The following is a 54,702-nucleotide window of genomic DNA, read 5'->3' as shown; positions in this document are numbered from 1 at the left end:
CTTCTCCCAGCAATGTCCCAGAAAGCTACCCCCGTGCATCAGCCATCCTCAACCGGCGCCGCTCAGGTCGATCTCGGCTCACTCCCTGAGTGGAACCTGTCCCACCTCTATCCGGGCATGGACAGTGAGGCGTTCAAGAGCGATCTCGCGAAAGCCGAGGAGGAGTGCAAGGCCTTCGCCGAGGCCTATCGCGGCAAGCTTGACGGGATCGCCCGGGCCGAGAACGCTCCCCAGGTCCTCACCGACGTGATCAAGCGCTATGAGGCGCTGGAGGATCTGCTCGGACGTCTCATGTCCTATGCCGGGCTCATCTATTCCGGGGACACGACCGATCCGGTACGGGCCAAGTTCTATGGCGATACGCAGGAGCGCCTCACCGCCGCTTCCACCGAGCTGCTCTTCTTCGGGCTCGAGCTGAACCGTATCGAGGATGCGGTACTGGACAAGGCTGTATCGCAAGCGCCCCTGTCTCATTACAAGCCCTGGATCGAGGACCTGCGCAAGGACAAGCCCTATCAGCTCGAGGACAAGATCGAGCAGCTTTTCCATGAGAAGTCCGTGACGGGCCGCTCTGCCTGGAACCGCCTGTTCGACGAGACCATCGCCTCCCTGCGCTTCACCGTGCGCGGCGAGGAGCTTCCGATCGAGCCGACTCTCAACAAGCTGCAGGATCCGGACGAGAGCGTGCGCAAGGATGCGTCCGACGCGCTTGCCAGGACCTTCAAGGCGAATCTCCGCACCTTCACGCTGGTCACGAACACGCTTGCCAAGGACAAGGAAATCTCCGACCGCTGGCGCGGCTTTCAGGATGTGGCGGATTCCCGTCACCTCGCCAACCGCGTCGAGCGCGAGGTGGTGGATGCCCTGGTTGCCGCCGTGCGCGAAGCCTATCCGCGCCTGTCGCATCGCTATTACGCGCTCAAAGCCAAGTGGTTCGGCAAGGACAAGCTCGACCATTGGGATCGCAACGCGCCGCTTCCCAAGGTCGAGCAGCGCACCATTCCCTGGAACGAGGCGCGGGAGACCGTGCTCTCCGCCTATTCCGCCTTCTCGCCGCACATGGCCGACATCGCCCGCCGCTTCTTCGACGAAGGCTGGATCGATGCGCCGACGCGCCCCGGCAAGGCGCCGGGCGCCTTCGCCCATCCGACAGTACCCTCGGCCCATCCCTATGTGCTGCTCAACTACCAGGGCAAGCCGCGCGATGTGATGACGCTCGCGCATGAACTCGGCCACGGCGTGCACCAGGTCCTCGCCGCGCCCAACGGTGCGCTGATGGCGCCGACGCCGCTGACGCTCGCGGAAACGGCGAGCGTGTTCGGCGAGATGCTCACCTTCCGCCGCCTGCTCGACCAGACCAAGGATCCGGTGCAGCGCAAGGCGATGCTGGCAGCCAAGGTCGAGGACATGATCAACACGGTCGTGCGCCAGATCGCGTTCTACTCCTTCGAGCGCAAGGTCCACCTGGAGCGCCGCAACGGCGAGCTCACCGCCGACAAGCTCTGCGAACTCTGGATGTCCGTGCAGGACGAGAGCCTTGGTCCGGCAATCCGCCTCGGCCCCGGCTACGAGAGCTTCTGGACTTACATCCCGCACTTCATCCATTCGCCGTTCTACGTCTACGCCTATGCCTTCGGCGATTGCCTCGTGAATTCGCTCTACGGCATTTACGAACGCTCGAACGAAGGCTTCGTGGATCGCTATTTCGCGCTGCTCTCCGCGGGCGGCTCCAAGCCCTACTCGGAGCTTCTCGCCCCGTTCGGCCTCGACGCCCGTGATCCGTCCTTCTGGCAGATCGGCCTCTCCATGATCGAGCGGCTCATTGGCGAGCTGGAGGCGATGGAAAAGGCGGCGTGAAGCTTGCTCTGGCGCAATAGGCTTGAGGCGCTCCTTCATTAAAGAGCGCCTCGAGCCCATTTGTGACTTCATCGGAAAGAACTGTTCTTATGGCTGATCGCGACAACGAAGCAAACCGCTTCTCCGCCCGTGCTGCGCGGTATGCGCGGGTGGGCGCCAACATGGGCGGTGTGGCCGCACGCATGGCGGGATCACGCCTCTTCGGCGGCGATGCGCGCGATGCCTCCAATGCGGCGGCGCTCGCGCAGGCCCTGGGCGGTCTGAAAGGGCCGATCATGAAGGTGGCGCAGCTGCTCGCCACCATTCCCGATCTCATCCCGCCGGAATACGCCTCCGAACTGCAGAAGCTGCAGAGCGAAGCGCCGCCCATGGGCGCGGCTTTCGTCAAGCGGCGCATGCAGGCGGAACTCGGACCGCAATGGCAGAGCCGCTTCGGCTCCTTTGACTTGAACCCATCGGCCGCCGCATCCCTGGGCCAGGTTCATCGCGCCACGACGAAGGATGGCGAGAAGCTCGCCTGCAAGCTGCAATATCCCGACATGCAATCGGCCGTCGAAGCGGATCTGAAGCAGCTCGAATTCGTGTTCGCCCTGCATCGGCGCATGGATCCGGCCATCGATACGCGTGAGATCGCGAAGGAAATCGGTGAGCGCGTGCGCGAAGAACTCGATTACGAGCGCGAGGCCAAACATGCCTTGCTTTATGCGAAGGCGCTGGCGGACGTGGACGATGTGCGCGTGCCGCGGGTTCATTCAGAGTTGTCGACCAAACGGCTTTTGTCTCTGCAATGGCTCGAAGGCGAGAAGATCCTGCAATTCGTCGAAAGCCCGGTCGAGATCCGCAATCGTCTGGCGATTGCGATGTTCAAAGCATGGTGGCACCCCTTCAGCCACGCCGCCGTCATTCACGGCGATCCTCACCTTGGCAATTACACCGTGTTCTCCGAAGGCCCGGAGGCGAGGGGGATCAACCTTCTCGATTACGGCTGCATCCGTATCTTCCATCCGCGCTTCGTCGGCGGCGTGGTCGATCTCTATCGCGGGCTCCAGACGGATGATCGCGCCCGCATCGTCCATGCCTACGAGACCTGGGGCTTCAAGAACCTGTCGAACGAGCTGATCGACATCCTCAATATCTGGGCGCGCTTCATCTACGCTCCGCTTCTCGACGACCGGGTCCGCACGGTGGCAGACGGCGTGAAGCCCGGCGAATATGGCCGCCGCCAGGCTTTCGAGGTGCATAAGGCGCTCAAAGAAAAGGGACCGGTCACGGTCCCCCGGGAATTCGTCTTCATGGACCGGGCGGCGGTGGGTCTGGGCGCCGTGTTCCTGCATCTCAGGGCCGAGCTGAACTACCACCGGTTGTTCGAGATCGAGATCGAGCGCTTCTCCCTCGAGGGACTGGCACAGCGCCAAGCCGAGGTTCTCGGCACTTCCGGTTTACCGATTCCTATGTAATGAAGTTGCCTCTTGCGCGGAACGGCCTTACAGGCCTTAACCCAGCGCACCATGCGGAAAGGTGGACCCGGTTTTCCGCGGCTCACGATGCGCGGCTTAAAAGGGAGCATCGGACCACTCCCAAAGGTGGAATCCACTTTGGGTCCGAGGCTCTAGCGTCAGGGGCAGCCAATGAAGATCGTATTCGTTCACCAGAATTTTCCAGGCCAGTTTTTGCGCCTGGCCCAGACCTTCGTTGCCGAGGGGCACGAGGTCGTGGCGCTGGGCATGACCAAGCAATGCCTCCTGAAGGGGGTGAAATATTATCCCTATGATCCGGCTCCGGGACCGGAGGACCCGAGATTCGAGGCTCGCTATTCACCTGTGATTCCGCGCCTTCGCCGCGCCTATGGCGTGGCTCACAGGGCACGGGAACTCGCCAATCAGGGCTTCGAGCCTGATGTCGTCGTGGTCAATACGGGCTGGGGCGAGAACCTGTTCCTGAAGGACGTCTGGCCCAAGGCCAAGCACGTGGCCTATTTCGAATATTACTATCACGCCAAAGGACAGGACCTCGACTTCGATCCCGAATTCCCCGTGACTGACGAAGAGGTGATCTGGCGGCTTCGGTTGAAGAACTCCATGCAGCTCGGCGCGCTCGACGCCGCTGACCTCGCGGTCGCCCCGACGAAATACCAGCGCGACACCTTCCCGACCTATCTCCATGATCGGGTCGCCATCATTCACGACGGCATCGACACCAAGCGGCTCGTGCCCAACCCGACCATGGGCATTCAGATCGGCAAGGACGGCCCCAAGCTGAGCCGCCAGAAGCCCGTGGTCACCTACGTCACCCGCAATATCGAGCCGATGCGCGGGGCGCATATCGTCTTCAAGAGCCTGCCCTACCTGCTCGATATCGACCCCGAGCTTCAGGTCATGGTCATCGGCGGCAAGGGCAACAGCTATTCGGGCAAGGCCCCGGATGGCAAATCCTGGTACGATCACTTCGTGTCCAAGATCGACCGGCCTGTGGACTGGTCCCGGGTCCATCTCGTCGGAAACCTGCCCTACGACCAGTTCGTGAAGGTTCTGCAGGTCTCCTCCGCCCATATCTACATGACCTATCCCTTCGTCCTGTCGTGGTCCTCCATCGAGGCCATGGCGCTCGAATGCCGGATGGTAGTCTCGGATACGGCTCCGGTTCGCGAGATCATCACGGATGGCCTGAACGGACGTCTCTTCCCCTTCTTCGACCATAGGGCGCTCGCCGAGCGGGTGCGCGAAGCTTTGATCGACAAGGAGAAATCCGCCGCCATGGCCAGGGAAGCCCGGAGGATCGCGGTGGAGCGCTATGATTACGAGACGGTCTGCCTGCCGCAGTGGCGCGAGTTTTTGGGGATAAAATAACGCTCCTGCGCGTTCATAAAGTTTTCCTGAAAGGTGTCGCGAAAGATTGCGGCGCCTCACCGCATGCGTTAAACGCAGCAATTAACAACCGATGCTAATAGGGCGTTGAATCATGGCCGATACAAAACATGCGCCGCATGGGGGTTATAGTCCGGAGATGGACGGCCCTGCCCATGAGGTGACCTACAACGGGTTCGTGCGGTTTGCCGAGATCGGCACGGCCGTTGTCGTCTGTCACGTTCTGGCTCTGGCCGTTGGCGGCATCAAGCATGCCTGGCTGACGGCGATTTTCGGGGTCATCCTGTCACTCGCTGCGGGGGCATTCGGGGCAATCGCTCCCTCGATCGGGGTTCGTGCCCCGGCCGCCGTGGGCGTGCTTCTGCTTCTGGCACTCTTCCTCTACTGAGCAGCAAAGGGCCCTGTTTCAAGGGCCTTTTCTTTGTCTCAACCGATCCAAAGGGGCATTTATGCGAATCGCCGTTCTTTCCGAAACCGAGGGAGCGGAGACCCGCGTCGCCGCAACGCCCGAGACGGTCAAGAAGTACAAAGGCCTTGGCGCCGACGTGGTGGTCCAGGCTGGAGCCGGCACGAAGGCCGGCATCACGGATGCCGAGCTCGATGCGTCCGGCGCCGTCATCGCGCCCTCCCGTGAGGAGACCTTACGGGATGCCGACATCATCCTGAAGGTCCGCCGCCCTGCTGACGGCGAACTCACCGGCGCGAAGCCCGGCGCGCTTCTGATTTCCATCATGGACCCTTACGGCCAGGATGCGGCTCTGAAAAACCTGGCCGCTGCCCAGGTTGCTGCCTTCGCCATGGAGCTGATGCCCCGCATCACCCGTGCGCAGGTGATGGACGTTCTCTCCTCCCAGGCAAACCTTGCCGGGTACCGCGCCGTGGTCGATGCCACTGCCGAATATGGTCGTGCCATGCCGATGATGATGACGGCAGCCGGCACGGTTCCGGCGGCCCGCGTCTTCGTCATGGGTGCGGGCGTCGCAGGCCTTCAGGCCATTGCCACGGCCCGCCGCCTCGGCGCGGTGGTGACCGCCACAGACGTGCGCCCGGCTGCCAAGGAGCAGGTGGAAAGTCTCGGCGCCAAGTTCGTTGCGGTCGAGGACGAAGAGTTCAAGCAGGCCGAGACGGCCGGCGGCTACGCCAAGGAGATGTCGGCTGAGTATCAGGCGAAGCAGGCGGCGCTGGTCGCCTCCCACATCGCCAAGCAGGATATCGTCATCACCACGGCCCTCATCCCCGGCCGTCCTGCGCCCAAGCTCGTCTCCCGCGCCATGGTGGAATCCATGAAGCCCGGCTCCGTGATTGTCGATCTCGCGGTCGAGCGCGGCGGCAATTGCGAGCTGGCGCAACCAGGGCAGGTTGTGGAGCATAACGGCGTGAAGATCGTGGGCCATCTCAACATGCCCGGACGCCTCGCCGCCACGGCCTCCAGCCTCTACGCGAAGAACCTCTATGCCTTCGTCGAGACCCTCGTCGACAAGGAGAGCAAGGCGCTCTCCGTCAAATGGGACGACGAACTCGTGAAGGCGACCTGCCTGACCCGGGACGGCGCGGTGGTTCACCCCGCCTTCCAGCCCAAAGCCTAAGTTACCAGGGGGATCTCATGGCGACACTCACGCCCGAACAGGCCGCCGAGCAGGCCCGCGCAGCGGCTGAAACTGCCCAGCGCGCCGCAGAGCAAGCGCAAGTCCTAGCCGATCAGGTGGCAGCTGCCGCAGGCGCAGCCGTCTCCACCGTCACGCATGGCGCGGTGGATCCCACCGTGTTTCGTCTGGCCATCTTCGTGCTGGCGATCTTCGTCGGCTACTACGTGGTCTGGCAGGTGACGCCCGCCTTGCACACGCCGCTCATGTCGGTGACGAATGCGATCTCCTCGGTGATCGTGGTCGGCGCGCTGCTGGCGGTCGGCGTCAATGTGGCCGATGGCCTTGGCGACGGCCCGGTCTGGGCGCGGGCGCTCGGCTTCATCGGCCTCATCCTGGCAAGCATCAACATTTTCGGCGGCTTCCTGGTGACCCAGCGCATGCTCGCCATGTATCGCAAGAAGGGTTGAGGCCATGTCGGCAAACCTTGCCTCGATCCTCTATCTCGTCTCCGGCGTCCTCTTCATCCTGGCGCTGCGTGGCCTGTCCCATCCCACCACCTCCCGTCAGGGCAATCTCTTCGGCATGGTGGGCATGGGCATCGCGATCCTCACCACGCTCCTGGTGCAGCCCCCGGAAGGCTTCGGCGGCTGGTTCCTGGCCTTCTGGGGTCTCGTGATCGGCGGCGCCATCGGCGCGGTGGTGGCCAAGCGCGTGCCCATGACGGCGATGCCGCAGCTGGTGGCCGCCTTCCACTCCCTCGTGGGTCTTGCCGCCGTGCTTGTCGCCGCAGGCGCGCTCTATGCGCCGCAGGCCTTCGGCATCGGCACCGTGGGGACGATCCATGGCGGCTCGCTCTTCGAGATGGGTCTGGGCGTCGCCATCGGCGCCATCACCTTCACCGGTTCGGTGATCGCGTTCCTGAAGCTTGACGGGCGCATGTCCGGCAAGCCGATCCTGCTGCCGAGCCGCCACATCATCAACCTCGTCCTGGGCGGATTGCTGCTGACGCTGCTCGTCCTCTTCATCCGCACCGAGAGTCACACGCTCTTCTGGCTCATCGTGCTGGTGTCCTTCGTGCTCGGCATCACGCTCATCATCCCCATCGGCGGCGCGGACATGCCGGTCGTGGTGTCGATGCTCAACTCCTACTCTGGCTGGGCGGCTGCGGGCATCGGCTTCACGCTGGGCAATCTCGCGCTCATCATCACGGGCGCTCTGGTCGGCTCGTCGGGCGCGATCCTGTCCTACATCATGTGCAAGGGCATGAACCGCTCCTTCATCTCCGTCATCCTCGGCGGCTTTGGCGGTGAAACGGCGGGCGCTGCCGGCGGGGCGGTCGAGACGCGTCCCGTGAAGCAGGGCTCGGCGGACGACGCGGCCTTCATCATGAAGAACGCGGCGAAGGTCATCATCGTGCCGGGCTATGGTATGGCAGTGGCGCAGGCGCAGCATGCCCTACGTGAAATGTCCGACAAGCTGAAGGAGGAAGGCGTCGAGGTGAAATACGCCATTCACCCGGTGGCAGGCCGCATGCCCGGCCACATGAACGTGCTGCTTGCCGAAGCCAACGTGCCTTACGATGAGGTGTTCGAGCTGGAAGACATCAACGGCGAGTTCGCGCAGGCTGACGTGGCCTTCGTGATCGGCGCCAACGACGTCACGAACCCGGCTGCGAAGACCGACCCTTCCTCGCCGATCTTCGGCATGCCGATCCTCGATGTGGAGAGGGCCAAGACGGTACTTTTCATCAAGCGCGGCATGGGCTCGGGTTACGCGGGCGTGGAGAACGAGCTGTTCTTCCGCGACAACACCATGATGCTCTTCGGCGATGCCAAGAAGGTGGTGGACGAGATTTTGAAGAGTCTCTGATCATTGCGACACACGAAACGATGCCCGGCACGAAGCCGGGCATTTTTTTGCCCGTCATCGTCATCACCGGCCTTGTGCCGGTGATCTCGCTTCTGCCAGGCGCAACGCCCTTCTTCATCGGGATGGCCGGGACGAGCCCGGCCATGACGAGGAGGGGCATGTCGAAGTGGACATGACGAAACGTACGAAAGCTGGTTTAAGAGGGGCCCTCTCAAGCCGTCCCGGATTCCGTCATGCCCTCCATCACCCTGCGCACAGCCTTGCCTCATGATCGCGACACGGTCGTGGAGCTGATCCATCAGCTCAATGTCTTCGAGGCCGATCTCGTGGGCGACCGCCGCCGCGACTACGATGGAGCCAATGCCTATTACGACGAGCTCATGATGCGGCTTACGCGGCGCAACGGTCGCATCGTCCTGGCTGAGATTGATGGCGTTGTCGTCGGAGCGATGGGCTTCTCGCTCGACCAGGATGCCGCCTATGTCGCCGCGGACGTCCGCAGCCACGGCACGGTGACGGATCTCATCATCCACGAGGAATGGCGCGGCAAAGGCATCGGCCGGATGCTGCTGAACGAGGCCGAGCGCCTCACGAAAGAGGCGGGCCTCAAGCGCCTCATGATCGGCGCTCTCATCGCCAATGAGCGCGCCGTGCGCACCTACAGCCAGTTCGGCTTCGAGCCTTACGTGGCGTTCCTGAAGAAGGAACTATGAAGCAGATTGAATGGCCCCCTTGCCCGTCAGGAGGGTGAGCCTAGGCCAGCGGACTGCCCAGTTCTTGGCCTGTATGCGCGCGCGGTAGATATCCATCTTGTGAGCAAACGCAGGCGTCGGCCTTACGATCAGGTTGACGAGATCATCGATGCCGTGAGGCGCGATGATCTCGACGTGGCCTCGCACCGTTCTCGCTGCAATCGCGGTGGCGGTCTCCGGCCAGCAGGCGATGGCCTCGAACATGCTCGGGTAAGGCGCGTCCCTGTTGCGTTGATGCATGCGGGCTTGGTTCTTCACCTCCCAAGGAATGCCCGGCGCAAGCAACCGGAGCTTGTTCGCAATGGCAACATCATGCGCCTCATGAGTGTTGGCGGGATCGAGGAAAACCACGTCTACATCATTAGGCCGTGAGGCATCGATGCGGCGGTCATGAAGCACATCCCAAACGGCATTGCGGATGAAGCCGGCGCCGATCCAGCCATCCGGCAGATCGAGGCTCTCCACATGCAAAAGAAGCGCATGCAGATCCGCATGCGCTTCGAGCAGTCTCGCAATATCGGTGACGCTCCGCAGGAGAGGGGCAGCGAGCTTCATGCCGCGCCTGTCGCCGGGATTACCGGAACAGGGTCGCCACGCCGCCCTGGAGGCGGGAATTGCCCTGGCGGGCCACCGAGTTCGAGCTGTCGAGGGCGAGCGCGCGGGAATAGCTCTCGATCGCGCCCTGGCGGTCGCCCTTGCGCTCCATCGCCACGCCGCGCCACGCCCAGGAATCGGCGTCCTTGTTGTTGACGTTGAGCGCCGCGTTGAAGTCCTCGATGGCCTTGTCGAACTGGTTCGTCGCCACGTAGCTCTGGCCGCGGGCCGCGTAAGGCGCTCCCACGAAGGGGTTGCGGTCGATGGTGGCGTCGAAGTCCAGGATCGCCTGCTGGTGCAGGCCTTGGCGCTGATAGAGCAGGCCGCGCGAATGGAGCGCCTCGGCCGATTCGGGCAGGAGGCGGGTCGCCATGTTCAGGTCGTTCAGGGCTTCCTGATAGGCGCCCTGCGTCCGCAGCAGGTTGGCGCGGCCGATATAGGCCGGACCGTAATTCGGATCGGCCTGGATGGAGCGAGTGAAGTCCGCCAGCGCCTGGTCGTTCCGGTTCGTCTGGCGCAGGGCCAGGGCGCGGTTCGTGTAGGCTGGGGCGTAGTTGGGATCGAGCTGGATCGCCTTGGTGAAGTCCGCCATGGCGTCGCTGTAGCGGCCCACGCGGGCATAGGCTGCGCCACGGGTGTTATAGGCGCTCGGATCGTTCGGGTTGCGCTGGATGACATCGGACAGGGACGCGATGTTCACTTGGCTCGTGCCCTGCGTGTCCTCTTCGACCACGGCGATCCGCTGGGTGGGGGCGCCGCCTCCCACCGTGTTGCAGGCGGCAAGGCTCAAAGCGGTCAGGGCCAGGCTCAAGGGTGCAAAACGGCGAATCGATGGGGCGATCACCTTCGTCTCCAAACTTCGTTACTCAACAAGGTGAGGGGTGGTTTAGCGGATAAACCTTAACAGCCGTGAAACACGGCAACACAAAGGCAGTGTCAAGGATAAAATTCCGCAGAAGGCCAAAGGCTTGGGTCAAAAGGTCGCCGAAGCAGGGCCCAGACATGCAAACAGCGCCCCTGCTTGCGCAGAAGGCGCTGATTCACAATCGACGGGCTGGCCTCGAGAAGAGGCCGGCGTGAAGTCTTAGCGAGCCGAAGTGCGCGGCTTGGAAGGCAGAAGGCCTTCGCGCTGCATGCGCTTGCGGATGAGCTTGCGAGCGCGGCGGACGGCCTCGGCCTTTTCGCGGGCCTTCTTCTCAGACGGCTTCTCGTAGTGACCGCGGAGCTTCATCTCGCGGAAGATGCCCTCACGCTGCATCTTCTTCTTGAGAGCGCGGAGCGCCTGATCGACGTTGTTATCCCGGACAAGAACCTGCACGCGAATTCCTCGTATTTTGAACCGTTTCGATTGTGTAAAAGAAAACGAGGCGCGTCATGCGCACCTCAATCTGGCTGGCGTCGATACCAGAAGAAGCCTTGCCTGTCCAGGGTTCCTTCCGACAAAAGCGCCGCGCCAGGATATCAACTTCCGAGTTTTTAAAAGGTTCAAGCCTTTTCAGGGAAAACTCGGGTTACGTGACCCATCTTGCGGCCAGAACGGGCCTCGGCTTTGCCGTAGAGGTGCAGATGAGCGCCGGGCTCGGCCAGAATCCGCTCCCATTCATCGGCATCATGGCCGATGAGGTTCTGCATCTCCACCCGGCCCAGACGCGCGGGCGAGCCGAGAGGCCAGCCGCAGACGGCTCGGATATGCTGCTCGAACTGGGACGTTGAGGCCCCGCCGAGGGTCCAATGGCCGGAATTGTGCACCCGGGGGGCGATCTCGTTCACCACCAGGCGCTCCTGTCCGTTTTCCGTCACCAGGAACAGCTCGACGGCGAGCACGCCGATATAATCCAGGGCATCGGCGATGGCCTTGGCAATCCGCATCGCCTCGGCTTCTGTCGCTTCCGAGACGCCCGCCGGAACCCGCGTGGTGTCGAGGATGTGGTGGCGGTGCTCGTTGGCGCAGAGGTCATAGGCCGCGAAGGCCCCGGAGGCCGTGCGGGCCGCCACCACCGAGACCTCCCGCTCGAAGGGCACGAAGCCTTCGAGGATGCAAGGCGTGCGGCCCAGCTCGGCCCAGGCGGCGGCAGGATCGGTCTCGGGCCGGATCATCACCTGGCCCTTGCCGTCATAGCCGAAGCGCCGGGTCTTGAGCACGGCGGGGCGGCCCAGCCGTTCCACGGCCTCATCCAGCTCCGCCTCGTTGGAGAAGCCCGCGAAGGGAGCAACCGGAATGCCGAGGCCGGAGATGAAAGTCTTTTCCAGGAAACGGTCCTGCGACACGGCCAAGGCCTGCGCATTGGGCGCGAGCAGCGTGTGGGCGCTCAGCGTCGCGGCAGTTTCGCTCGGCACGTTCTCGAATTCATACGTCACCACGTCCACGGCCCTGGCGAAGCGCACCAGGGCGGCCTCGTCCTCGTAAGGAGCGATGGTGACCTCCGCCGCGACGTCGAAGGCGGGGCTGTTCTCTTCCGGCGCGTAGATATGGGCCTTGAGGCCGAGCTGTGCCGCAGCCATGGCCATCATGCGGCCGAGCTGCCCGCCGCCTAGGATTCCGATGGTGCAGCCTGGACGGATCATGAGGTTAGCCTTCGTCGGAGGGGCGTTCGGCCACGCTGTCGCTCTGGCGCTTGCGCCAGGCATCGAGCCGTCCGGCAAGAGCAGGATCGTGGAGAGCGAGCACGGCGGCGGACAGAAGTGCCGCGTTCACGGCGCCGGCCTTGCCGATGGCGAGCGTTCCCACCGGAATGCCGGCCGGCATCTGGACGATGGAGAGCAGGCTGTCCTGGCCCGACAGCGCCTTCGATTCCACCGGAACGCCGAAGACGGGGAGGGGGGTCATGGAGGCGGTCATGCCGGGCAGATGCGCAGCGCCCCCTGCGCCCGCGATGATCACCTGGAATCCCTCGGCCTTGGCCCCCTTGGCGAAAGCGACGAGCCGGTCCGGCGTGCGGTGGGCGGAAACGATTCGGGCATCGTAAGCGATGCCGAGCGCGTCCAGGGTCTCGGCGGCGTGGCGCATGGTCGCCCAGTCCGACTGACTGCCCATGATGATGGCAACGGGGGCTTGCGCCATAGATGTGCTCCGGCTTTCAAGGCCTAAGGATTTGAAAGCCGGACATAGCGAAGGCTCTCACGGCAGGCAAGCATTTGCCGCCGAAAGAGGAGTTTTATCAGGCGATGATGTCGGGCGTGATCTGGTCTTCCAAACGGATGATCTGGTCCTTCAGGACGAGCTTGCGCTTCTTCAGGCGCTGAACCTGGAGCTGGTCCCCGGCGATCATGCTCTCGAGGGCGTCGATGGCCATGTCGAGATCGCGGTGCTCCTGCTTGAGGCGCGCCAATTCCGCTTCCAATTCAGCCAGTTCGGTCATTGAAAATCGATCCAGATGTCCGTGTCCTAAAGGGACCCGGCGAGAGGGCGGAATTATGCTCTCAAGCCTCCCGAAGGGCAAGATGAGGACCGCATCTTCACCTCTCGATTTTGCAAATTTTGCCTTCGACTCGCCACAGTGAGTCTGGCTAAATAAGTATTGTCAGGTATCGAACAGGAGGAACTGACATGCCGCTGCAGAACCATCTGACGGAGCTTGAGCGTAAGCATCGGGCTATCGAGCGCGAGATCCAGGATGCTCTCAACAGCCCGTCCATGGATGATATGAAACTCGCGGAACTGAAGCGGAAGAAACTCCAACTGAAGGATGAGATTACCCGTCTGAGAAGCTCAGATACGGCGGTGCATTAAAGACGATCTTCAAAACACTCCCACCGAGAGCCGTCGCTTCCTTTGAGGAGCGGCGGCTTTTTCTTGTAAGAGGCCTTAGAGCAGCGGACCCTAAAGTGGACTTGCACTTTTGGGTCCGATGCTCATTCTTGAGAGGAGCGCATCGTTTATGCGGAAAACCGGGTCCACTTTTCGCTGACGCGGACCTTCGGTTCCGCACGATGCGCTAGACGAGTGCGCTCGCGCCGTCATAGATGAGCTTCGCACCGACCAGCACCAGCAGAATGTAGACGGCCGTGTAGAAGCTCTGGCCGGACACCCGCCGCACGAGCAGGACGCCTGCCCAGGTCGAGGCGATCGCCACCGGAAAAAGCGCGGCTGCGGTGGCAAGGTTCTCCGTCGTGAGCTGGCCGAGCGCCACATAGGGCGGCACCTTGATCCAGTTGACGATCGCGAACAAGACGGCGCCCGTTCCGACGAAGACATCCCGCGGCAGTTTCTGCGGCATCACGTAGATCTGGAAAGGTGGCCCGCCCGCATGGGCGATCATGCTGGTAAAACCCGTCACCCAGCCCCAGAAGAGGCCGCGCGGGGTATCGGCGGGAGCTGCCTCCGGCGGAGTGGCGCTGCGCTCCAATGCCATCCGGCGGATCGCAAAGGCGACGGAGATCACGCCGACGGCGAGCTTGATCGCAGCATCCGACACCTGCGCTGCCAGGAGATATCCCGTGAGGATGCCTGATATCGCTCCCGCCACCAGCAGCACCACGTTGCGCTTGTCCCATGTGTAACGATAGGCCCAGACGGAGACGACATCCTGCACGATGAGGATCGGCAGCGTGATCGCAGCTGCCTGCACCGGCGAGACCACCAGCGCCATCAGCGGCAGGGAGAGAAGTCCAAGCCCCGAGAAGCCGCCCTTGGCGAGGCCCATGAGCGTGATGGCCGGGATGGCGGCGGCATAAAAAAGAGGGTTGGTGATCATTGAAAAACCTTAAGGGCACTCGCCGAAAGTCGCCGCTGACCACGGCAGCTTTGCCTGCTACCACAACGGCAGACACAAGTCTCATGCGGTGACTGCAACGGGGAAACGCCATGCCATCAACCCAAAGCCGCTATCATGAGGTGTATGCGCGCTGGAAGTCCGATCCGGAAGGGTTCTGGCGCGAGGCCGCCCAGGAGATCGACTGGTTCAGGCCTGCCGATAAGGTATTCGACCCACAGGCAGGTGCCTATGGCCGCTGGTTCGAGGGTGCGCTGTGCAACACCTGCTACAACGCCGTCGACCGTCATGCGCAAACGCGCGGCGATCAGCCCGCCATCATCTACGACAGCCCCGTCACGAACGCGAAGCGCAGTATTTCTTACGCCGAATTGAAGGACGAGGTGTCCGCGCTCGCAGCCGTGCTGCACGACATGGGTGTCGAGAAGGGAGACCGCGTCATCATATACATGCCGATGATCCCAGAGGCTGCATTCGCGATGCTGGCCTGCGCACGCATCGGCGCGATCCATTCCGTGGTGTTCGGCGGCTTCGCGGCGAAGGAGCTTGCAACCCGCATCGATGACGCGAAGCCGAAGGTCATTCTCTCCGCTTCCTGCGGCATCGAGGGCTCGAAGGTCGTGGCTTACAAGCCGCTGCTCGATGAGGCGATCCAGCTCGCTGCCACCAAGCCCGATGCTTGCCTGATCTATCAGCGCCAGCAGCTCGAATGCTCGCGCGTTGAAGGACGCGATCTCGACTGGGCGCAGGAGGTTGCCAACGCCAGGGCTGCAGGCAAACACGCCGATTGCGTGCCGGTTGCAGCCACCGATCCGCTCTACGTGCTCTACACCTCCGGCACCACCGGCAAGCCGAAGGGAGTGGTGCGCGACAATGGCGGCTATATGGTCGCGCTCAAATGGACCATGAGCAATTTCTACGGCGTCAAGCCCGGCGAAGTGTTCTGGGCAGCATCCGACGTCGGCTGGGTCGTGGGCCATTCCTACATCGTCTATGGCCCGCTGCTGCATGGCTGCACGGCGATTCTCTATGAGGGTAAGCCCGTGGGCACGCCGGATGCCGGCGCCTATTGGCGCGTGATCTCCGACCACAAGGTCGTGACGCTGTTCACCGCTCCCACCGCCTTCCGCGCGATCAAGAAGGAAGATCCGAATGCGGATCTTCTCAAGAAATACGACCTCTCGCACTTCCGCGCTCTTTTCCTCGCAGGCGAGCGGGCGGATCCCGACACGGTGCGATGGGCCGAGAACATCCTCGACGTGCCCGTGATCGACCATTGGTGGCAGACGGAAACGGGTTGGCCCGTCGCGGGCAATCCGCTCGGTCTTGGTGCGCTGCCCGTCAAGCACGGCTCGCCCACGGTGGCGATGCCGGGTTATGCGCTCGACGTCCTCGACGAGGGCGGCAAGTCCGTGGGTCCTGGCGCCATGGGCACCATCGCCATCAGGCTGCCGCTGCCTCCCGGCTGCCTGCCGACGCTCTGGCAGGCGGATGAGCGCTTCAAGGATTCCTATCTCACTACCTATCCGGGCTACTACAACACCTCGGATGCCGGCTACATCGACGAGGACGGCTATGTGTGGGTGATGGGCCGTACCGACGACATCATCAACGTGGCGGGCCACCGTCTCTCCACCGGTGGCATGGAGGAGGTTCTCGCTTCCCATCCGGCAGTCGCCGAATGCGCCGTGATCGGCGTGAAGGATGCGCTGAAAGGCGAGGTGCCTTGCGGCTTCGTGGTGCTGAAATCCGGCGTGCAGCAAACGTCTGACGAGGTCGAGAAGGAGCTGGTGGGCCTCGTGCGCGAGAAGATCGGCCCGGTGGCGGCCTTCAAGCTCGCCATCACCGTGCCGCGTCTGCCGAAGACCCGCTCAGGCAAGATCCTGCGCGGCACCATGAAGAAGATCGCCGACGGCGACGAATGGAACATGCCCGCCACCATCGACGATCCCGCGATCCTTGAAGAGATTAGTGACGTGCTGAAGAGCAGGGGCGTGGCGGGCTGAAAGGCGTAAGGATGACGAAACAGTCGAAGGAGGATGCCAAGGCGCACTTCGAGGCGCTCCTGGCGCAGGTGCTGACGACGGATGAGGAAGCCCGGCAGCATGCGGCGTTGAAGAACGCACGCGGCTCGGCGCGGCAAGAAGCTGTCAGTGCCAAGGCCACATTCGAAAGGAACCGGGAGAGGTCGCCCAAAGCACGCAAGCGTGAGCCTAAACGGCAAGGTTGAGCGAAACGGACGCTGGCCCAAGCTACGGATGTGGCGCACCCACGCATGGTCGTCATCTCCGTTTGCCCGATCGGCAACTTTCTTGTCATGGCCGTCCCCGGACTTGATCCGGGGATCTGTCCCGGCCATCTCGATTGGAAAGGTGCGGCATCTCGTGATCGAGATCACCGGCACAAGGCCGGTGATGACGAGGAGAGTGCCATTCCTGACGGCATGGCCGGTCCTGGATAGCGCAAGGCTGAAACAAAAAGGCCCGGAGCGATCCGGGCCTTTTTCGTCTTATTCCTCGTCGTCCGAGCGCTTGAGCTGCTTGAGCTTGGCGAAGACCGAGTTGACGTCGATGTCTTCCTGGGCCGGCTTCGGGCGGCTCATATCGGCGAAGGGCTCGCTGGGCTCGGGCTCGGCGGTCGAGATTTCCGCCGGCATCAGGGTGCCGCTGTATTCCTGCGGCTCCACCTGCGGACGGTCCTTGGCGGCGCGCTGCACCTCGAAGTCCAGGTCGATCTGCGAGCAGAGACCCAGCGTCACCGGGTCCATGGGGGTGAGGCTGGCCGAGTTCCAGTGAGTGCGGTCGCGGACCTGCTGGATCGTGGTCTTGGTGGTGCCCACCAGACGCATGATCTGCGCGTCCTTGAGTTCCGGATGGTTGCGCACGAGCCAGAGGATCGCGTTGGGGCGGTCGTGGCGGCGCGAGACGGGCGTGTAGCGCGGGCCCTTCTTGACCCGTTTCTGCTCGGGCAGCTTCACGCGCGACTCGGCGAGCTTCAGGCGGTGGTTCGGGTTGTTCTGAGCCTTTTCGATCTCCTCGCGGGTCAGCTGGCCCGTGGTGATCGGATCGAGGCCCTTGATGCCCGCCGCGACTTCGCCGTCCGCGATGCCCTTCACCTCGAGCGGGTGGAGCTTGCAGAAATCGGCGATCTGGTCGAACGACAGGGATGTATTCTCGACGAGCCAAACGGCCGTCGCCTTCGGCATCAGCGGTCCCTGGGACATGGGGCGAACCTCCTTCAAGCCGGGCACCGGACATCGGCGCCGCACGGCAAAACTCTCTTGCGCTCCGAACCGGTCCGGACCGGAGCATCTCGTCTCACATTGTGAGGGAAACAGGATGATTATAGGGAGCGTGGGGCGATGTTGCAAACCTTAAAGGCGCAAAACGATCTTCCCGATATGCTCGCCCCCGTCCATCCGGGCATGAGCCTGGGCTACATCCTCCAAAGCAAAGGTTGAATCCATCACGGGTTTGCAGCGCCCTTCGGCCAGGAGCGGCAGCACCTTGGTCTCCAAAGCCTCGGCGATGGCGGCCTTCTCGGCAACCGAGCGGGAGCGCAGGGTGGAACCCGTATGGGTCAGGCGCTTCAGCATGAGGCGGCGGAAATCGAGCTCGACCTTGCTGCCCTTAAGGAAGGCGATCTGGACGATGCGGCCGTCCTGGGCTGCGGCCTCATGATTGCGGGGAATGTAGTCGCCGCCCACCATGTCGAGGATCACGTCCGCGCCCCCGCCGCCGGTGGCTTCCTTCACGGCGGCGACGAAGTCCTGCTCCCGGTAATTGACGGCCACGTCTGCCCCGAGCCGCAGGCAGGCCTCGCATTTCTCGGCAGAGCCTGCCGTCGCAATCACCTTGGCCCCGAAGGCCTTCGCGAGCTGGATCGCCGTGGTGCCGATGCCCGAGGAGCCGCCATGGACGAGCAGCGTCTCGCCGGGTTTGAGGGCGCCGCGCTCGAACACGTTGGTCCAGACGGTAAAGTAAGTTTCCGGCACCGCGCCGGCCTCTTCCAGGGAAAGGGCTTCCGGAACAGGGAGGGTATTGCTCTCATGGACCACGGCGTAATCGGCGTATCCGCCGCCTGCCACCAGGGCCATGACTTTGTCACCTGCCTTGAAGCGGTTGGCGTTCGGGTCCGAGCCCACGACCTCGCCCGCGATCTCGAGGCCAAGGATATCCGGTGCGCCGGGGGGAGGGGGGTAGCCGCCCTGGCGCTGGATCACATCCGGGCGGTTCACGCCCGCGACCCGCACCCGCACCAGGATTTCCCCCTCTTTCGGCTGCGGCACCGGCCGCTCGACCACCTTGAGGACCTCGGGTCCGCCACTGCCGTCCGCGATCACCGCTCGCATCGTGCCTGGAATCGGCTCCATAATTTCCCTCCTTTGGTCAAGCTCCGCCCATATAGGGCGAAGTTGGCAAGGAATGCATACCGGATTAACGTTCAGTGGACATCCGTTCAGTGGACATCTATTGAGAAGGAGAACGCCATGGCCTTCGATCCCTTCGCCGATGAGCCCCGCAAGATCGTGAGCGCCCACGAGATTGGCCAGGACCTTTCGATGCTCTCCGTCGACGAGCTCGATGAACGCGTCGCTATGCTGGAAAAGGAAATCGCCCGCCTGAAGGAGGCGAAGGCCGCCAAGGAAGATTCCCGCGCCGCCGCCAGTGCCTTCTTCAAGCTCGGACAAGGTTAACGTGGTTTTAATGATTTCGGTGTCTCATGAAGGCGTCCGGTTCTCTCCCGCTGGACGTTCCGAGTGGTTCTTCCTCCCACTCTGTTTGACGCCTCCCTGTTAGACTTCCCAAGAGCCGCGTCAGCGGCTCGATTTTTGCCAAGAGCCGCGTCAGCGGCTCGATTTTTGTCAGGGCTTCTCGGTTTAACCTTAAGAAGAGGTTACCAGAGCATCCTTGGAAAGCCCGTTCTATATTCCCCTTCGACAACGAACATTTTTCCGGCTTGCAACCGGAGGAACGCCTTGGGAGACGGTCTCTTGAACGAGCCCGACGTGATCAAACTTGACGTCGATCCTGTCCGTTTCGGGCAGAACTTTGTGGGATCCGAAGCCTTCACGGCTCTCTTCCAGGAGGGCATGGAGCTGGTCGAGGAGACGGCCGCCTATCTTGACGGCCCCGGCCGTGAGGCATCGCGCCTCCTGCAGCGTGAGGCGAGCGTGGCTTACGCCAGCGAGAGCATGCGCCTGACGACCCGTCTCATGCAGATCGCCTCCTGGCTTCTACTCCAGCGCGCGGTCGCCGAAGGCGAGATCACCCCGGACCAGGCCCGGACCGAGAAGGCCCGTGTGCGCCTGAACTCCCATGACGCCATAACGACGCTTGTCGAATACGAAGCCCTGCCGGCACGCCTGCGCGAGCTGATCGGGCTTGCGACCCGGCTCCACGCCCGCATCCTTCATCTCGAGCGCCTGCTCGCGGAGGCGCTGGAAGCACCGCCTCTGCCTCAGGAGCCAAACCCGGTGGCCCTCCAGCTCGGCATGCTGGAGCGGGCCTTCGGCTCGGCGGAATAAGGCTCCGTGCAATGCACCGCCCTCATCCTGAGGAGGCGCGTAGCGCCGTCTCGAAGGAGGATTCAGAGTGCACTGGAGTCTCCTTCGAGACGCAGACTGCGTCTGCTCCTCAGGATGAGGGCGGAGTATGATCGAAGAAAAAGAAAAAGCCCCGCGAAAGCGGGGCTTTTTGCTTGTCCGTCGAAGTGTCCAGAATGAACTGGATTACTTCTTGCCGCCGATGCCCAGGTTGCCGAACTTCGTGTTGAAGCGCGACACGCGGCCGCCACGGTCGAGCAGCTGCTGCGTACCGCCGGTCCAGGCCGGATGGGTGTTCGGGTCGATGTCGAGGTTGAGGGTGTCGCCCTCTTTGCCGTAGGTCGAGCGAGTGGTGTACTCGGTGCCGTTGGTCATGACCACCTTGATGAAATGGTAGTCGGGGTGATCGGTTTCTTTGCGAGCCATTGCCATAGTCCTTCTTGCGGCCAACCACATCTGGTCAGCCCGCAGCGTAAGATCGAGCCTGAATTGGTGAATGCGCGCCTATAACTCACTTAGAGCCTTGAAACAAGCCGGGGCAAAGGTGTTAAACCCGTCAAACCCGCGAATTCCGCAATTGAAGGCTTCCATGGCCGAGCTGCCAAACGCCCAACACCGTCCCAAAGCCGCGCTCAGCGCCCTCAAACCGCTTATTCCCTATGGCCTGGCTTACAAGGGAAGGATCGCGGGCGCGCTGGCTGCGCTCACCATAGCCTCCGCAGCGACGCTCGTGGTGCCGATCGCCGTGCGCCGGGTGGTGGATTTCGGGTTCTCGGAGGAGGGGCGGGCCTACATCAATGCCTATTTCACTCTCCTCGTCGTGGTGGTGGCCGTACTCGCCATCTCGAGCGCACTTCGCTATTATCTGGTCATCACCTTAGGCGAGCGGGTCGTGGCTGACCTGCGCTCCGCCGTGTTCCGGCATCTGACGTCGCTCGACCCCGCCTTCTTCGACCAGACCAAGAGCGGCGAAATCGTCTCGCGGCTGACCGCCGACACCACCCAGGTGAAGGCGGCTTTCGGGGTCAGCATCTCGATTGCGCTTCGTAACGCCTTTCTTTTCCTGGGTGCCGTGACGCTCATGACGATCACGAGCCCGAAGCTCTCGGCCCTCGTGCTGCTCGCGATCCCGGTGATCGTGCTGCCCCTCATCCTCTCGGGCCGGGCGGTGCGGCGGCGCTCCCGGGCGGCGCAGGATCGGCTGGCCGACGCCTCGGCCTATGCGGCGGAGGCCATCGGCGCGGTCAGGACCATGCAGGCCTTCGGCATGGAGAGCCTCACCGCCTCCCGCTTCGCCCTGGCTGCCGAGGACGCCTTCGGCGCTGCCAGGCTTTCCACGACCATGCGCGCGTTTCTCACGGGAGCCGGCATCTTCATGGTCTCGGCGAGCGTGGTGGGCGTGCTCTGGTACGGCGCGCAGGATGTGCTCGCAGGCGTCATGACCGGCGGGCGGTTGTCGCAGTTCGTGCTCTATGCGGTCTTTGCAGCAAGCTCGCTCGGCCAGCTCTCCGAGGTCTATGGTGAACTGTCGCAGGCCGCAGGTGCGGCGGAGCGCTTAGGGGAAATCTTGGCCGCCAAGCCTGCCATCGAGGCTCCGCGCAATCCGAAGCCCCTGCCGCAGCCTCCGCTCGGCACCGTGGCTTTCGACGATGTGCATTTCGCCTATCCCACCCGCGCCGAGCAGCGCGCGCTGCATGGCCTGAGCTTCGCGGTGGCCTCAGGCGAGCGGGTTGCCATTGTCGGCCCTTCGGGGGCGGGCAAGAGCACCATTCTCCAGCTGCTGCTGCGCTTTTATGATCCCCAAAGCGGCACGATCCGTGTCGACGGCGTGCCGATCACCGAGGCGGATCCGTTTGCCCTTCGGGCCCGCATGGCCCTGGTGCCGCAGGAGCCCACGATCTTTGCTGCGAGCGTGCTCGACAATATCCGATACGGACGCCCCGAGGCCTCGGAGGAGGAGGTGCGCCGCGCGGCGGAACTCGCCTCGGCCCATGGGTTCATCGAGGCTCTGCCGCAGGGCTATGCGACCCTCATCGGCGAGCGCGGCGTGACGCTCTCCGGAGGCCAGCGCCAACGGCTCGCGATTGCCCGCGCGATCCTGAAGGACGCGCCGATCCTGCTCCTCGACGAGGCCACCTCGGCCCTCGATGCGGAAAGCGAGCGCAAGGTTCAGGAGGCCCTCGACCGGCTGATGGAAGGCCGCTCGACCCTCGTGATTGCCCATCGCCTCGCCACCGTGCGCTCGGCGGACCGCATCCTCGTCATGGACAAGGGCCGGATCGTGGAGGAGGGGACACACGAAACCCTTCTCAACCAGGGCGGGCTCTATGCCCGTCTTGCGCGGCTTCAGTTCACAGGCGCGCAAGAGCACGGTCTGGCGGCTGAGTAGACGTATCGCGCCGAACGAATTCCCGATTTTTCGGTTGTTTCAGGGGCCGGCGCAGATCGGCCCTTTGAACGCTCGGGGAGACCGGGAATGGCGGCGACCTTCAGGAGGCATCCGCAGGATTCGGCCCGCATCAACCTCTATGAGGATTGGGAGATGCGCTATTGGTCCGACAAATGGGGCGTTCCGCGCCAGCAGCTGATCGAGACCATCAAGCGTGTCGGCGTTGACGTAAAGGACGTGGCCCGTGCGCTCGGCAAGGAGGGCTGATCCTCACCGCTCCGTCAGCTTCAGCTCGATGCGGCGGTTGCGGGCGTAAGCTTCTTCCGTCGTGCCGTTGTCGAGTGGCTGGTACTCGCCGAAGCCTGCGGCGACGAGGTGCTGGGGCTGCACGCCTCGGGCGATCAGGGCCTGAACCACCGCGATGGCTCGGGCCGAGGAGAGAGCCCAGTTCGACGGGAATTGCGGGGTGTTGATCGGGCGCTGGTCGGTATGGCCATCGACGCGGATCACCCATGGAATATCCGGCGGAACCTGCTTTTCCAGTTCTACGAGTGCAGCCGCGATCCGGTCGATCTCGCCCGATGCCTCAGGACGCAGGAAGGCCTGACCGGCCGGGAAAAGCACTTCCGACTGGAAGACGAAGCGGTCTCCCACGATGCGCACATCGGGACGGTTGCCGAGGATCTGGCGCAGGCGGCCGAAGAAATCGGAGCGATAGCGCGCGAGCTCCTGAACACGCTGAGCCAGGGCCACATTGAGGCGGCTGCCAAGATCGGCGATGCGGGCCTGGCTTTCCCTGTCCCGGTTTTCGGAGGCTGAAAGCGCCTCTTCCAACGCCGCGAGCTGGCGGCGCATGGCGGCGATCTGCTGGTTGAGGATCTCGACTTGGCTTAAAGCGCGCCCGGTGGCCTGCTTCTCGGCCTCAAGGGCAGCGTTCAACTCGCCGGCCTGCGCCTGCGCCGCGCCGCCTGATTCCACAAGGCCCTGCAGGCGGGCCCGCTCGGCCTCGGCGGCTCTGAGCGTGCTCTGCAGGGACGTCAGGCTTTCCTCTGCCGTGCGACGGCCCGAGCGTTCGAGGGAGAGGAGATCGGTGAGTTCCGCGATCTGCCGGTTGAGGCGGTCGAGCACGGTGTCGCGGCCCGAAAGCTCGCGGGACAGGAAGAACTGTCCCACCGTGAACACCGAGATCAGGAAGATGATGGCGAGGAGCAATGTCGACAGCGCATCCACGAAGCCCGGCCAGTAATTGATCTGGCTGCTGCGCCCGCGCCTGCGTCCGCCTGAGGTCGAGACCGGCATCAGGAGAGCCTTTCACGGGAGATGCGGTCGAGCACCTGCTTCAGCTCCTTCTCGCGGGCGGCTTGGGCTTCGACCCAATCACGGATCATCTGCTGTTCCGCGCGCATGTGCTGGACGAGGCCCTGCACCCCTTCGGCAAGGTTTGCCATCGCCTGCGTCGCTGCCCGTCCGCCTGCGCCATCGTTCACGGCGGCGGTCAGCCGGTTGAGGGCCACCGTCAGGTCGTGCGGGGTTGTCGAGCGCAGGGGAGTATCGCTGGGTGTGTCGGAGGTGGAGGTGGCAAGCCAATCCTCCAGCTCGGTGTAGAAACGGTTCTGGGCTTGTCCGGCCTGGAGGTCGAGGAAGCCGAGAACGAGCGATCCGGCCAGACCGAAGAGCGAGGCCGAGAAGGAGAGGCCCATGCCCTGGAGAGGGCCGGCCAGCGAATTCTTCAGCTCATCGAAGAGGACGGCCGTGTCCTGGCCCGTGCGGAGTGACCCGATGATCCGTCCGACGGATCCAACCGTATCGATGAGGCCCCAGAAGGTGCCAAGCAGGCCTAAGAAAACCAGAAGACCCGCCATGTAGCGCAGGATCTCGCGGCTCTCGTCCAGGCGCGCGCCAACCGAATCCAAGAGCGAGCGCATGGCCGCAATGGAGAGCGAGTTGCCCGAGCGGTTGCTGATGAAGGCGGCCATGGGAGCCAGCAGCACGGGCGCGGTCGGGGCGACTAAACCTTCCTCGGTCTGCCGCAGGGTGTTGACCCAGCGCACTTCAGGAAACAGGCGCCAGACCTGCCGGATGGCGAGCACGATGCCGATGAACATCACGCCCAGGATCAGGGCGTTGAGGCCGGGATTCGCCTGGAAGGCCTCCCAGATCTGCCGGTACAGGATGAAAGCGATAAACCCTGCCAAAACCAGAAAGACCGCCATGCGGATAAGGTAGATCCGCGGTGGGGTAAGGGGTTGGTCCGCCATCGTTATCCTGTGCTCAAGTGCTTCGGGACGGTTCTAATGTGACCGCCCCGGTCTCAAGGATCAAGCACGAGCATGGCGTCGCCTGGGGACAGGAGCAGAAATATCCGTCTCCGGCCTCAGCCTTTGGCCTTTTTGAGCAGCTTCAGCAGCTCGCGATGCATGTATTCGTTGCCGCAGGCGATGGAGCCGGTGGCCATCGGGTTCGGAACGCCGTCCGCATCGGAGACGAAGCCGCCGGCCTCGCGGACCATGATGATGCCCGCCGCCATGTCCCAGGAGCTCAGGCCGCGCTCCCAATAGGCGTCGAAGCGCCCACAGGCCACATAGGCGAGATCGAGGGATGCCGCGCCCCAGCGGCGCATGCCGCCCACATTGGCCATGACGGAAGCGCTTTCGCGCAGGAAAAGGCCGTGATCGCCTTTGCCGATATGCGGCAGGCCGCAGGCCACGACCGCATCGGGAATTTCGGTGCGGGCCGCCACGCGGATGCGGCGGTTGTTGAGATAGGCGCCCTTGCCCTTCTCGGCGATGAACAGCTCGTCCTTGGCGGGATCGTAGATCACGCCGGCCACGATCTGGCCGTCGCGCTCGAGGCCGACGGAAATCGCGAATTGCGGCAGGCCGTGCAGGAAGTTCGTGGTGCCGTCGAGCGGGTCGATGTGCCAGCGGTGGCTCGTGTCGGTGCCCTCGACGACACCCTGCTCCTCCATGACGAAGCCGTAGCCGGGGCGGGCCTTTTCGAGCGCCTCACGCAGGATCTTCTCCGCCTTGCGGTCGGCGGCGGACACGAAATCGCCGGGGCCCTTGCGGGAGACCTGCAGATTCTCCACCTCCCCGAAATCGCGCTTCAGGGAGCGCGAGGCCTTCATCACGGCATCGGTCATGACGGTCATGAGGGGCGAGCGGATCATGGTGGGCAGGTCCTGGCAAAGAGCAAAATTGATGAGTGGTCGATGGACCACGGGAGGGTTGGCGTCAAGCGGGGGATAACCAAGCCATTGCTTAATTGATCCCAGGCCCTTGCGATTTTGTGCGGGTGTCGGTCAGAGCCGGCCTCAGTTAGGGTGAGTTTTCCTTCGTCATGGCCGGGCTTGTCCCGGCCATCCCGACATAGAGTAGCGCTGCGCTTTGCGAACCGAGATCACCGGCACAAGGCCGGTGATGACAACAAAAGCTGCCTTTACCGCATGCCGAGCCGTTCGGCGGCGAGCCTCTCGGCGCGGGTCCGCTCCTCGGCCGTGAGATCCTTCAGGGCGTTGTCGAGCCATGGATCGGTGAGGCCCTGGGCCGCGGCAAGAATATGCCAGGCGGCAGCATCGACCTTGTTGGCGGGCACGCCCCGGCCGGCCACAAGCAGACGGGCCAGGCGGTTCTGGGCAATGGCGTTGCCCTTGGCGGCAGCGCGGCGGAAATAGCGCGCGGCCTGGGACTCGCTTGCCGTCACGCCCTCGCCATTGAAGAGCAGGATCGCGTATTCCACCTCGCCCACGGAGCTGCCGTTCCTGGCGGCGCGCTCGAAGAGGCGGGCGGCTTCCGAGGCGTCCTTCGCCACGCCGCGCCCTTTCAGATAGAGCACGCCAAGCGCATGCTGGGCATCAGGGATCTCTGCATCCGCGGCCTTGCGCAGCAGCTCGACGGCCTGCTCGAGGTCCATGTCGGAGCCGCTGGTGAGGAGCAGCAGGGCGAGGTTGTGGCAGGCCACACCATTGCCCTTGGCTGCAGCTTGTTCGAGCCAAGCTTTGCCCTGGGCCGGGTTCTTCTGCACGCCGCGTCCGTCGAGCGTCATGAGCCCCAGCGACGACATGGCATTGGCGTCACCCCGCTGGGCCGCCAGCTGATACCACTCGGCAGCCTTCTTCGGATCAAGCCTTACCCCAAGGCCTTGATTGTAGAGCTCGCCCAGAAGGGTCATGGCGGCGGCATCGTTCTTATTTCGCTCCAGCCGCAGGGTCGCCGCGCGGAAGGCCGTCTGGTAGAGGCCGCGCTGATAGGCGCCATAGGCGAGATCGGGCTCGGCTGCCTGCACTCCGACGACGGAGGCCAGCAGCAGGACGCCGCCGATAAAATAGGCCCGCATCAATGCGAGCCCTCCAGCCGGGCGAGGGTCTCGGCGGCAGCCTTCACGGCAGCGGCAGGGCCATCCGGATGGCTCCAGACCGCATCGCCGAGTGCGATGAATTCCGCATGCGTGGCGGCGAGAGTCTCGACCGCGTCCAGGCTCGGTGCATAGGCGACGCAGGGCGTCTCGAAGATCTCGGCCCACCAGGCGGCACGCTCGGCGACACTTTCGAGAGAGGGGAGGGAGCCGTCACGGCGAGGCTCGCCGAAGAGTAAATAGTCGACCCCGGCCTCGCCGAGGCTCATCGCATCGTCCTTGGTACGGATATGGCCCACGCCGATGGCGCGCTCGGCCTTCAGGCGCTCGCGCAGCTCGCGGACCTGCGCTGGGGTCGCACCCGAAAGATGGGCTCCGTCCGCGCCGCCGCGCACGGCCACGTTGGCGAGATCGACATCACCCTCGGTGGCCACGATGAGGGCCGCCCCGTGATCCTGAGCGGAGGGGCCAAGCGCCTTCACCAGGTTGGTGAGGCTGCGCTCGTCGGCGGCGCCTAGGCGCAGCAGCACGGCGGCCACGGCTCCGCCCTTGCAGGCCTCGGCCAGCTTGGGAGCGAAGGAGGCATCCTCCAGAACGGGGGTGATGAGATAAAGGCGAGCGGGCTCGGACATCGATCACGGAACTCGGAAAACGAAGGACAGGCATCCCATAGCGAAAACGGGGCCATCTTGCGAGGCCCCGCTTGTCGATGACGATTAGGGCGACTGTGTGAGCACGCCCGCCTAATCCCGTCTCCCTTTGCGGGGAGGGGCAGGGGATGGGGGGTATGACCGGGTGAGCGCTTAACCAGTCCACCCCTGTCATCACCGGACTTGTCCCGGTGATCCCGATTGTTTGAGGCACAGTGCCTTTCGGATCGGGATGGCCGGCACAAGGCCGGCCATGACGTTGTATGGCTGCTGTGCTGTCTGGATCATGCACAGCGCCCCGACTTTCCAACCCCCACCCTCGATCCCTCCCTGCAAGGGGGCGGGAAAAGAGGGAACCGCTTTCAGCCTCTTTACTCGGCCGCCTGACGGCTGGAGCCGAAGGTCGGGTCGAGTTCGCCCGAGGCGTAGCGCTTGGCCATCTCGGCCAGCGTGAACACGCGCTTGATCTTCGAGGCCTGGCCTGCGGTGTTGAACTCCTGCAGGCGCTGCTTGCAGAGCTTCGTCATGGCTTCCATGGCGGGCTTCAGATACTTGCGCGGATCGAACTCGCCGGGGTTCTCGCTGAGAACCTTGCGGATCTGGCCGGTCATCGCCATGCGGTTGTCGGTGTCGATGTTGATCTTGCGCACGCCGTGCTTGATGCCGCGCTGGATCTCTTCCACCGGCACGCCCCAGGTCGGCTTCATCTGGCCGCCGTACTGGTTGATGATGTCCTGCAGCTCCTGCGGAACCGAGGACGAGCCGTGCATCACGAGGTGCGTATTGGGGAGCTTCTTGTGGATCTCCTCGATCACGTGCATCGCGAGGATCGCGCCGTCGGGCTTGCGGGTGAACTTGTAGGCGCCATGCGAGGTGCCCATGGCGATGGCGAGCGCGTCGACCTTCGTCTCGGCCACGAACTTCACGGCCTCGTCGGGATTCGTCAGCAACTGGTCGTGCGAGAGCTTGCCCTCGGCGCCGTGGCCGTCTTCCTTGTCGCCCATGCCGGTTTCGAGAGAGCCGAGAACGCCGAGCTCACCTTCCACCGAGATGCCGCCGAGATGGGCCATCTCGACCACCTTCTTGGTGACGCCGACATTGTAATCCCAGTCGCCCGGGGTCTTGCCGTCGGCCTTGAGCGAGCCGTCCATCATCACCGAGGTGAAGCCGGCCTGGATCGCGGTCATGCAGGTTGCGGGCTCGTTGCCGTGGTCGAGGTGCACGCAGACCGGAATGTGCGGATAGATCTCGGTCACCGCGTCCATCATGTGCTTGAGCATGACGTCGTTGGCATACTGCCGCGCGCCGCGGCTCGCCTGGATGATCACCGGCGCATCGACCTCGTTGGCGGCAGCCATGATCGCGAGCGCCTGCTCCATGTTGTTGATGTTGAAGGCAGGCACGCCATAGCCTTGCTCGGCTGCGTGATCCAGAAGCTGCCTCATCGTGATGCGGGCCATTTCATCCTCTCCGGGTTGGCTTTGGCTCTTTAAACGCGCGGAACCTGAACCTGAGCTTAAGCGATCCAGTCAGCGTTTGGTTTCAGCAAAGTGGTTACCCACTTTGCCGGAGCATGGTGTTCAAGCGTGCAGGGCTTCCACGCCGGGAAGCGCCTTGCCCTCGAGCCATTCGAGGAACGCGCCGCCCGCCGTGGATACATAGGTGAAGCTTTCCGCAACGCCAGCGTGGTTGAGGGCGGCCACCGTGTCGCCGCCACCAGCGACTGAGACGAGCTTGCCTTCCTTCGTGCGCTGCGCCGCATGACGTGCAGCCGCCACCGTGCCCTGGTCGAAGGGCGGGATTTCGAACGCGCCGAGCGGGCCGTTCCACACCAGCGTCGCCGCATCGTTGATCGCGGCATTGATGCGCTCGACCGATTGCGAGCCCACGTCGAGGATCATCTGATCCTCGGGGATCGCATCGATGCCGTAGGTCTGATTGTGCGCGCCGGCCTTGAACTCGTAGGCGCATACGCCGTCGACGGGCAGAATAATCGCGCAATTGGAGGCGCGCGCCTTCTCGATGATGCGCATCGCGGTCGCAGCGAGATCCTTCTCAGCCAGCGACTTGCCGATGTTGAGGCCTGTCGCGTGCACGAAGGTGTTGGCCATGCCGCCGCCGATGACGAGGGCATCGACCTTGGTGACGAGGTTTTCGAGAAGGTCGATCTTGGTCGAAACCTTTGCGCCGCCGACGATGGCGACGACAGGGCGCTTCGGAGCCTCAAGGCCATTGGTGAGCGCATCGAGTTCCGCCTGCATGGTGCGGCCGGCATAGCCGGGCAGCACGCGGGCGAGGCCTTCGGTCGAAGCATGCGCGCGGTGCGCGGCGGAGAAGGCGTCGTTCACATAGATATCGCCGAGCTTCGCCAGCTCCTGCACGAAGGCCGGATCGTTCTTCTCCTCGCCCGCATGGAAGCGGGTGTTTTCGAGAAGAAGCACCTCGCCTTCTTTCAGCGTGGCGACGGCGTTGGATGCGGCTTCGCCGATGCAGTCATCGGCGAAGGCCACTTGTTTTCCGAGATGCTGCGAGACCGCTTCCGCAACCGGCTTCAGGGACTCCTTCGGGTCGCGTCCCTTGGGGCGTCCGAAATGGGCGAGCAGGATCACCTTGCCGCCCTTGTCGGCGATTTCCCGGATGGTGGGGAGCACGCGCTCGATGCGCGTGGCGTCCGTCACCTTGCCGTTCTCCATCGGGACGTTGAGGTCCACACGGACAAGAACGCGTTTACCCTTGACGTCGGCTTGGTCGAGCGTGCGGAAGGCGGTCATTGAGGCAGCCTCCTTAAATGAGCTTCGCCAGAGCGATGGCGGTGTCCGCCATGCGGTTCGAGAAGCCCCACTCGTTGTCGTACCAGGACAGCACGCGCACGAAGTTGCCCTCCATCACCTTGGTCTGATCCAGGTGGAACACGGAGGAGTGCGGGTCGTGGTTGAAGTCCGACGAGACGTTCGGCTGGTTCGTGTAGCCGAGGATGCCCTTCAGCTCCTGGTCCGCCGCGCGCTTGATCGCCTCGTTGATCTCTTCCTTGGTCGTCGCCTTCCTGGCCACGAACTTGAAGTCGACCACGGAAACGTTCGGCGTCGGCACACGGATCGACGAGCCGTCGAGCTTGCCGTTGAGCTCCGGCAGGACGAGGCCCACCGCCTTGGCGGCGCCGGTCGAGGTCGGGATCATGTTCAGGGCCGCCGCGCGAGCGCGGTAGAGGTCCTTGTGCATCTGATCAAGGGTGGGCTGATCGTTGGTATACGAGTGGATCGTCGTCATGAAGCCCTTCTCGATGCCCACCGTGTCGTGAAGCACCTTCGCCACGGGGGCGAGGCAGTTCGTGGTGCAGGAGGCGTTCGAGATGACGATGTGGTCCTTCGTCAGCTTGTCATGGTTCACGCCGTAGACGACCGTGAGGTCGGCGCCGTCGGCGGGAGCCGAGACGATGACGCGCTTGGCGCCGGCGGTGAGGTGAGCGGAGGCCTTCTCCTTCGAGGTGAAGATGCCGGTGCATTCCATCGCGATGTCGACACCGAGTTCCCGGTGCGGCAGCGTCGCCGGATCCTTGATCGCGGTGACCTTGATCTTCTGGCCGTTGATGACGAGGAATTCGCCATCGACCTGCACGTCGGCCGGGAAGCGGCCGTGGACGGAGTCGAAGCGCAGCAGGTGGGCGTTCGTCTCCACGGGGCCGAGATCGTTGATGGCAACCACCTCGATATCCTTGCGGCCGCTCTCCACGATGCCGCGGAGGATATTGCGTCCGATGCGACCGAAACCGTTGATCGCGACCTTCACCGTCATAGTCTTAGCTCCCTTGTGATGAGGCCCTTGGCCTCTCCCAGTCTCAGAGATTGTGCGTCCTGAGAACTTTTTCCGCTACTGCCTCGGCGGTGATGCCGAAGTGCTTGTAGAGGTCCTTGTAGGGCGCGCTGGCGCCAAACCCATGCATGCCGACGAAAATTCCGTCCGGACCGATCACCGAATCCCAGCCGAAACGCACAGCTGCCTCGACGGCGACCTTGATGGGCGCATCGCCGATGATCTCACGGCGCACCTTCTCGGGCTGGGCCAGGAACAGGTCGAGAGAAGGCACCGAGACCACGCGGACCTCGAAGCTCTGCTCTGCAAGAAGCTTCTGGGCGGCCAGCGCGATCTCGACCTCGCTCCCTGAGGCGAAGATGGTGGCGCGGGCCTTGCCGTTCGCCGGCGACAGCTCGTAGGCGCCCGTGGCCGAGAGGTTCTTAGGCCCGCCGTCCTTGCGGACCTGCGGCAGGTTCTGGCGGGTCAGCGCCAGGGTCGTCGGACCATCCGTGCGCTCAAGGGCCATCTGCCAGGCTTCCGCCGTCTCGATGGCGTCGGCAGGGCGGAACACGCGCATCTTCGGCATGGAGCGGAGAGCCGCCAGGTGCTCCACCGGCTGGTGGGTCGGGCCGTCCTCACCCAGACCGATGGAGTCGTGGGTCATTACGTAGACCGCCGGAATGCCGGCGAGCGAGGCAATGCGCATGGCAGGGCGCGCATAGTCCGTGAAGACCAGGAAGGTCGCGCCGGCCGGCACATAGCCGCCATGGAGCGCGATGCCGTTCATGGCCGCCGCCATGCCGTGCTCGCGGATGCCGTAATGGATGTAACGGCCCGCATAGCTGCCGGGCGAGATCGCGGTGAGGTTCTTGGTCTTGGTGTTGTTGGAGGGCGTCAGGTCCGCCGAGCCCAGCACCAGCTCCGGCACCGCCTCGGTGATGACCTCGAGCGCGATCTCGCTGGCCTTGCGGGTGGCGACGTTCTGGGGCTCGGCCACCAGACGGTCCTTCAGCTTGGCGACGGCGTCGGCGAGTCCTTGCGGGCGCTCGCCCTTCGCGCGACGCTCGAACTCGGCGCGCTGCTCGGCGGGCAGGGCCTTGAGACGGTCGGTCCAGGCCTTGCGAAGGCGGCGGCCCCTCTTGCCGGCCTTCGCCCAGGCGTCACGGATGTTGTCCGGGATCTCGAAGGGAGCGTGGCTCCAGCCGAGAGCGGCCTTGGCGCCCGTCAGTTCCTCGGCGCCGAGCGGCTCGCCGTGGGCCTTCGAGGTGCCGGCCTTCTTCGGAGCGCCGAAGCCGATGGTGGTCTTGCAGGCGATGAGGGTCGGCTTGTCCGACTTCTGGGCGCGGGAAATGGCGCGCTGGATCGCCTTCGGATCATGGCCGTCGATGCGCACCGCATTCCAGCCGCAGGCCTGGAAGCGCTTCACCTGATCGACCGAGTCGGCAAGCGAGAGCGGGCCGTCGATGGAGATGCCGTTGTCGTCGAAGAGGACGATCATGCGGTTCAGCTTCAGGTGGCCGGCAAGAGCGATGGCCTCCTGGCTGATGCCTTCCATCAGGTCGCCGTCGGAGGCGAGCACATAGGTGTAATGGTCGACGAGGTCGTTGCCGTATTCAGCGTTGAGCATGCGCTCGGCGAGCGCGAAGCCCACCGCCGTGGCGATGCCCTGTCCCAGCGGACCCGTGGTGGTCTCGACACCGGGGGTCATGAAGTTTTCCGGGTGACCCGGGGTCTTCGAGTCGAGCTTGCGGAAGTTCTTCAGCTCCTCGATGGTCATGCCCTTCACGCCGGTCAGGTGGAGAAGAGCATAGAGCAGCATCGAGCCGTGGCCGGCCGAGAGGATGAACCGGTCGCGGTCGGGCCAGGTCGGGTCGGCGGCATCGTATTTCAGGAACTTGGTGAACAGCACGGTCGCGATGTCGGCGGCGCCCATGGGCAGGCCCGGGTGACCGGATTTGGCTTGTTCGACGGCATCCATGGCGAGGACGCGCACGGCGTTCGCCAGATCGGAATGGGTGACGCGATCGGCGGGGACGGTATTCAGCACGGCGTGATCCACAAGTCTTGAAGGCCCTTGAAAGGGCGGTCTGTCTGAAGGCGTGGGCTCCTTAACACGGGGGAGGGGCGAGTCAAAGGCTTCAGGGGCCGTAATCCTCCGATCGGCCGTTGCTCCTTCGCGCTTGCCCGCCTAGAGCATCGGACCTAAAAGTGGACTTGCACTTTTGGGATCGATCCGATGCTCAGCCTTGAGAGGAGCGCATCGTTTTGAGCGGAAAACCGGATCCACTTTTCCGCACGATGCGCTAGTCTCGATAAAGATTCCAGGAGGCAGAATGACGTCCCCTCTCGACGACGCGATGAAACGGCTCGATATGGCCCTGGGGCTCTTGGAGGCCTCGGTCTCCCGCCGTTTGGAAGCCGAGAGGCGCAAGGGGAGCCTGGAGACCGAGCTGCAGCTCATGCAGGACGACAGGTCCCGTCTCGCCGAAGAGCTGGATGGGGCGCTCACCCGCCTTCACCGCTTCGAGGTGGCCACCGATGATGTGAGCCGGCGCGTTCAGCTCGCCATCCTCGCCGTGCAGAACGTGCTTGCCCAAGCCGGGCAGCTCGCGCTGGAAGAGGGCTGAGCATGGCCCAGGTCACGGTGACCATCGCCGGCCATACCTACCGCATCGCCTGCGCCGAGGGCGAGCAGGCGCATCTGGAGCAGCTGGCGGCGGCCTATGATTCCAAGATCGAGGAGATGCGCGCCGCTTTCGGCGAGATCGGCGACCTGCGCCTCCATGTCATGGCTGCCATCACCCAGGCCGATGAGCTTTACGAGACCAAGAAACGGCTCGCGGCCCTCGAAGCCGAGATGGCCCGCCTGAAGTCCTTCGGCTCGTCAGGCGATGAGCGGACCCTGATGATCGAGGCGAGGCTCGCCGAGGGTGTTATCAAAGCCGCCGAGCGGATCGAGAAGCTGGCGCGCAGCCTGAATGCGACGGGGCAGGGATAGGGCTCCTAACGTCACAGTGGCGTCCCTATGCTCCTCCACCCAGGGCATTCTCCTCGTCATGGCCGTCCCCGGACCCGATCCGGGGATCAGACTCGGCCATCCACGTCTTGAGACCTCGGCGACAAAGAAGACGTTGATCCCCGGAACAAGTCCGGGGATGACGATGAAACACCATCGTGGTGAGTGGATCCCGGCCTTCGCCGGGACGCCTTTGATTATTGGGTGAAAGACAAACGGTGCTGACGCTGCCTGAGCGTGGTCAGGAGTTCCACATAGGGCTCCCGCCGCTCATAATGCGCGGCCCTGATCTTCTTCCTGATATGGCTCTTCAGCTCCTGGTCGACGCAGCTGCGCTCGACCTGATCGAGCCGGATCTCGTACTCGGCGTCGATATCGCCGAGCCTATGCAGCACTTCCCGCATCATGGAATCGATGCTGGGGGAGCCGGTGCAGTCTTTCCGATACAGTTCTTTGTAATTGTTCTGTTTCAGATGGGCCATGTTTCCTCCCGTCAATAAATGGCTCATCCCCCACGAGAGACAGTATGAAGGTTGGCGCACGGCCTTGGCCATACCGTAGTTTCCCTAAGGTTATGATCGCCGCACGCCCGGGGCTCTGAAGATCTCGAGGACCCATTCACTTTCCCCCTTCCCCCCGGCCTCACCAGTCCCTACATAGAGAAGGCGGGGCTGCGGGGCGCGTTAGGAGTTCATATTCCCCGGGGCCTTATCGATCCTGAAGGGAGCTGTCCCTGACCCGGTCCGTGGACCGGGACATACGGTGCCCACCTACTTTGTAGGTTCCCGGGATCGCTTCTCCGACGGCTTTTGTGGCTCCGCACTTCATGCATTCTCACCCTCCTCCCGCCTTGAAAGAACAGCTTCGCGCCGAGGTGCTTGCCCGCCGCGACGGGCTCGACAAGGTTTTTCGCGAGGAGGCGGCTCAGGCGATTACCGGGCAAGCCCTCGGCCTTTCCGACCTTCGTGACGTGAACCCTGTCGGAGGCTACTGGCCCATCCGCAGCGAGGTCGATCCGCGCCTGCTCATGGAAGCGCTTTTGGAGCGCGGGCAGGATGTCGCGCTCTCCCAGATCCTCCATCCCCATTTGAGCTGGCGCCTCTGGCAGCCCGGCGACGTGCTCGTCAAAGGCGGCTTCGGCGTGCGGGAGCCCGGTCCCGATGCGCCGGAGGTTTTCCCGAAATGCCTCATTGTCCCCCTTGTCGCCTTCGACCGCAGGGGAGGGCGCATCGGCTACGGCAAGGGGCACTTCGACCGGGCCATCGCGGCGCTCGAAGCGCAGCATCCCATCTTGACCATTGGCTTGGCTTATGCGGTTCAGGAGATCGAGCAGGTTCCGGTCGAGGACCACGACCGCCTGCTCGACGTTATCATCACGGAAACCGAGCTTATTCGGACCAAGCCTGTTTAAGGGACCACCATGCGTCTTCTCTTCCTCGGCGACATCGTCGGGCGCGCCGGCCGCAATGCCGTGATCGAGCGGCTGCCGTCCTTACGCGAGCGCTGGAATCTCGATTGCGTGGTGATCAACGGCGAGAACTCGGCCGGAGGCTTCGGCATCACCGAGGCGATCTGCGACGATATCCTGAACGCGGGGGCCGATGCCATCACGCTCGGCAACCATTCCTGGGACCAGCGCGAGACCCTCGTCTTCATCGAGCGCCAGCCGAGGCTCCTGCGGCCCATGAACTACCCGCTCGGCACGCCGGGACGGGGAGCGAACCTCATCGACACCCGGTCTGGCCACCGGGTTCTGGTGGTGCAGGTGATGGGCCGCCTCTACATGGATCCGCTCGACGATCCCTTCATGGCCGTCGATCAGGCCCTCGAGGATTGCCCGCTGGGGCAGGTGGCGGATGCCATCATCGTGGATGTCCATGCCGAGGCGACCAGCGAGAAGGAGGCCATGGGCCATTATCTCGACGGGCGGGCGAGCCTCGTCGTCGGCACCCACACCCATGTGCCCACCTCCGACCACCGGGTGCTGCCCGGCGGCACGGCCTATATGTCGGACGCGGGCATGTGCGGCGACTATGACAGCGTGCTCGGGATGCAGAAGGAGGAGGCGATCCGCCGCTTCATCCAGAAGACCCCCGGCACCCGCCTGGAGCCCGGCCTCGGTGAGGGCACGCTCTCCGGCATCGCCGTGGAAACGGACGACCGGACCGGCCTTGCAGTGCGCGTCGCGGCGGTCCGGCTCGGACCGAACCTGGAGGAGACCTGGCCCCGTTTCTGGGATTGATTGCGAGTTATCAGTCAAGCACCCTCCTCAGGATGAGGCTGTGAGTGCGCTAGCGGCCCCTGTCCCTTTACCTTGTGCCGCTCCATCCCCATCTTTGCGCCACGGAGGAATCGGTGGACGTCAAGACAGAACCAGCCAGGGCCAGACGACGCCCTTACCGCGAGGACAGCGAGTTCCATAAGGCGCATGAGCACGATAGCGCCTCCGCGGTGCTGCGATCCGTGATCGACGACGCCAGGGAAGAGGTGATCTCCATCGGCGAGATCATCGAGGCTTTCGGGGAACGCGCCTTCGGTTTCGTCCTGATCCTGTTTTCCCTGCCCAATTGCGTGCCCAATGTACCCGGCATCGCGGGCATCGTCGGCACGCCGGTCCTGATCTTCGGCGTCCAGATGATGCTGGGCCATAAGCGCCCCTGGCTGCCGGGCTTCATCATGCGGCAGACGGTCTCCGTCTCGAGGTTCAAGCGCCTGATCGACATCGCCGAGCCCAGGCTCCAGAAGCTCGAACGGCTCTGCAGACCCCGGCTCACGCCCCTGTTCGGCCCCTTCGGCGACCGAGTGGTGGGGCTTTTCGCCGTTCTGGTGGCGCTCTCCGTCCTCATCCCCTTCCCGGGCACGAACTTCCCGCCCTCCATTGCCCTCGTCATCGCCTCCATCGCGGTGATGGAGGAGGATGGCTATCTCTTGATCGCGGGCTATCTCATCGGGATCGCGGGGCTCGCCTATACGGCCACGGTATTGGGGGCCTCCTACCATCTCGTCATGGCCGCCATCGCCAACATCCCGTCCTGGCTTGGATTTTAGTTTTTGACGGGATCATGCGCGGGGGGCTTGGCCTCCGACCCTTCGCCGCCTTATAAGCCTGCAATCGTCAACATCCGCGAGCCTGACGAGCGCCCTGGCTGGGCAGCTCTCGGCCGCATCTCGGAGGCCCCGATGGCCGGACATTCGCAGTTTAAGAACATCATGCATCGCAAGGGGCGCCAGGATGCGATGCGCTCCAAGCTCTTCTCCAAGCTCGCCCGCGAGATCACCGTGGCGGCCAAGATGGGTACGCCCGACCCCAACATGAACCCGCGCCTGCGCGCCGCGATCCTCGCGGCCCGCGCCGAGAACATGCCCAAGGACAACATCCAGCGCGCCATCAACAAGGCGGCGGGCAACGACACCGAGAACTACGAGGAAATCCGCTACGAGGGCTACGGCCCCGGCGGCGCCGCGATCATCGTCGAGGCGATGACCGACAACCGCAACCGCACGGCCTCCGACATCCGCTCCTACTTCACCAAGAGCGGCGGCAATCTCGCCGAGACCGGAGCGGTGTCCTTCATGTTCGACCGGGTCGGCCTCGTGGAGTTCGGCCCCGAGGCAACCGATGCCGACACGATGCTGGAAGCCGCCATCGAGGCGGGCGCCGACGACGTGGTCTCCACGGAAGACGGTCACGAGATCTATTGCGACCAGGGCTCGCTCAATGAGGTGACCAAGGCGCTCGAAGACAAGTTCGGCGAGCCGAAGGCCTCCAAGCTCGTCTGGAAGCCGCAGACCCCGGTTTCAGTCGATGACGAGGCCGGCGAGAAGCTCATGAAGCTCATGGAGTCGCTGGAAGAGCACGACGACGTCCAGAACGTCTACGGCAATTTCGAGCTCTCCGACGCCCTCATGCAGAAGATGGCTGGCTGATTTGCCATTGGACGTCATGCCCGGGCTTGTCCCGGGCATCCACGTCTTCTAACCACGTAAAGGCGTGGATGGCCGCAACAAGTGCGGCCATGACGGCGGAGAACAGAAGTGACCGAACGCGTCCGCATCCTCGGCCTCGACCCCGGCCTGCGCAACACGGGCTGGGGCATCATCATCGTCGAGGGGACGAAGCTCTCCTATGTGGCTTGCGGGGTCGTGACCTCCGATGGCGATCTCGACCTCGCGCTGCGCCTCAAGCAGCTCCACGACCGCCTGACCGAAGTCATCCGCGCCTGGGAGCCCGACGAGGTCGCGGTCGAGGAAACCTTCGTCAACAAGGATGCGCAGGCGACCCTCAAGCTCGGCCAGGCCCGTGCCATGTCGCTCCTGGTGCCCGCGCTCCACAACCTGCCCGTGGCGGAATACGGCGCCAACCAGGTGAAGAAGACCGTGGTGGGCGTCGGCCACGCCGAGAAGGATCAGGTGCAGGCCATGGTGAAGATCCTGCTGCCCAAGGCCGACTTCAAGAAGGCCGATGCGGCCGATGCGCTCGCCATCGCCATCGCCCATGCCCACCACCGCAAGGCGCGCGCTTTGGCGGCCAGCCTTTAAGATGTTACAGACTTACAAACGTCATCCCGGACGGCAAAGCCGATCCGGGATCGGGTTCAGAATGGAGCGCGGGTTTCCCTCCCCCTTGTGGGGAGGGAGGTAAGGGTGGGGGTGTGAGCGCTGAGCTCGACCGGCATAGTGCCGGCACCCCCACCTCCATCTCCTCCCCACAAGGGGGAGGAGGGCTATCGGGAGCAAAGACGAACGTGATCGGCAAACTCAAAGGCGTGGTGGATTCCTACGGCGAGGATTTCGTCATCATCGACGTGCACGGGGTCGGCTATGTGGTCCATTGCTCCTCCCGCACGCTGCAGAACCTGCCGCCCGTCGGCGAGGCGGCATCGCTCGCCATCGAGACCCATGTCCGCGAGGACATGATCCGCCTGTTCGGCTTCCGCTCGGATTCGGAGCGCGAGTGGTTCCGCCTGCTGCAGTCGGTACAGGGCGTGGGCTCCAAGGTGGCGCTGGGTATCCTCTCGGTGCTCGATCCCGGAAGCCTTGCCACGGCGATTGCCACCGGCGATAAGGCATCGGTGGCGCGTGGCCCCGGCGTCGGCCCCAAGCTCGCCCAGCGCATCGTCTCCGAGCTCAAGGACAAGGCTCCGGCCTTCGCTGCCGTTGATCCAGCCCTCATCCGCCTCTCGGGCGCGGTGGAGGACAAGAGCGCCCCGGCCCCGGTAGCCGACGCCATCTCGGCCCTCGTCAACCTTGGCTACCCGCAGGTCCAGGCTTCAGCCGCCGTCGCCGCCGCCATGAAGCAGGCGGGCGACACGGCCGAGGCGAAGACGCTGATCCGGCTGGGCTTGAGGGAATTGGCGCGGTAGGCCCGGGAGGGCTTGACCTGTGACCCATCAGCGTTCCTGTTTTGATCTCGTTAAGAATGGCGTATGAGTGTCTCGCCGCCTATATGAAGCCTTTGGAAGGTAAGCCCCTTTGACCGATTCACGCCGCCTGATCAGCCCTGAAAAACGCGAGGACGATGTCGATGCGTCGATCCGGCCGCTGTCGTTGTCCGACTTCACGGGCCAGGCCGCCGCGCGCGCCAACCTTCAGGTCTTCATCAATGCCGCCAAAGCCCGAGGCGACGCGCTCGACCACGTGCTCTTCGTCGGCCCGCCCGGCCTCGGCAAGACAACGCTGGCGCAGATCGTCGCCCGCGAGCTCGGCGTGAACTTCCGCTCGACCTCCGGCCCCGTCATCGCGAAGGCTGGCGATCTCGCGGCTCAGCTCACCAACCTCGAAGAGCGCGACGTGCTCTTCATCGACGAGATCCACCGCCTCAATCCTGCCGTCGAAGAAATCCTCTATCCCGCCATGGAGGATTACCAACTCGACCTCATCATCGGCGAAGGTCCGGCCGCGCGCTCGGTGAAGATCGAGCTGCCAAAATTCACGCTCGTCGGCGCGACCACCCGCGCGGGCCTTCTCACCACCCCCTTACGCGACCGTTTCGGCATTCCGATCCGCCTGGAATTCTACACCATCGAGGAGCTGGAGCTCATCGTGCGCCGCGGCGCACGCGTGCTCGGCCTCAACATGAGCGACGAGGGCGCGAACGAGATCGCCCGTCGCGCGCGCGGCACGCCGCGCATCGCAGGCCGCCTGCTGCGCCGCGTGCGCGACTTCGCGATCGTCGAGGGAGTCCAGATTGTTTCCCGCGAACTCGCGGATCGGTCGCTGCGCCTGCTCGACGTGGATTCCATCGGCCTCGATCTCATGGACCGCAAGTATCTCACCATGATCGCCAATTCCTTCGGCGGCGGTCCGGTGGGCATCGAGACCATCGCGGCAGCGCTTTCCGAGCCGCGCGACGCCATTGAGGACATCATCGAGCCCTATCTCATCCAGAAGGGCTTCGTGCAGCGCACGCCGCGTGGACGCATCCTCACGCCGCACGCCTTCAAGCATCTCGGGATTCCGGAGCCGACGCGTGAGACGACCGCCCAGTTCGGCCTCTTCAACGGAGACGAGGATGAGTGAGGCAGGCTGTCCCTGGCCCCATCTCGCCGGCCTCATGCAGGACGGGGCGCACATCCTGCCCGTGCGCGTCTATTACGAGGACACGGATTTTTCCGCCCGCGTCTATCACGCGAGCTACCTGCGTTTCCTGGAGCGCGGGCGGACCGAGATCCTGCGCGCGGTGGAAGTCGCTCAATCCGATCTTCATGCGGAGATGGGCGGCCTCGCCTTCGTGGTCCGCAAGATGAACATCGACTTTCTCGGCGCTGCCGTCATGGATGACGTGCTCACCGTCGTGACACGCTCGAAGGAAATGCGCGGGGCCTCGATGACCCTGGAGCAGGAAGTGCGCCGCGGCGATGAGGTTCTGGTTCGCGCCGACGTGATGGTGGCGGCCGTCCGCGACGGCCGGGCGGTGCGCATTCCCGACAATCTCCGCGCGGCGCTCTCGGCGGGCCTGGAGGCTTCGTCCTGAGACACAAGCTCTCCGTGCTTGTTCCGCCGAGAGGCACCGCGCCCCATCTCAAACTCACGCCTGTCATCACCGGCCCGGTGCCGGTGATCTCGGTGATGTGAGGCGCAGTGTCTGTCTGCATCGGGATGGCCGGGACAAGCCCGGCCATGACTAGAGCAATTTTCGGTGAAGTGGCTCCGGTTCACCGTCAAACAAGGCGGCCCAGCCAAGAAGAGAGCTGATTCCATCCCGATGGAATCAGCTCTAAGCGGGAGCCGCTGCCTGGCCGAATCTGCCGCAAGGGCAGGTTGCCGAGAGCCTGCTTTGAATGCATGCCAGCCAGGACTTCTCCTGGCTCCAGGGCCGTTTTCGCCCTTGTTCAGACCCGCTTAAACCAAGCCTTAACCTTACTCTGTGCCTAAAAGACAACGGTCAGGCATGATCTGCTGCCCTGGACTCCGCGCCCTTATTTTCGACAGATTCGCGGGCGAACGAGCAGGATAAGCAAACAAGATTTTCCTAGACCCTAAGCGGTGGGCCTTGGGACTTCCTCCCAAGGTTGCTCGAAGAGCGAGGACGAGACTTATGAATCCGGCTGATGTGGCCCAGGCCGCTCCTGTGGCGCACGACCTGTCCTTTTTTAGCCTGTTCTGGCAGGCCCATTTCGTCGTCAAGCTCGTGATGATCGGACTTCTGGCCGCCTCCGTGTGGTGCTGGGCCATCATCATCGACAAGACGCTGCTCTACGCCCGCACCAAGCGCGCAATGGACCGTTTCGAGGACGTGTTCTGGTCCGGCCAGTCGCTGGAGGAGCTGTTCCGCTCGCTCCAGAGCCGTCCGGCCACGGGCCTGGCGGCCGTATTCGTCGCCGCCATGCGCGAATGGAAGCGCTCCTTCGAAGGCTCCGCCCGCTCGTTCCAGAGCCTGTCGCAGCGCATCGACAAGGTTCTCGACGTTACCATTCAGCGTGAGGTGGAGCGTCTCGATTCCCGCCTCATGATCCTGGCCTCCATCGGTTCGGCCGGTCCGTATATCGGCCTCTTCGGCACGGTGGTGGGCATCATGAACTCGTTCACCTCCATCGCGGCTTCGAAGAACACGAGCCTTGCGGTCGTGGCTCCCGGTATCGCGGAGGCGCTGTTTGCCACCGCGATCGGCCTCTTCGCAGCCATTCCGGCCGTGCTCGCCTACAACAAGCTCCAGTCGGAAGTCACCAAAATGCAGTCGCGGCTCGAAGGCTTTGCCGACGAGTTCTCCGCCATCCTGTCGCGCCAGATCGACGAGCGCCTCTCGCGCGCGGCTTGATGAGAGGGCACTAGATCATGGCCATGGTTGCAGCAGGCGGTAGGGGAGGCGGACGCCGCAGACGCGGGAAGCGCGGCGGCGCGATCAACGAGATCAACATGACGCCGTTCATCGACGTCATGCTGGTGCTCCTCATCATCTTCATGGTGGCGGCTCCGATGATGACCGCCGGCGTGCCGCTCGATCTTCCGCAGACGAAGGCAGCACCGCTCAATTCGGATGCGAAGCCCGTCACGCTGTCCATCAAGGCGACGGGACAGGTTTTTCTCGGTGAAACCGAGCTGACGGATGAAGCCATCGTCGGCAAGCTCGCCGAAGTGTCGAAGGCAGGTTTCGACGAACGCATCTTCGTTCGCGGTGACAAGAAGGTCGATTACGGACGTGTCGCCCAGGTCATGAGCATCGTCACAACCGCTGGTTACAAGCGGGTCGCGCTCGTGACCGAGATGGAACAGCGTTGAAGGAATTGAAGGTAAGGGGCAAACACACGTGGCGTTGAAGGATCATTTCAACCCCTCCGAACCGGGCTTCTGGGTCTCCGGCGTCGCGCACGCGGCGCTGCTGACGGCCGCCCTGATCGGTTTGCCCTTCGCCGCCGAATTTCCCGAGGCGCAGGAAGGCATCCCGGTCGAGGTGATCACCGACAATCAGTTCTCGCAGATCACCAAGGGTGAGAAGGATGCGAAGGCCGTGCAGCCCAATCCGAAGCCGCGCGCCGATCGTATCGCCGACAAGGCCGAGCAGCGCGATCCCGGCGAGGACAAGGTCGATGCGCCCGCACCTCCCAAGCGTCCCGAGGACATGAAGGTCGCCGACAAGGACGAGGCGACGGCGACCCCGCCGCCACCGCCACCACCGCCGGCCAAGACCGCCGAGCAGAAGGCTGCGGAGGCGAAGGCCGAGGAAGAAAAGAAGATGGCCGAGAAGGCGGAAGCCGAAGCCATCGAAAAGGCCAAGGCCGCCGAACAGGCGAAGGCCGAAGCGGTAGCGAAAGCCAAGGCTGAAGCCAAAGCGAAAGCGGAAGCCGAGGCCAAGCGCGTGGCCGAGGAAAAAGCCGCCAAGGCAAAAGCCGAGGCCGAAGCAAAGGCGAAGGCGGAAGCCGAGGCCAAGAAGATCGCGGAAGCGAAAGCCAAGGCCGAAGCCGAGGCGAAGGCGCGAAAGGAAGCGCAGGTCGCCAAGAAGCTCGACATGGGCGACCTGAAGCAGTTCCTCGACAACAAGGACAAGAACCGGTCCACCGGTGCAACCGGGGCGGAGGTTCAAAAGACCGCATCACTCGGCACCGCGACCGGCACGGCCGCGAAGCTCAATCCGAGCCAGCGCGATGCGCTCATGGGCATTCTGCAGGAGCAGATCCAGCGCTGCTACACCGCACCGATCAGCGCCTCGGGTGATGCGACGCCACCGATGCTCGATATCCGCCTCAACCAGGATGGCACGCTTGCGAGCGAGCCGACCGTGATGCGAGTGGGTGGCACCACCACCGACCGCGCTGTGGCCGATGCTGCTGTGCGTGCCGTGCGGCGTTGCGCACCCTATCGCGTCCCCACCCAGTACCTGCAGTTCTATTCGGACTGGAAGATCCTCAACGTCCAGTTCGATCTCTCCTGATCTTTAAGCCCATCACGCTTGAGACATGCCATCATGATCACTCGCCTCGTCTCCCGCCTTCTCGTCGCGCTCTCCATCATCGTTCCGATGGCAGCGCTCGCGCCTGCGGCCCACGCGCAACTCTCGTTCCGCGTCGGCCCGGGCGGACAGTTCCAGCCCATGCCGATTGCCGTCGCCGACTTCTCGGGCGAGGGCGATCTCGGTCAGCGCGTATCCGGCATCATCACCAACAACCTGCAGCGTTCGGGCTATTTCGCGCCGCTCGACAAGTCGCGCTTCCCGGAGCGCCCCTCGTTTGACGCGGCACCGCGCTTCGATGCGTGGAAGATGGCAGGTGCGCAGGCTCTCGTGACGGGCCGCGTCTCGCGCGATCCGTCGGGTCGTCTGCGCGCCGAGTTCCGCCTGTGGGACATCGATTCCGGACAGCAGCTGACGGGTCAGCAATATGTGACGGATGCCAATTTCTGGCGGCGTGTCGGCCACATCATTTCCGATGCGGTCTACACGAAGATCACGGGCTTCGGTGGCTTCTTCGACACGCGCGTCGTGTTCGTCGAAGAATCGGGTCCGAAGGAGAACCGCCGCAAGCGTCTTGCCATCATGGATCAGGACGGTGCCAACGTGCGCTACCTGACGCAAGGCGACACCAGCGTGGTGACCCCGCGCTATTCGCCGGTGACGCAGGAAATCGCCTTCATGTCGCAGGTCGAGGGCCAGCAGCCGCGCGTGCAGGTGATCAATCTCGAGACCGGTTCGCGTCAGGTCGTCGGCAACTTTCCCGACATGACCTCCTCGCCGCGCTTCGCGCCCGATGGTCAGCGTATCGTCATGAGCCTGCAGCAGGGCGGCAACGCCAACATCTACATGATGAACCTCGGCTCGCAGGCGACCACGCGCCTGACCTCGACCGGTGCCATCGACACCTCGCCGTCCTTCTCGCCGGATGGGTCGCAGATCGTGTTCGAGAGCGACCGCGGCGGCAAGCAGCAGCTCTACGTGATGGGCGCGGACGGTTCGAACCAGCGCCGCATCTCGTTCGGCGACGGCGCCTATTCGCAGCCGGCCTGGTCGCCGCGCGGCGATTACATCGCCTTCACCAAGCAGCATTCCGGCGGTTTCGCCATCGGCATCATGAAGCCGGACGGATCGGGCGAGCGCATCCTGACGGAAGGCTTCCACAACGAGAGCCCGGTCTGGGCGCCCAATGGCCAGTACATCCTGTTCTTCCGCGATCCGGGCGGCCAGTCCGGAGGCAAGCTCTACATGGTGGACATCACCGGCCGCGTGGAGCAGCCCGTGCCGACGCCATCCTTCGCGTCGGACCCGACCTGGTCTCCGCTGCTCAGCGAGACGCGTCAGTAAGATCGAGAAAAGGGGCGCTTCAGCGCCCCTTTTTCGTTGAGGTGATTTCGCCCCTTCGGCTGATCCAGTACACCGCACGTCATCACCGGCCTTGTGCCGGTGATCCCGATTGGGTGAGCGCAGTGCTCTTCAAAAGCGGGATGGCCGGGGCAACCCCGGCCATGACAGGAAGGAAAATTCCGTATCACGCCCGCAGCGACGCGTTGCCGGTGAACTCATCCTTCCGGCTTCGCAGCTTGAACGCGAGCATGACGAGCGCGATGCCGAAGACCATCGCATAGGCACCCAGCCACCAGGTCAGGACGACAGCGCCGATGAGTGGCGCGATCAGAAGCGCGACGCCGAACAGAACCGAGACGAGGCCGCTGAAGATCAGCCAGCCGCGCCCGAAGGCCGGGTTCAGCTTGAAGGCGGCGACGATCATCAGGATACCGGTGATCAGCGACCACACGGCGAGGAGCGTGACGAAGAATACCACCGTCAGGCCCGGCATGACGAAGGCGATGATGCCTACGAGGATGTTCAGGACGCCTTCCAGGATCAGCAGGCCCCAACGCTCGTTGCGGGAGGCAGCGCGAATGCCGGAGACGATGCCGAAGACGCCATCAACCAGCATGTAGGCCGAGAAGAACAGCACGAAGGACAGAATCGTCGCGCCCGGCCAGAAGAAAGCAATGAGTGCGAAGATGATGGCGAAGACGCCGCGAAGCGCCACGGCCCACCAGTTTCGCGCGAGAAGGGCACTCATGGATTCAGCACGGTTGAGCGGATCGTAAGAGGGGTTGGAGGTGCCGCCGGCCATCATCGTCTCCTTTGATCAAGCCCCTTCACGCGGGAGCATCTTATCAATGCCAAAGCTTGGCAGCTGGTTTCCTTTATTTCCCAGCGGAGGCTTCTTGGTCCTTGATTTTGCTCAGTCTGCGCCGGATCGCGAGCTTGCGGCGTCTCAGGCGCACGCGCCGTTTGATGCGAAAGGCGCGGATGAGGAGCGCAAGACCGAACCAGCCAAGGGCGATCACGATGGGGGCGATGATCAGCACCGGAAAAACGGTGATCAGGACGGCCAGCGCAAGAAGCGCGAAGCCGATGATGGCAATGCTGCTGGTCTCGGTTGCCGTGAGCGAACGCGATCCCATGGCCTTGCCGATGCTGCTCGAGAGCGCGAGAGCACCGGCGGCGAGCCTGCGCACGCCGCCTCGCTTGAAGCGATGACCACGGCGCGAGCGCATGTTGCGGGCTCGCTTGCGGCGGGATTGCCACCCGGGTACGATCTCGGTCGCATTGGCGAGATCCTCCAGGTACATCGCCTCCATGGCCTCGGCGAAGCTGGAATCCTCGACGATCACATCGAGCTCCCAGTTGGTGGCCCAGCTTGCGAAGTTGAGATTGGTGGAGCCCACACGCGCCCAGCGCCCGTCCACCACGGCGGTCTTGGCGTGGAGCATCGAGCCGTTCCACTCGAACACCCGGATGCCTGCTTCGATGAGCGAGCGGTAGCCCGCGCGCACGATGGGCTGAAGAGCGGGCACGTCGCTTGAGCCCGGCACGAGAAGGCGCACGTCCACGCCGTCGCGCGCGGCTTCGCCAAGCGCCTGCACATAGGATGTGGTGGCGACGAAATAGGCGTCGGTCAGCCACAAATTGCGCTCCGCGGTGGCGGCGATGAACTGATCGACGCGGTAGGCGCGGAACATGCCGGGCTCGCCGCTGATGAGCCTTGCTGCCATTGTGCCCGCATGTGGGATAATGTCGGCGTGCGACAGGTCGCACTTCGGAATCGCGCGCATGCCCGCGAGCACCCAGCTTTCCGCGAATGCCGCATCGAGATCGCCGACAATTGGGCCCTCAAGCGAGATGCCGGTATCACGCCAGGGTTCGCTCTCCTTGCCACCCTCCCAGCTGTCGGAGATGCACAGGCCCGACACGAAGCCGATGCGCCCATCGACCGTGATCAATTTGCGGTGATTGCGCCTGACCCAGAACGGGTCCGTGAGCCGGGGCGGGTTGAACACCCGCGCTTCCACGCCGGCCTCGCGCAAGCGGCGCCAGAAGGCCGGGAGGGCGCGAAAGGACGAGCCCAGCCAATCGTAGAGTACGCGAACCTTCACTCCTGCGCGCGCCCGCTCCATGAGAGCCTCGGCGAACAGCTGGCCGGTCTCATCATTGGCGATGATGAAGTTCTCGAAATGGATGACGCGTTCGGCCGAACGGATCGCCTCCAGCCAGGCCGGATAGTTCTCCTTCGAGTTCTTCAGCAGTTTGATGGCATTGCCCTGGCGCAGGTCGCTGTCGGCAATGCGCGAGAAGGCGCGCTCCATGCGGAGCTCGTCCAAGGCAGCGCGATAGGGTTGAACCGACAGTCTAGGCTGGTTCGTCATGAGATTCATGACCTTTCAACGCTCAAGGCGGGCATTCAGCTCACGAAGAGACGTGATCGATACCTGAGCCCACCTTAACCTCCTGTTAACCCTAAGCCAAAGTTCCACAACTTGGCCATAATTCACCTTAATCCCGGCGGCGCCGCTTAAGGTTGACGGAACCCTCCCTTAACCATCGCCCGATATAAACCTCACAACGTTCGGCAAACGTGTGTGTAAGGAGTATTGCCTATGATGTCGCTGCGCGCCGTCAAATTCGCCGCTGCTATCGTCCTCGCCCTTGGGGCGGCAGCCTGTTCTTCCAACAAAGACGGTATGGCCGATGGATCTGGCAGCTTTGGCGCCGGTGGTGCTGCGACTCCCGGCAGCGCCCAGGACTTTGTCGTGAATGTCGGCGACCGCGTCTTCTTCGAGACCGACTCGACCGATCTCACCCCCACCGCCATTGCCACTCTCGACAAGCAGGCCCAGTGGCTGCAGCGCTATCCGAACTACACCTTCATCCTGGAAGGCCATGCGGACGAGCGCGGTACCCGCGAGTACAACTTCTCGCTCTCGGCCCGCCGCGCCCAGACCGTGCGTGACTACCTGATCTCGCGCGGCATCCCCGGCAACCGCTTCCGCACCGTGTCCTACGGCAAGGAGCGTCCGGTGGCCGTCTGCAACGACATCTCCTGCTGGTCGCAGAACCGCCGTGCGGTCACCGTCCTCGGCGGGGCCAGCTCGTAAGCCTCCTGGGCACTGAAACGTGAAACCTCGAAGCGTCGCCACATTATCGCCGTGGCGGCGCTTTTGTGTTATCGGCACGGTCGCTTAAGACCCCCCTCACGGTATCCAGCATGTTACGACGCCTCTTTGTCTTTCTCGCCTTGGCTCTTGCTCTGGCAGCCCCTGCCGCCGCGCAGGATGCAGCCGACGCCATCGTCCGCCTCAACCGTCTGGAGAACCAGATGCGGCAGATGTCCGGGCAGCTTGAGCAGCTCCAGTTCGAGAACCGCCAGCTCAAGGACCAGCTCCGCAAGTTCCAGGAGGATGTGGAGTTCCGCTTCCAGGATCTCGGCGGCCGCGGTGGATCGAGACCCGCCGCTCCGTCCGCCACCACGCCGACGCCTCGCCCGGTGCAGCCCCAGGCCCAGCCTCAAACCGGGCCTCAGCGCCGCAGCGACGTCTTCGATCCGTCTCAAGACCCCAATGCCCCGGGCGCTCCGCGCCCGCTGGGCACCACGCCTCCGTCAGCTCCGCTCGCCGATGCGGAAGAAGGGCAGGGGGGTGAGCAGTTCGCCGGTATCGGCGACCTGATCGAGGATGACGAGCAGGCTGCCCCCGGCGCGGCGGGTAACGGCATGGCGATCCCCCAGGGCGCGCTTCCGGCCCGGCCGGGTCCGAGCGTTGCGGCGACCAGCGTCGGCAATCCGCGGGCCGATTTCGATGCGGCCTACACCTCCTTCACGCAGAAGGATTACGACCGGGCCGAGATGGGCTTCCGCCGTTTCCTGCAGTCCAACCCCCGCGACAAGCTGGTGCCCGAGGCCACGTTCTGGCTGGGTGAAACCTATCTCCAGCGCAACCGCTACCGCGAGGCTGCCGAGCAGTTCCTCAACATTTCCGCCGATCATCCGGATGCCGCGAAGGCTCCCGATGCGATGCTGCGTCTCGGCGTGGCTCTCAACGGACTGGGTGCCCGCGACCGGGCTTGCGCCGTCTTCGCCGAACTCGACCGCAAATACCCGCAGGCTTCCGCCAATGTCCGCCAGGCTTCCGAGCGCGAGCAGAAGCGCAACAAGTGCACCTGATCCAGGCTGACCCGATCGAGCACCCGAACCGTGGCCGCTCCTGTGCCTGACGATCCGCTCCCGGCCATCGATCCGGAGCTGCTTTTTTCCCATTTGAGCCATGCCAAAGGCATTCTGGCCGCTGTCTCCGGCGGGCCCGATTCCATGGCGATGATGCATCTGCTCGCCCGTTGGGGCTTGGAGCACCGCGTTTCCATTCTTGTTGCCACCGTGGATCACGGCCTGCGTCCCGAAGCGGCCGAGGAGGCCGCCTTCGTCGCCCGCGAGGCGGCCGCCCTGAGCCTTCCCCACCGCACCCTCGCCTGGACAGGCGAGAAGCCCAAGACCGGCCTGCAGGAAGCAGCCCGCGAGGCACGCTATCGCCTCCTCATCCGATATGCCCGCGAGGTGGGAGCGTCCCATCTCGTCACCGCCCATACACAGGACGACCAGGCCGAGACGATCCTGATGCGCCTCGCGAAGGGCTCGGGCCTGAAGGGTTTGACGGGCATGCGTCGAGAGCGGAACCGGGAGGGCATCACCCATGCGAGGCCGCTGCTCGGCTGGCCGAAGGCGGCGCTCCTCGACCTCTGCCAAACGAGCGGCTGGCGCTTCGTCACCGACCCTTCCAACACGGACGAGCGCTTCGCCCGGGTCCGCTGGCGCAGGCTGATGCCGCGTCTGGCAGAGGAGGGGTTGACCGCGAGCCGCCTGGCTCGCCTGGCCGAGCGGGTCGCGCAGGCTGACGAGGCGCTGGAAATGAAGGCGCGCGAGGCTTTGGAGGGCGCCGCCCCGGAGGCAGGAGAGGGGGGACTGTCCTTCCAGGCGGCCTGCCTTGCCGAGGAGCCCTTCGAGATCGGGTTGCGGATCCTGGCTCAGGCTCTAGGCCGGATCGGCCTCGAAAACATTCGCCTCCAAAGGTTGGAAAGCTGCGTTGAACGCCTGCGGACGGCGATCCTGGCCAGTGAGAGCCTGCGTCTGACGATTGCCGGAGCGCTCCTTGCTCTCGATCGATCCGGGCGCTTAAGTCTTAGGCCGGAACCGCCCCGCTCACGAGGTCGTTAGCCAATTCTCTTAGCCAAGACCTTCGGATGATGCCGCATGCACGCCGCATTCCCTTGGCAAGGGGGAACGGTGTGCCTACATTGAGTTTAGCCGCATGGGGGGATTTCGTATCTTTCTCGTGCTTCATCTCCCTCTGGGGCAGAACCTGATCCGATGAATTCAAATTTCCGCAACTTCGCCTTGTGGGTTGTCATTTTCCTCCTGGTGCTGGCGCTCGTCACCCTTTTCCAGAGCCCGGGCCACCGAGGCGGCGGCAGCGACATCGCCTACAGCCAGCTTCTGAACGACGCCGATGCCGGACGCATCTCGAGCGTCATCATCTCGGGACCCGAGATCAGCGGCACCTATACCGATGGCCGTACCTTCTCGTCCTATGCGCCGAACGACCCCGCCCTGGTCACGAAGCTGCAGCAGAAGGGCGTGCAGATCACGGCGCGGCCGCAATCCGACTCGACCCCCTGGTTCATTGCCGTTCTCATGAACATCCTGCCCATCGCGCTCTTTATCGGCGCCTGGGTGTTCTTGTCGCGCCAGATGCAGAACGGCGCAGGCCGGGCCATGGGGTTCGGCAAGTCGAAGGCAAAGCTCCTCACCGAGGCTCATGGCCGCGTGACGTTCGACGACGTCGCCGGCATCGACGAGGCCAAGGAAGACCTGCAGGAGGTGGTGGAGTTCCTGCGCGATCCGCAGAAGTTCCAGCGTCTCGGCGGCCGCATTCCGCGCGGCGTGCTGCTCGTCGGCCCGCCCGGCACCGGCAAGACCCTGACGGCCCGCGCGGTGGCGGGCGAGGCCAACGTGCCGTTCTTCACCATCTCGGGCTCGGACTTCGTCGAAATGTTCGTCGGCGTCGGCGCCTCGCGCGTGCGCGACATGTTCGAGCAGGCGAAGAAGAATGCGCCCTGCATCATCTTCATCGACGAGATCGACGCGGTCGGCCGGCATCGCGGCGCGGGCTTGGGCGGCGGCAACGACGAGCGCGAGCAGACCCTCAACCAGCTCCTGGTGGAAATGGATGGCTTCGAGGCCAATGAGGGCATCATCATCATCGCGGCGACCAACCGCCCCGACGTGCTCGACCCGGCGCTGCTGCGGCCCGGCCGTTTCGACCGCCAGATCGTGGTGCCGAACCCGGACGTCACCGGCCGCGAGAAGATCCTGCGCGTGCACGTGCGCAAGGTGCCGCTCGCGCCCGATGTGGACCTGAAGGTGATCGCCCGCGGCACCCCCGGCTTCTCGGGTGCGGACCTCATGAACCTCGTCAACGAGGCGGCGCTGCTGGCGGCCCGTCGCGGCAAGCGCATCGTCACGATGCGCGAGTTCGAGGATGCCAAGGACAAGGTGATGATGGGCGCCGAGCGCCGCACCCTGGTGATGACCGACGACGAGAAGCGCCTGACCGCCTATCACGAGGCCGGCCATGCCATCGTGGCGCTCAACGTGCCGGCCACCGATCCGGTGCACAAGGCCACCATCATCCCGCGCGGCCGTGCGCTCGGCATGGTCATGCAGCTGCCCGAGCGGGACAAGCTGTCGATGAGCTTCGAGCAGATGACCTCGCGTCTGGCCATCATGATGGGCGGCCGCATTGCGGAGGAGATGATCTTCGGGCGTGAGAAGGTGACCTCGGGCGCCCAATCGGACATCGAGCAGGCCACGCGTCTCGCCCGCATGATGGTGACCAAGTGGGGCTTCTCGCCTGAGCTCGGCACCGTGGCCTACGGCGAGAACCAGGACGAGGTGTTCTTGGGGATGTCGGTGGGCCGTCAGCAGAACGTGTCCGAGGCCACGGCGCAGAAGATCGACTCGGAGGTGCGTCGCCTGGTGGAGACGGGCCTCAACGATGCCCGCCGCATTCTCACCGAGAAGGCGCACGATCTCGAGACCCTGGCCCGCGGCCTGCTGGAATACGAGACCCTGACGGGCGAGGAGATCCGCAACCTCCTCGACGGCCAGCCGCCGGTGCGCGATGCCGGCGGCGATCCGCTTCCGCCGGTTCGCGGCTCCGCCGTCCCGACCACCCGTCCTGGCCGCCCGCGCGAGAACGACGGCGGGATGGAGCCTCAACCGCAGGCTTAAAAGACAAGCTCTTGTGCGAATTACCCAGAACGCTCGCATTACAGCGAGCGTTCTTTTTTATTTACCAAAATCCTCTACTTTCATCTCACGAGCAAATTCTCGCCCTCTGTAATAATTGCTCATCACTTGTGATGGGCCTTATCAGGGCGAAGTCTTGACCCGGGTGGGGGAGGTTGCTTTGAAAAAAGCAAAGCGCGCAACAGCGCAACGGAATGGGGAGACCAAGCCCATGCGGAAATACTTTGGAACCGATGGCATCCGCGGACGGGCCAACGGGATCATCACGCCGGATCTGGCCCTGCGGGTCGGCCAGGCGGCAGGCCTGATGTTCAAGCAGGCGGGCGATTACCGTCACCGGGTCGTCATCGGCAAGGACACGCGCCTGTCCGGCTACATGATCGAGAACGCGCTGGTCGCGGGCTTCACCTCGGTCGGCATGGACGTGCTGCTCCTCGGTCCGATGCCGACGCCGGCAGTGGCCATGCTCACACGTTCGATGCGCTGCGATCTCGGTGTCATGATCTCGGCCTCGCACAACCCTTACGAGGACAACGGAATCAAGCTGTTCGGGCCCGATGGGTTCAAGCTCAATGACGATGTGGAGGTTCAGATCGAGGCGCTGATGGACTCGGATCTGACGGCTCGCCTCGCGGGTTCCGCCAATCTCGGTCGCGCCAAGCGTATCGAGAGTGTCCATGCCCGTTACATCGAATTCGCCAAGCGCACGCTGCCGCGCCAGATCGACCTGGAAGGTATGCGGGTCGTGGTCGATTGCGCCAATGGCGCGGGCTACAAGGTCGCGCCCGAAACCTTGTGGGAGCTCGGTGCCGAGGTGGTGAGCATCGGCGTGGAGCCCAACGGCTTCAACATCAATCACGAGGTCGGCTCCACCGCTCCCGAGGCCCTGATCCACAAGGTGCGCGAGTTGCGTGCCGATGTGGGAATCGCGCTCGATGGTGACGCGGATCGTGTTCTGATCGTGGATGAGAAGGGCCAGAAGGTCGATGGCGACCAGCTCATGGGTGTCGTCGCCCGCTCCTGGAAAGAGGACGGACGTCTTTCTCAACCGGGCATCGTCGCGACGATCATGTCCAATCTCGGTCTCGAGCGCTACCTGAACGGCATCGGCCTCGGCTTGGTGCGCACGGCGGTCGGTGACCGCTACGTGCTCGAGCACATGCGTGCACATGGCTACAATCTCGGCGGCGAGCAATCCGGCCACATCATCATGTCGGATTACACCACGACGGGTGACGGCTTGGTCGCAGCCCTTCAACTCCTTGCCGTGGTCAAGAGCATGGGCAAGACCGTGTCGCAGGTCTGCCATTGCTTCGAGCCCTTGCCGCAGGTTCTGAAGAACGTGCGCTACAGGTCCGGCAAGCCGCTGCAGGAAGCCTCGGTCATCAAGGCCATCGAGGCAGGCCACGAGCGGCTTGGAGCCTCGGGTCGCCTGGTCATTCGCCCCTCCGGCACGGAGCCGGTGATCCGCGTGATGGGTGAGGGCGACAACGAAGATCTCGTCAATCGCGTCGTGGACGATGTGGTGGATGCAGTGACGCAGGCCGCCTCGCAGGTTGCCGCTTAAAAACGCATCCCGCAGCGTGAATGGACAAAGGCATGGATGGCAGCATCCATGCCTTTTTTGTCGACATCAAAACATTGGACCCAGAAAGGCTGGTCAAAAAGGATTGGACTTTCCGCAAGGTTCGTGGACCGCTTGATGGAGCGGCATCGCCGAGCCACGAAGGTTCGGATTCCCTGCTTCACGAAGCATAGTCAAGCTTGTTCTTGATATTAACGGTTTCTTCAATAAATTCCTTTGCGAATCGCTGCAGAGGCACTGATGTTCGAAACCGGCAATCCCATCGTTCGCCCGCCCCAGGCTCTCCAGTTCAATGCCCACGCAATCACGGAGCTGAACCGGGTTTTGCAGCCTTATTTGCACCGGGACCAGCCGCAGACGGCTGTCGAGCCGGCTACCGCCGAGCCCGTGGTCGAGGCGCCCCGCGTCAGTTCGGTTGAGTTCAACCGGGTCCTGTGGACCGCAGAGAGCATGATTGCCTCCGTCATGGGGCTGAAGACCTATGAGGTCAGCGTCTTCGTGAATACCGGACGCTACATGTTCTAGAGCAACGGCAGTTCTGACGGAATCGTTGGGGCTATGCGGTGTGGCGGCTTCGTGATTCACTCATCTTGGCTCTC

58 protein-coding genes and 1 other RNA gene are annotated in these 54,702 nt (G+C 63.9%); 37 read left to right on the top strand and 22 right to left on the bottom strand.

Annotated features, from left to right (window positions below; all coding sequences use genetic code 11):
• Window positions 1-12 precede the first annotated feature (12 nt).
• The 8 genes from DC522_RS09670 to DC522_RS09635 all read left to right on the top strand — a co-directional run bounded on the left by DC522_RS09670 (window position 13) and on the right by DC522_RS09635 (window position 8,889).
• Window positions 13-1,857: a M3 family oligoendopeptidase gene (locus DC522_RS09670; RefSeq protein ID WP_205769584.1), complete on the top strand. Its 1,845-nt coding sequence runs from the start codon at window positions 13-15 to the stop codon at window positions 1,855-1,857.
• 89 nt (window positions 1,858-1,946) lie between these two features.
• Window positions 1,947-3,314 (top strand): AarF/ABC1/UbiB kinase family protein, encoded by a 1,368-nt coding sequence (locus tag DC522_RS09665; protein ID WP_116528499.1) that lies wholly within the window; start codon window positions 1,947-1,949, stop codon window positions 3,312-3,314.
• A 171-nt stretch (window positions 3,315-3,485) separates the two neighbouring features.
• Window positions 3,486-4,703 (top strand): glycosyltransferase, encoded by a 1,218-nt coding sequence (locus DC522_RS09660; RefSeq protein WP_116528498.1) that lies wholly within the window; start codon window positions 3,486-3,488, stop codon window positions 4,701-4,703.
• A gap of 112 nt (window positions 4,704-4,815) precedes the next feature.
• Window positions 4,816-5,109, top strand: a complete 294-nt coding sequence (locus DC522_RS09655) for an aa3-type cytochrome c oxidase subunit IV (protein ID WP_116528497.1) — start codon at window positions 4,816-4,818, stop codon at window positions 5,107-5,109.
• Window positions 5,110-5,170: 61 nt separating this feature from the next.
• A complete protein-coding gene (locus DC522_RS09650; RefSeq protein ID WP_116528496.1) occupies window positions 5,171-6,307 on the top strand; it encodes a Re/Si-specific NAD(P)(+) transhydrogenase subunit alpha in 1,137 nt (378 codons plus the stop codon).
• A 17-nt stretch (window positions 6,308-6,324) separates the two neighbouring features.
• Window positions 6,325-6,774 carry a proton-translocating transhydrogenase family protein gene (locus DC522_RS09645; RefSeq protein WP_116528495.1) on the top strand — a complete coding sequence of 150 codons (450 nt, stop codon included), beginning with the start codon at window positions 6,325-6,327 and terminating at the stop codon, window positions 6,772-6,774.
• Between the two features lie 4 nt (window positions 6,775-6,778).
• Window positions 6,779-8,176: an NAD(P)(+) transhydrogenase (Re/Si-specific) subunit beta gene (locus DC522_RS09640; protein ID WP_116528494.1), complete on the top strand. Its 1,398-nt coding sequence runs from the start codon at window positions 6,779-6,781 to the stop codon at window positions 8,174-8,176.
• A 233-nt stretch (window positions 8,177-8,409) separates the two neighbouring features.
• Window positions 8,410-8,889 (top strand): GNAT family N-acetyltransferase, encoded by a 480-nt coding sequence (locus DC522_RS09635; RefSeq protein ID WP_116528493.1) that lies wholly within the window; start codon window positions 8,410-8,412, stop codon window positions 8,887-8,889.
• On the opposite strand, the gene DC522_RS09630 is transcribed toward DC522_RS09635, so the two are convergent.
• The 6 genes from DC522_RS09630 to DC522_RS09605 all read right to left on the bottom strand — a co-directional run bounded on the left by DC522_RS09630 (window position 8,884) and on the right by DC522_RS09605 (window position 12,881).
• Window positions 8,884-9,483 carry a nucleotidyltransferase family protein gene (locus tag DC522_RS09630; RefSeq protein WP_116528492.1) on the bottom strand — a complete coding sequence of 200 codons (600 nt, stop codon included), beginning with the start codon at window positions 9,481-9,483 and terminating at the stop codon, window positions 8,884-8,886. The two genes, DC522_RS09635 and DC522_RS09630, sit on opposite strands and share 6 nt — an antisense overlap.
• A 19-nt stretch (window positions 9,484-9,502) precedes the next feature.
• Window positions 9,503-10,366: a tetratricopeptide repeat protein gene (locus DC522_RS09625; RefSeq protein ID WP_116528491.1), complete on the bottom strand. Its 864-nt coding sequence runs from the start codon at window positions 10,364-10,366 to the stop codon at window positions 9,503-9,505.
• Window positions 10,367-10,606: 240 nt separating this feature from the next.
• Complete coding sequence (rpsU, locus tag DC522_RS09620; RefSeq protein ID WP_047189221.1) at window positions 10,607-10,840, bottom strand: 30S ribosomal protein S21; 234 nt, start codon at window positions 10,838-10,840, stop codon at window positions 10,607-10,609.
• Between the two features lie 167 nt (window positions 10,841-11,007).
• Entirely contained in the window at window positions 11,008-12,087 is a 1,080-nt protein-coding gene (locus DC522_RS09615; protein WP_116528490.1) for a 5-(carboxyamino)imidazole ribonucleotide synthase, read from the bottom strand.
• A 4-nt stretch (window positions 12,088-12,091) separates the two neighbouring features.
• Window positions 12,092-12,583 (bottom strand): 5-(carboxyamino)imidazole ribonucleotide mutase, encoded by a 492-nt coding sequence (gene purE / locus DC522_RS09610; protein WP_116528489.1) that lies wholly within the window; start codon window positions 12,581-12,583, stop codon window positions 12,092-12,094.
• Window positions 12,584-12,680: 97 nt separating this feature from the next.
• Window positions 12,681-12,881: a YdcH family protein gene (locus tag DC522_RS09605; protein ID WP_116528488.1), complete on the bottom strand. Its 201-nt coding sequence runs from the start codon at window positions 12,879-12,881 to the stop codon at window positions 12,681-12,683.
• 188 nt (window positions 12,882-13,069) lie between these two features.
• On the opposite strand from DC522_RS09605, the gene DC522_RS09600 reads away from it, so the two are divergent.
• Window positions 13,070-13,252 carry a YdcH family protein gene (locus DC522_RS09600; protein WP_116528487.1) on the top strand — a complete coding sequence of 61 codons (183 nt, stop codon included), beginning with the start codon at window positions 13,070-13,072 and terminating at the stop codon, window positions 13,250-13,252.
• Between the two features lie 205 nt (window positions 13,253-13,457).
• On the opposite strand, the gene DC522_RS09595 is transcribed toward DC522_RS09600, so the two are convergent.
• Window positions 13,458-14,216: a sulfite exporter TauE/SafE family protein gene (locus DC522_RS09595; protein WP_116528486.1), complete on the bottom strand. Its 759-nt coding sequence runs from the start codon at window positions 14,214-14,216 to the stop codon at window positions 13,458-13,460.
• 110 nt (window positions 14,217-14,326) lie between these two features.
• Here DC522_RS09595 and DC522_RS09590 point away from each other — a divergent pair, with 110 nt between their 5' ends.
• A complete protein-coding gene (locus tag DC522_RS09590) occupies window positions 14,327-16,240 on the top strand; it encodes a propionyl-CoA synthetase (protein ID WP_116528485.1) in 1,914 nt (637 codons plus the stop codon).
• A gap of 11 nt (window positions 16,241-16,251) precedes the next feature.
• A complete protein-coding gene (locus DC522_RS09585; protein ID WP_116528484.1) occupies window positions 16,252-16,464 on the top strand; it encodes a hypothetical protein in 213 nt (70 codons plus the stop codon).
• A gap of 279 nt (window positions 16,465-16,743) precedes the next feature.
• On the opposite strand, the gene DC522_RS09575 is transcribed toward DC522_RS09585, so the two are convergent.
• Together DC522_RS09575 and DC522_RS09570 are read right to left on the bottom strand one after the other, a co-directional pair.
• Window positions 16,744-17,457: a DUF1013 domain-containing protein gene (locus tag DC522_RS09575; RefSeq protein ID WP_116528482.1), complete on the bottom strand. Its 714-nt coding sequence runs from the start codon at window positions 17,455-17,457 to the stop codon at window positions 16,744-16,746.
• Between the two features lie 150 nt (window positions 17,458-17,607).
• A complete protein-coding gene (locus DC522_RS09570) occupies window positions 17,608-18,585 on the bottom strand; it encodes an NAD(P)H-quinone oxidoreductase (protein ID WP_371679252.1) in 978 nt (325 codons plus the stop codon).
• Between the two features lie 138 nt (window positions 18,586-18,723).
• On the opposite strand from DC522_RS09570, the gene DC522_RS09565 reads away from it, so the two are divergent.
• Window positions 18,724-18,930: a DUF1192 domain-containing protein gene (locus DC522_RS09565; protein ID WP_116528480.1), complete on the top strand. Its 207-nt coding sequence runs from the start codon at window positions 18,724-18,726 to the stop codon at window positions 18,928-18,930.
• A gap of 297 nt (window positions 18,931-19,227) precedes the next feature.
• Window positions 19,228-19,761, top strand: coding sequence for a DUF1465 family protein (locus tag DC522_RS09560; RefSeq protein WP_116528564.1), 534 nt, complete (start codon window positions 19,228-19,230; stop codon window positions 19,759-19,761).
• A 204-nt stretch (window positions 19,762-19,965) separates the two neighbouring features.
• On the opposite strand, the gene rpmE is transcribed toward DC522_RS09560, so the two are convergent.
• Complete coding sequence (gene rpmE / locus DC522_RS09555; RefSeq protein WP_205769582.1) at window positions 19,966-20,205, bottom strand: 50S ribosomal protein L31; 240 nt, start codon at window positions 20,203-20,205, stop codon at window positions 19,966-19,968.
• Window positions 20,206-20,368: 163 nt separating this feature from the next.
• Between rpmE and DC522_RS09550 the strand changes: the two genes are divergently transcribed.
• Together DC522_RS09550 and DC522_RS09545 are read left to right on the top strand one after the other, a co-directional pair.
• Complete coding sequence (locus tag DC522_RS09550; protein ID WP_116528478.1) at window positions 20,369-22,168, top strand: ABC transporter transmembrane domain-containing protein; 1,800 nt, start codon at window positions 20,369-20,371, stop codon at window positions 22,166-22,168.
• A gap of 87 nt (window positions 22,169-22,255) precedes the next feature.
• Window positions 22,256-22,435: a DUF3606 domain-containing protein gene (locus tag DC522_RS09545; protein WP_116528477.1), complete on the top strand. Its 180-nt coding sequence runs from the start codon at window positions 22,256-22,258 to the stop codon at window positions 22,433-22,435.
• 3 nt (window positions 22,436-22,438) lie between these two features.
• On the opposite strand, the gene DC522_RS09540 is transcribed toward DC522_RS09545, so the two are convergent.
• The 9 genes from DC522_RS09540 to tkt form a co-directional block, all read right to left on the bottom strand.
• Complete coding sequence (locus tag DC522_RS09540) at window positions 22,439-23,467, bottom strand: peptidoglycan -binding protein (protein WP_116528476.1); 1,029 nt, start codon at window positions 23,465-23,467, stop codon at window positions 22,439-22,441.
• On the bottom strand, window positions 23,467-24,426 hold the full coding sequence (locus DC522_RS09535; RefSeq protein ID WP_116528475.1) for a MotA/TolQ/ExbB proton channel family protein: 960 nt from the start codon (window positions 24,424-24,426) through the stop codon (window positions 23,467-23,469). The genes DC522_RS09540 and DC522_RS09535 overlap by 1 nt, the downstream gene beginning before the upstream one ends.
• Before the next feature lie 116 nt (window positions 24,427-24,542).
• Entirely contained in the window at window positions 24,543-25,337 is a 795-nt protein-coding gene (locus tag DC522_RS09530; RefSeq protein WP_116528474.1) for an inositol monophosphatase family protein, read from the bottom strand.
• A gap of 269 nt (window positions 25,338-25,606) precedes the next feature.
• Window positions 25,607-26,503 carry a tetratricopeptide repeat protein gene (locus DC522_RS09525; protein WP_116528473.1) on the bottom strand — a complete coding sequence of 299 codons (897 nt, stop codon included), beginning with the start codon at window positions 26,501-26,503 and terminating at the stop codon, window positions 25,607-25,609.
• Window positions 26,503-27,153 carry a thiamine phosphate synthase gene (locus DC522_RS09520; protein ID WP_116528472.1) on the bottom strand — a complete coding sequence of 217 codons (651 nt, stop codon included), beginning with the start codon at window positions 27,151-27,153 and terminating at the stop codon, window positions 26,503-26,505. The genes DC522_RS09525 and DC522_RS09520 overlap by 1 nt, the downstream gene beginning before the upstream one ends.
• 389 nt (window positions 27,154-27,542) lie before the next feature.
• Window positions 27,543-28,631, bottom strand: a complete 1,089-nt coding sequence (gene fba / locus DC522_RS09515; RefSeq protein ID WP_116528471.1) for a class II fructose-bisphosphate aldolase — start codon at window positions 28,629-28,631, stop codon at window positions 27,543-27,545.
• A 120-nt stretch (window positions 28,632-28,751) separates the two neighbouring features.
• Window positions 28,752-29,942: a phosphoglycerate kinase gene (gene pgk / locus DC522_RS09510; RefSeq protein ID WP_116528470.1), complete on the bottom strand. Its 1,191-nt coding sequence runs from the start codon at window positions 29,940-29,942 to the stop codon at window positions 28,752-28,754.
• A gap of 13 nt (window positions 29,943-29,955) precedes the next feature.
• Window positions 29,956-30,963, bottom strand: coding sequence for a type I glyceraldehyde-3-phosphate dehydrogenase (gap, locus tag DC522_RS09505; RefSeq protein ID WP_116528469.1), 1,008 nt, complete (start codon window positions 30,961-30,963; stop codon window positions 29,956-29,958).
• Between the two features lie 43 nt (window positions 30,964-31,006).
• Window positions 31,007-32,941, bottom strand: coding sequence for a transketolase (gene tkt, locus DC522_RS09500; RefSeq protein WP_245444075.1), 1,935 nt, complete (start codon window positions 32,939-32,941; stop codon window positions 31,007-31,009).
• Window positions 32,942-33,296: 355 nt separating this feature from the next.
• Between tkt and DC522_RS09495 the strand changes: the two genes are divergently transcribed.
• Both DC522_RS09495 and DC522_RS09490 read left to right on the top strand, forming a co-directional pair.
• Entirely contained in the window at window positions 33,297-33,590 is a 294-nt protein-coding gene (locus DC522_RS09495) for a DUF4164 domain-containing protein (RefSeq protein WP_116528468.1), read from the top strand.
• A gap of 2 nt (window positions 33,591-33,592) precedes the next feature.
• A complete protein-coding gene (locus DC522_RS09490; protein WP_116528467.1) occupies window positions 33,593-33,961 on the top strand; it encodes a cell division protein ZapA in 369 nt (122 codons plus the stop codon).
• A gap of 215 nt (window positions 33,962-34,176) precedes the next feature.
• Here DC522_RS09490 and DC522_RS09485 read toward each other — a convergent pair whose 3' ends face one another.
• Window positions 34,177-34,461, bottom strand: a complete 285-nt coding sequence (locus tag DC522_RS09485) for a hypothetical protein (protein WP_116528466.1) — start codon at window positions 34,459-34,461, stop codon at window positions 34,177-34,179.
• Between the two features lie 183 nt (window positions 34,462-34,644).
• Between DC522_RS09485 and ssrS the strand changes: the two genes are divergently transcribed.
• From ssrS to tolB, 13 genes are all read left to right on the top strand, one after another.
• A non-coding RNA gene (gene ssrS, locus DC522_RS09480) (6S RNA) lies at window positions 34,645-34,801 on the top strand.
• 4 nt (window positions 34,802-34,805) lie between these two features.
• Window positions 34,806-35,390, top strand: a complete 585-nt coding sequence (locus DC522_RS09475) for a 5-formyltetrahydrofolate cyclo-ligase (RefSeq protein WP_116528562.1) — start codon at window positions 34,806-34,808, stop codon at window positions 35,388-35,390.
• Window positions 35,391-35,399: 9 nt separating this feature from the next.
• Window positions 35,400-36,221: a TIGR00282 family metallophosphoesterase gene (locus tag DC522_RS09470; RefSeq protein WP_116528465.1), complete on the top strand. Its 822-nt coding sequence runs from the start codon at window positions 35,400-35,402 to the stop codon at window positions 36,219-36,221.
• A 113-nt stretch (window positions 36,222-36,334) separates the two neighbouring features.
• Entirely contained in the window at window positions 36,335-37,027 is a 693-nt protein-coding gene (locus DC522_RS09465) for an exopolysaccharide biosynthesis protein (RefSeq protein ID WP_165820112.1), read from the top strand.
• Between the two features lie 132 nt (window positions 37,028-37,159).
• Entirely contained in the window at window positions 37,160-37,906 is a 747-nt protein-coding gene (locus tag DC522_RS09460) for a YebC/PmpR family DNA-binding transcriptional regulator (protein ID WP_116528561.1), read from the top strand.
• 108 nt (window positions 37,907-38,014) lie between these two features.
• Window positions 38,015-38,518, top strand: coding sequence for a crossover junction endodeoxyribonuclease RuvC (gene ruvC, locus DC522_RS09455; protein WP_116528463.1), 504 nt, complete (start codon window positions 38,015-38,017; stop codon window positions 38,516-38,518).
• 206 nt (window positions 38,519-38,724) lie between these two features.
• On the top strand, window positions 38,725-39,342 hold the full coding sequence (ruvA, locus tag DC522_RS09450) for a Holliday junction branch migration protein RuvA (protein WP_116528462.1): 618 nt from the start codon (window positions 38,725-38,727) through the stop codon (window positions 39,340-39,342).
• A 109-nt stretch (window positions 39,343-39,451) separates the two neighbouring features.
• Complete coding sequence (gene ruvB, locus DC522_RS09445) at window positions 39,452-40,498, top strand: Holliday junction branch migration DNA helicase RuvB (protein ID WP_116528461.1); 1,047 nt, start codon at window positions 39,452-39,454, stop codon at window positions 40,496-40,498.
• Entirely contained in the window at window positions 40,491-40,952 is a 462-nt protein-coding gene (ybgC, locus tag DC522_RS09440; RefSeq protein WP_205769575.1) for a tol-pal system-associated acyl-CoA thioesterase, read from the top strand. The genes ruvB and ybgC overlap by 8 nt, the downstream gene beginning before the upstream one ends.
• A gap of 564 nt (window positions 40,953-41,516) precedes the next feature.
• A complete protein-coding gene (gene tolQ / locus DC522_RS09435) occupies window positions 41,517-42,236 on the top strand; it encodes a protein TolQ (protein ID WP_116528460.1) in 720 nt (239 codons plus the stop codon).
• 17 nt (window positions 42,237-42,253) lie between these two features.
• The gene (tolR, locus tag DC522_RS09430) at window positions 42,254-42,697 is read left to right on the top strand and encodes a protein TolR (protein WP_205769569.1); all 444 of its coding nucleotides are present in this window, start codon (window positions 42,254-42,256) and stop codon (window positions 42,695-42,697) included.
• A gap of 34 nt (window positions 42,698-42,731) precedes the next feature.
• A complete protein-coding gene (gene tolA, locus DC522_RS09425; RefSeq protein WP_205769587.1) occupies window positions 42,732-43,847 on the top strand; it encodes a cell envelope integrity protein TolA in 1,116 nt (371 codons plus the stop codon).
• Between the two features lie 87 nt (window positions 43,848-43,934).
• Entirely contained in the window at window positions 43,935-45,209 is a 1,275-nt protein-coding gene (gene tolB / locus DC522_RS09420; RefSeq protein WP_245444073.1) for a Tol-Pal system beta propeller repeat protein TolB, read from the top strand.
• A gap of 184 nt (window positions 45,210-45,393) precedes the next feature.
• Here tolB and DC522_RS09415 read toward each other — a convergent pair whose 3' ends face one another.
• Window positions 45,394-46,011 (bottom strand): HdeD family acid-resistance protein, encoded by a 618-nt coding sequence (locus DC522_RS09415; RefSeq protein ID WP_116528457.1) that lies wholly within the window; start codon window positions 46,009-46,011, stop codon window positions 45,394-45,396.
• 73 nt (window positions 46,012-46,084) lie between these two features.
• Window positions 46,085-47,587, bottom strand: a complete 1,503-nt coding sequence (locus tag DC522_RS09410) for a phosphatidylserine/phosphatidylglycerophosphate/cardiolipin synthase family protein (RefSeq protein ID WP_245444066.1) — start codon at window positions 47,585-47,587, stop codon at window positions 46,085-46,087.
• A 231-nt stretch (window positions 47,588-47,818) separates the two neighbouring features.
• On the opposite strand from DC522_RS09410, the gene pal reads away from it, so the two are divergent.
• The 7 genes from pal (at window position 47,819) to DC522_RS09380 (ending at window position 54,628) form a co-directional block, all read left to right on the top strand.
• Window positions 47,819-48,316 (top strand): peptidoglycan-associated lipoprotein Pal, encoded by a 498-nt coding sequence (gene pal, locus DC522_RS09405; protein WP_116528455.1) that lies wholly within the window; start codon window positions 47,819-47,821, stop codon window positions 48,314-48,316.
• Window positions 48,317-48,426: 110 nt separating this feature from the next.
• Window positions 48,427-49,380 (top strand): tol-pal system protein YbgF, encoded by a 954-nt coding sequence (gene ybgF / locus DC522_RS09400; RefSeq protein ID WP_116528454.1) that lies wholly within the window; start codon window positions 48,427-48,429, stop codon window positions 49,378-49,380.
• Window positions 49,381-49,410: 30 nt separating this feature from the next.
• Window positions 49,411-50,424 carry a tRNA lysidine(34) synthetase TilS gene (gene tilS, locus DC522_RS09395; protein WP_245444065.1) on the top strand — a complete coding sequence of 338 codons (1,014 nt, stop codon included), beginning with the start codon at window positions 49,411-49,413 and terminating at the stop codon, window positions 50,422-50,424.
• Window positions 50,425-50,577: 153 nt separating this feature from the next.
• A complete protein-coding gene (ftsH, locus tag DC522_RS09390) occupies window positions 50,578-52,500 on the top strand; it encodes an ATP-dependent zinc metalloprotease FtsH (protein ID WP_116528453.1) in 1,923 nt (640 codons plus the stop codon).
• Between the two features lie 229 nt (window positions 52,501-52,729).
• Entirely contained in the window at window positions 52,730-54,085 is a 1,356-nt protein-coding gene (gene glmM / locus DC522_RS09385) for a phosphoglucosamine mutase (protein ID WP_116528452.1), read from the top strand.
• A 32-nt stretch (window positions 54,086-54,117) separates the two neighbouring features.
• The gene (locus DC522_RS34725) at window positions 54,118-54,276 is read left to right on the top strand and encodes a hypothetical protein (protein ID WP_165820111.1); all 159 of its coding nucleotides are present in this window, start codon (window positions 54,118-54,120) and stop codon (window positions 54,274-54,276) included.
• Between the two features lie 67 nt (window positions 54,277-54,343).
• Complete coding sequence (locus tag DC522_RS09380) at window positions 54,344-54,628, top strand: hypothetical protein (protein WP_116528451.1); 285 nt, start codon at window positions 54,344-54,346, stop codon at window positions 54,626-54,628.
• Window positions 54,629-54,702: the final 74 nt, after the last annotated feature.

The sequence above is a fragment of the Microvirga sp. KLBC 81 genome (genome assembly GCF_003075415.1).
Classification (GTDB): Bacteria; Pseudomonadota; Alphaproteobacteria; order Rhizobiales; family Beijerinckiaceae; genus Microvirga.
This window is presented reverse-complemented; position numbering and strand designations above follow the sequence as displayed.

Excerpts from the sequence above, each read along its gene's own strand:
- DC522_RS09600 (WP_116528487.1), top strand. The coding sequence starts at position 13,070 with ATGCCGCTGCAGAACCATCTGACGGAGCTTGAGCGTAAGCATCGGGCT.
- tolQ (WP_116528460.1), top strand. The coding sequence starts at position 41,517 with ATGAATCCGGCTGATGTGGCCCAGGCCGCTCCTGTGGCGCACGACCTG.
- DC522_RS09665 (WP_116528499.1), top strand. The coding sequence starts at position 1,947 with ATGGCTGATCGCGACAACGAAGCAAACCGCTTCTCCGCCCGTGCTGCG.
- DC522_RS09565 (WP_116528480.1), top strand. The coding sequence starts at position 18,724 with ATGGCCTTCGATCCCTTCGCCGATGAGCCCCGCAAGATCGTGAGCGCC.
- DC522_RS09605 (WP_116528488.1), bottom strand. The coding sequence starts at position 12,881 with ATGACCGAACTGGCTGAATTGGAAGCGGAATTGGCGCGCCTCAAGCAG.
- purE (WP_116528489.1), bottom strand. The coding sequence starts at position 12,583 with ATGGCGCAAGCCCCCGTTGCCATCATCATGGGCAGTCAGTCGGACTGG.
- DC522_RS09590 (WP_116528485.1), top strand. The coding sequence starts at position 14,327 with ATGCCATCAACCCAAAGCCGCTATCATGAGGTGTATGCGCGCTGGAAG.
- pgk (WP_116528470.1), bottom strand. The coding sequence starts at position 29,942 with ATGACCGCCTTCCGCACGCTCGACCAAGCCGACGTCAAGGGTAAACGC.
- DC522_RS09570 (WP_371679252.1), bottom strand. The coding sequence starts at position 18,585 with ATGCGAGCGGTGATCGCGGACGGCAGTGGCGGACCCGAGGTCCTCAAG.
- DC522_RS09525 (WP_116528473.1), bottom strand. The coding sequence starts at position 26,503 with ATGCGGGCCTATTTTATCGGCGGCGTCCTGCTGCTGGCCTCCGTCGTC.
- DC522_RS09410 (WP_245444066.1), bottom strand. The coding sequence starts at position 47,587 with ATGACGAACCAGCCTAGACTGTCGGTTCAACCCTATCGCGCTGCCTTG.
- DC522_RS09660 (WP_116528498.1), top strand. The coding sequence starts at position 3,486 with ATGAAGATCGTATTCGTTCACCAGAATTTTCCAGGCCAGTTTTTGCGC.
- DC522_RS09535 (WP_116528475.1), bottom strand. The coding sequence starts at position 24,426 with ATGGCGGACCAACCCCTTACCCCACCGCGGATCTACCTTATCCGCATG.
- DC522_RS09655 (WP_116528497.1), top strand. The coding sequence starts at position 4,816 with ATGGCCGATACAAAACATGCGCCGCATGGGGGTTATAGTCCGGAGATG.
- rpmE (WP_205769582.1), bottom strand. The coding sequence starts at position 20,205 with ATGGCTCGCAAAGAAACCGATCACCCCGACTACCATTTCATCAAGGTG.
- DC522_RS09550 (WP_116528478.1), top strand. The coding sequence starts at position 20,369 with ATGGCCGAGCTGCCAAACGCCCAACACCGTCCCAAAGCCGCGCTCAGC.
- ftsH (WP_116528453.1), top strand. The coding sequence starts at position 50,578 with ATGAATTCAAATTTCCGCAACTTCGCCTTGTGGGTTGTCATTTTCCTC.
- DC522_RS09575 (WP_116528482.1), bottom strand. The coding sequence starts at position 17,457 with ATGTCCCAGGGACCGCTGATGCCGAAGGCGACGGCCGTTTGGCTCGTC.
- DC522_RS34725 (WP_165820111.1), top strand. The coding sequence starts at position 54,118 with ATGGATGGCAGCATCCATGCCTTTTTTGTCGACATCAAAACATTGGAC.
- DC522_RS09520 (WP_116528472.1), bottom strand. The coding sequence starts at position 27,153 with ATGTCCGAGCCCGCTCGCCTTTATCTCATCACCCCCGTTCTGGAGGAT.
- DC522_RS09595 (WP_116528486.1), bottom strand. The coding sequence starts at position 14,216 with ATGATCACCAACCCTCTTTTTTATGCCGCCGCCATCCCGGCCATCACG.
- DC522_RS09380 (WP_116528451.1), top strand. The coding sequence starts at position 54,344 with ATGTTCGAAACCGGCAATCCCATCGTTCGCCCGCCCCAGGCTCTCCAG.
- DC522_RS09645 (WP_116528495.1), top strand. The coding sequence starts at position 6,325 with ATGGCGACACTCACGCCCGAACAGGCCGCCGAGCAGGCCCGCGCAGCG.
- DC522_RS09630 (WP_116528492.1), bottom strand. The coding sequence starts at position 9,483 with ATGAAGCTCGCTGCCCCTCTCCTGCGGAGCGTCACCGATATTGCGAGA.
- fba (WP_116528471.1), bottom strand. The coding sequence starts at position 28,631 with ATGGCCCGCATCACGATGAGGCAGCTTCTGGATCACGCAGCCGAGCAA.
- DC522_RS09475 (WP_116528562.1), top strand. The coding sequence starts at position 34,806 with ATGCATTCTCACCCTCCTCCCGCCTTGAAAGAACAGCTTCGCGCCGAG.
- DC522_RS09670 (WP_205769584.1), top strand. The coding sequence starts at position 13 with ATGTCCCAGAAAGCTACCCCCGTGCATCAGCCATCCTCAACCGGCGCC.
- ybgF (WP_116528454.1), top strand. The coding sequence starts at position 48,427 with ATGTTACGACGCCTCTTTGTCTTTCTCGCCTTGGCTCTTGCTCTGGCA.
- DC522_RS09635 (WP_116528493.1), top strand. The coding sequence starts at position 8,410 with ATGCCCTCCATCACCCTGCGCACAGCCTTGCCTCATGATCGCGACACG.
- tolB (WP_245444073.1), top strand. The coding sequence starts at position 43,935 with ATGGCAGCGCTCGCGCCTGCGGCCCACGCGCAACTCTCGTTCCGCGTC.
- pal (WP_116528455.1), top strand. The coding sequence starts at position 47,819 with ATGATGTCGCTGCGCGCCGTCAAATTCGCCGCTGCTATCGTCCTCGCC.
- DC522_RS09460 (WP_116528561.1), top strand. The coding sequence starts at position 37,160 with ATGGCCGGACATTCGCAGTTTAAGAACATCATGCATCGCAAGGGGCGC.
- DC522_RS09585 (WP_116528484.1), top strand. The coding sequence starts at position 16,252 with ATGACGAAACAGTCGAAGGAGGATGCCAAGGCGCACTTCGAGGCGCTC.
- DC522_RS09485 (WP_116528466.1), bottom strand. The coding sequence starts at position 34,461 with ATGGCCCATCTGAAACAGAACAATTACAAAGAACTGTATCGGAAAGAC.
- tkt (WP_245444075.1), bottom strand. The coding sequence starts at position 32,941 with ATGGATGCCGTCGAACAAGCCAAATCCGGTCACCCGGGCCTGCCCATG.
- DC522_RS09640 (WP_116528494.1), top strand. The coding sequence starts at position 6,779 with ATGTCGGCAAACCTTGCCTCGATCCTCTATCTCGTCTCCGGCGTCCTC.
- glmM (WP_116528452.1), top strand. The coding sequence starts at position 52,730 with ATGCGGAAATACTTTGGAACCGATGGCATCCGCGGACGGGCCAACGGG.
- DC522_RS09540 (WP_116528476.1), bottom strand. The coding sequence starts at position 23,467 with ATGCCGGTCTCGACCTCAGGCGGACGCAGGCGCGGGCGCAGCAGCCAG.
- DC522_RS09495 (WP_116528468.1), top strand. The coding sequence starts at position 33,297 with ATGACGTCCCCTCTCGACGACGCGATGAAACGGCTCGATATGGCCCTG.
- gap (WP_116528469.1), bottom strand. The coding sequence starts at position 30,963 with ATGACGGTGAAGGTCGCGATCAACGGTTTCGGTCGCATCGGACGCAAT.
- DC522_RS09415 (WP_116528457.1), bottom strand. The coding sequence starts at position 46,011 with ATGGCCGGCGGCACCTCCAACCCCTCTTACGATCCGCTCAACCGTGCT.
- DC522_RS09545 (WP_116528477.1), top strand. The coding sequence starts at position 22,256 with ATGGCGGCGACCTTCAGGAGGCATCCGCAGGATTCGGCCCGCATCAAC.
- tolR (WP_205769569.1), top strand. The coding sequence starts at position 42,254 with ATGGCCATGGTTGCAGCAGGCGGTAGGGGAGGCGGACGCCGCAGACGC.
- DC522_RS09490 (WP_116528467.1), top strand. The coding sequence starts at position 33,593 with ATGGCCCAGGTCACGGTGACCATCGCCGGCCATACCTACCGCATCGCC.
- DC522_RS09530 (WP_116528474.1), bottom strand. The coding sequence starts at position 25,337 with ATGATCCGCTCGCCCCTCATGACCGTCATGACCGATGCCGTGATGAAG.
- ybgC (WP_205769575.1), top strand. The coding sequence starts at position 40,491 with ATGAGTGAGGCAGGCTGTCCCTGGCCCCATCTCGCCGGCCTCATGCAG.
- DC522_RS09615 (WP_116528490.1), bottom strand. The coding sequence starts at position 12,087 with ATGATCCGTCCAGGCTGCACCATCGGAATCCTAGGCGGCGGGCAGCTC.
- DC522_RS09650 (WP_116528496.1), top strand. The coding sequence starts at position 5,171 with ATGCGAATCGCCGTTCTTTCCGAAACCGAGGGAGCGGAGACCCGCGTC.
- DC522_RS09470 (WP_116528465.1), top strand. The coding sequence starts at position 35,400 with ATGCGTCTTCTCTTCCTCGGCGACATCGTCGGGCGCGCCGGCCGCAAT.